This is a genomic window from Chryseobacterium populi (genome assembly GCF_000282115.1).
GTDB lineage: Bacteria > Bacteroidota > Bacteroidia > Flavobacteriales > Weeksellaceae > Chryseobacterium > Chryseobacterium populi.
In genome coordinates this window covers 115,343-173,013 of sequence record NZ_AKJY01000003.1, presented here as the reverse complement: position 1 = coordinate 173,013, position 57,671 = coordinate 115,343, and the positions used below count along the sequence as shown (strand labels likewise).

Annotated in this window: 62 protein-coding genes (2 of these 62 running past the window's edge); 27 read left to right on the top strand and 35 right to left on the bottom strand. The window is 37.1% G+C overall.

Annotated features, from left to right (window positions below; translation table 11 throughout):
• Both thrS and PMI13_RS01720 read right to left on the bottom strand, forming a co-directional pair.
• Positions 1–539: the 5' portion of a threonine--tRNA ligase gene (gene thrS, locus PMI13_RS01725; RefSeq protein WP_007840002.1), read on the bottom strand. Its footprint begins 1,381 nt before the window's first position; only the first 539 of its 1,920 coding nucleotides appear in the window; the start codon lies at positions 537–539; the stop codon falls past the left edge of the window.
• A gap of 461 nt (positions 540–1,000) precedes the next feature.
• On the bottom strand, positions 1,001–2,542 hold the full coding sequence (locus tag PMI13_RS01720; protein WP_007840000.1) for a hypothetical protein: 1,542 nt from the start codon (positions 2,540–2,542) through the stop codon (positions 1,001–1,003).
• Between the two features lie 146 nt (positions 2,543–2,688).
• Here PMI13_RS01720 and PMI13_RS01715 point away from each other — a divergent pair, with 146 nt between their 5' ends.
• From PMI13_RS01715 to leuB, 4 genes are read left to right on the top strand one after another with little or no spacing between them, the layout of a single operon-like run.
• On the top strand, positions 2,689–3,852 hold the full coding sequence (locus PMI13_RS01715; RefSeq protein WP_007839999.1) for a 2-isopropylmalate synthase: 1,164 nt from the start codon (positions 2,689–2,691) through the stop codon (positions 3,850–3,852).
• Between the two features lie 28 nt (positions 3,853–3,880).
• Positions 3,881–5,269 carry a 3-isopropylmalate dehydratase large subunit gene (leuC, locus tag PMI13_RS01710; protein WP_007839994.1) on the top strand — a complete coding sequence of 463 codons (1,389 nt, stop codon included), beginning with the start codon at positions 3,881–3,883 and terminating at the stop codon, positions 5,267–5,269.
• Positions 5,270–5,279: 10 nt separating this feature from the next.
• On the top strand, positions 5,280–5,879 hold the full coding sequence (leuD, locus tag PMI13_RS01705) for a 3-isopropylmalate dehydratase small subunit (protein ID WP_007839993.1): 600 nt from the start codon (positions 5,280–5,282) through the stop codon (positions 5,877–5,879).
• Complete coding sequence (gene leuB, locus PMI13_RS01700; RefSeq protein ID WP_007839991.1) at positions 5,869–6,993, top strand: 3-isopropylmalate dehydrogenase; 1,125 nt, start codon at positions 5,869–5,871, stop codon at positions 6,991–6,993. The genes leuD and leuB overlap by 11 nt, the downstream gene beginning before the upstream one ends.
• A gap of 57 nt (positions 6,994–7,050) precedes the next feature.
• Here the strand turns inward: leuB and PMI13_RS01695 are convergent, their stop codons facing one another.
• From PMI13_RS01695 to PMI13_RS01655, 9 genes are all read right to left on the bottom strand, one after another.
• Positions 7,051–7,242, bottom strand: a complete 192-nt coding sequence (locus PMI13_RS01695) for a hypothetical protein (protein WP_007839989.1) — start codon at positions 7,240–7,242, stop codon at positions 7,051–7,053.
• Between the two features lie 12 nt (positions 7,243–7,254).
• Entirely contained in the window at positions 7,255–7,860 is a 606-nt protein-coding gene (locus PMI13_RS01690) for a DUF4230 domain-containing protein (RefSeq protein ID WP_007839988.1), read from the bottom strand.
• Positions 7,861–7,866: 6 nt separating this feature from the next.
• Positions 7,867–8,430, bottom strand: coding sequence for a thioredoxin family protein (locus PMI13_RS01685; RefSeq protein ID WP_007839987.1), 564 nt, complete (start codon positions 8,428–8,430; stop codon positions 7,867–7,869).
• A 1-nt stretch (position 8,431) separates the two neighbouring features.
• On the bottom strand, positions 8,432–8,899 hold the full coding sequence (locus PMI13_RS01680; RefSeq protein ID WP_007839986.1) for a pyrophosphohydrolase domain-containing protein: 468 nt from the start codon (positions 8,897–8,899) through the stop codon (positions 8,432–8,434).
• A gap of 141 nt (positions 8,900–9,040) precedes the next feature.
• Entirely contained in the window at positions 9,041–9,460 is a 420-nt protein-coding gene (locus PMI13_RS01675; RefSeq protein ID WP_007839985.1) for a hypothetical protein, read from the bottom strand.
• A 10-nt stretch (positions 9,461–9,470) separates the two neighbouring features.
• Complete coding sequence (locus tag PMI13_RS01670) at positions 9,471–10,178, bottom strand: glycohydrolase toxin TNT-related protein (RefSeq protein WP_007839984.1); 708 nt, start codon at positions 10,176–10,178, stop codon at positions 9,471–9,473.
• Between the two features lie 411 nt (positions 10,179–10,589).
• A complete protein-coding gene (locus tag PMI13_RS01665) occupies positions 10,590–13,520 on the bottom strand; it encodes a reprolysin-like metallopeptidase (protein ID WP_034669524.1) in 2,931 nt (976 codons plus the stop codon).
• Positions 13,521–13,726: 206 nt separating this feature from the next.
• A complete protein-coding gene (locus PMI13_RS01660; RefSeq protein WP_007839980.1) occupies positions 13,727–14,224 on the bottom strand; it encodes a DinB family protein in 498 nt (165 codons plus the stop codon).
• A 22-nt stretch (positions 14,225–14,246) separates the two neighbouring features.
• A complete protein-coding gene (locus PMI13_RS01655) occupies positions 14,247–15,386 on the bottom strand; it encodes an acyl-CoA dehydrogenase family protein (RefSeq protein WP_007839978.1) in 1,140 nt (379 codons plus the stop codon).
• Between the two features lie 191 nt (positions 15,387–15,577).
• Here PMI13_RS01655 and PMI13_RS01650 point away from each other — a divergent pair, with 191 nt between their 5' ends.
• From PMI13_RS01650 to PMI13_RS01625, 6 genes are all read left to right on the top strand, one after another.
• Positions 15,578–17,440, top strand: a complete 1,863-nt coding sequence (locus PMI13_RS01650; protein ID WP_007839974.1) for an endonuclease — start codon at positions 15,578–15,580, stop codon at positions 17,438–17,440.
• Positions 17,441–17,680: 240 nt separating this feature from the next.
• Positions 17,681–18,286 carry a SatD family protein gene (locus PMI13_RS01645; protein WP_007839973.1) on the top strand — a complete coding sequence of 202 codons (606 nt, stop codon included), beginning with the start codon at positions 17,681–17,683 and terminating at the stop codon, positions 18,284–18,286.
• Positions 18,287–18,288: 2 nt separating this feature from the next.
• On the top strand, positions 18,289–18,984 hold the full coding sequence (locus PMI13_RS01640; RefSeq protein ID WP_007839971.1) for a DUF3307 domain-containing protein: 696 nt from the start codon (positions 18,289–18,291) through the stop codon (positions 18,982–18,984).
• Between the two features lie 33 nt (positions 18,985–19,017).
• On the top strand, positions 19,018–19,737 hold the full coding sequence (purC, locus tag PMI13_RS01635) for a phosphoribosylaminoimidazolesuccinocarboxamide synthase (protein ID WP_007839969.1): 720 nt from the start codon (positions 19,018–19,020) through the stop codon (positions 19,735–19,737).
• A gap of 453 nt (positions 19,738–20,190) precedes the next feature.
• Complete coding sequence (purF, locus tag PMI13_RS01630) at positions 20,191–21,690, top strand: amidophosphoribosyltransferase (protein WP_007839967.1); 1,500 nt, start codon at positions 20,191–20,193, stop codon at positions 21,688–21,690.
• A 139-nt stretch (positions 21,691–21,829) separates the two neighbouring features.
• A complete protein-coding gene (locus tag PMI13_RS01625) occupies positions 21,830–22,777 on the top strand; it encodes a glycerophosphodiester phosphodiesterase family protein (protein WP_007839966.1) in 948 nt (315 codons plus the stop codon).
• Positions 22,778–22,876: 99 nt separating this feature from the next.
• On the opposite strand, the gene PMI13_RS01620 is transcribed toward PMI13_RS01625, so the two are convergent.
• The 4 genes from PMI13_RS01620 to aroB all read right to left on the bottom strand — a co-directional run bounded on the left by PMI13_RS01620 (position 22,877) and on the right by aroB (position 26,790).
• Positions 22,877–23,584, bottom strand: a complete 708-nt coding sequence (locus tag PMI13_RS01620; RefSeq protein WP_007839965.1) for a porin family protein — start codon at positions 23,582–23,584, stop codon at positions 22,877–22,879.
• Between the two features lie 563 nt (positions 23,585–24,147).
• Positions 24,148–24,705, bottom strand: coding sequence for a porin family protein (locus PMI13_RS01615; RefSeq protein ID WP_007839961.1), 558 nt, complete (start codon positions 24,703–24,705; stop codon positions 24,148–24,150).
• A 147-nt stretch (positions 24,706–24,852) separates the two neighbouring features.
• Positions 24,853–25,488: a porin family protein gene (locus PMI13_RS01610; RefSeq protein WP_007839960.1), complete on the bottom strand. Its 636-nt coding sequence runs from the start codon at positions 25,486–25,488 to the stop codon at positions 24,853–24,855.
• Positions 25,489–25,743: 255 nt separating this feature from the next.
• A complete protein-coding gene (aroB, locus tag PMI13_RS01605) occupies positions 25,744–26,790 on the bottom strand; it encodes a 3-dehydroquinate synthase (protein ID WP_007839959.1) in 1,047 nt (348 codons plus the stop codon).
• A gap of 101 nt (positions 26,791–26,891) precedes the next feature.
• On the opposite strand from aroB, the gene PMI13_RS01600 reads away from it, so the two are divergent.
• Positions 26,892–28,019: a pseudouridine synthase gene (locus tag PMI13_RS01600; RefSeq protein WP_007839958.1), complete on the top strand. Its 1,128-nt coding sequence runs from the start codon at positions 26,892–26,894 to the stop codon at positions 28,017–28,019.
• A 268-nt stretch (positions 28,020–28,287) separates the two neighbouring features.
• Here PMI13_RS01600 and pncA read toward each other — a convergent pair whose 3' ends face one another.
• On the bottom strand, positions 28,288–28,893 hold the full coding sequence (gene pncA / locus PMI13_RS01595; RefSeq protein WP_007839957.1) for a bifunctional nicotinamidase/pyrazinamidase: 606 nt from the start codon (positions 28,891–28,893) through the stop codon (positions 28,288–28,290).
• A 110-nt stretch (positions 28,894–29,003) separates the two neighbouring features.
• Here pncA and PMI13_RS01590 point away from each other — a divergent pair, with 110 nt between their 5' ends.
• The 4 genes from PMI13_RS01590 to PMI13_RS01575 are packed head-to-tail and all read left to right on the top strand — an operon-like array spanning position 29,004 to position 30,962.
• On the top strand, positions 29,004–29,540 hold the full coding sequence (locus PMI13_RS01590; protein ID WP_007839955.1) for a YfiT family bacillithiol transferase: 537 nt from the start codon (positions 29,004–29,006) through the stop codon (positions 29,538–29,540).
• Entirely contained in the window at positions 29,534–29,995 is a 462-nt protein-coding gene (locus PMI13_RS01585) for a DUF1569 domain-containing protein (protein ID WP_238536257.1), read from the top strand. The genes PMI13_RS01590 and PMI13_RS01585 overlap by 7 nt, the downstream gene beginning before the upstream one ends.
• The gene (ytxJ, locus tag PMI13_RS01580; RefSeq protein ID WP_007839953.1) at positions 29,992–30,372 is read left to right on the top strand and encodes a bacillithiol system redox-active protein YtxJ; all 381 of its coding nucleotides are present in this window, start codon (positions 29,992–29,994) and stop codon (positions 30,370–30,372) included. The genes PMI13_RS01585 and ytxJ overlap by 4 nt, the downstream gene beginning before the upstream one ends.
• On the top strand, positions 30,369–30,962 hold the full coding sequence (locus PMI13_RS01575) for a Crp/Fnr family transcriptional regulator (RefSeq protein WP_007839952.1): 594 nt from the start codon (positions 30,369–30,371) through the stop codon (positions 30,960–30,962). Before ytxJ ends, PMI13_RS01575 begins: the two co-directional genes overlap by 4 nt.
• A 5-nt stretch (positions 30,963–30,967) precedes the next feature.
• On the opposite strand, the gene PMI13_RS01570 is transcribed toward PMI13_RS01575, so the two are convergent.
• Positions 30,968–32,380: an aminotransferase-like domain-containing protein gene (locus PMI13_RS01570; RefSeq protein WP_007839950.1), complete on the bottom strand. Its 1,413-nt coding sequence runs from the start codon at positions 32,378–32,380 to the stop codon at positions 30,968–30,970.
• An 87-nt stretch (positions 32,381–32,467) separates the two neighbouring features.
• Between PMI13_RS01570 and PMI13_RS01565 the strand changes: the two genes are divergently transcribed.
• The 6 genes from PMI13_RS01565 (at position 32,468) to PMI13_RS21040 (ending at position 36,965) form a co-directional block, all read left to right on the top strand.
• Positions 32,468–33,352: a DMT family transporter gene (locus tag PMI13_RS01565; protein WP_007839948.1), complete on the top strand. Its 885-nt coding sequence runs from the start codon at positions 32,468–32,470 to the stop codon at positions 33,350–33,352.
• A gap of 494 nt (positions 33,353–33,846) precedes the next feature.
• A complete protein-coding gene (locus PMI13_RS20485) occupies positions 33,847–34,431 on the top strand; it encodes a Crp/Fnr family transcriptional regulator (RefSeq protein WP_007839945.1) in 585 nt (194 codons plus the stop codon).
• Positions 34,432–34,666: 235 nt separating this feature from the next.
• Complete coding sequence (locus PMI13_RS01555; protein ID WP_007839943.1) at positions 34,667–35,170, top strand: CinA family protein; 504 nt, start codon at positions 34,667–34,669, stop codon at positions 35,168–35,170.
• 4 nt (positions 35,171–35,174) lie between these two features.
• A complete protein-coding gene (locus tag PMI13_RS01550; RefSeq protein ID WP_007839942.1) occupies positions 35,175–35,972 on the top strand; it encodes an SDR family NAD(P)-dependent oxidoreductase in 798 nt (265 codons plus the stop codon).
• A 6-nt stretch (positions 35,973–35,978) separates the two neighbouring features.
• A complete protein-coding gene (locus PMI13_RS01545) occupies positions 35,979–36,731 on the top strand; it encodes an SDR family oxidoreductase (protein ID WP_034669523.1) in 753 nt (250 codons plus the stop codon).
• Positions 36,732–36,806: 75 nt separating this feature from the next.
• The gene (locus PMI13_RS21040) at positions 36,807–36,965 is read left to right on the top strand and encodes a hypothetical protein (protein ID WP_007839938.1); all 159 of its coding nucleotides are present in this window, start codon (positions 36,807–36,809) and stop codon (positions 36,963–36,965) included.
• Positions 36,966–37,174: 209 nt separating this feature from the next.
• On the opposite strand, the gene PMI13_RS01540 is transcribed toward PMI13_RS21040, so the two are convergent.
• Positions 37,175–38,347 (bottom strand): helix-turn-helix domain-containing protein, encoded by a 1,173-nt coding sequence (locus tag PMI13_RS01540; RefSeq protein ID WP_007839937.1) that lies wholly within the window; start codon positions 38,345–38,347, stop codon positions 37,175–37,177.
• A gap of 255 nt (positions 38,348–38,602) precedes the next feature.
• On the opposite strand from PMI13_RS01540, the gene PMI13_RS01535 reads away from it, so the two are divergent.
• The 4 genes from PMI13_RS01535 (at position 38,603) to PMI13_RS01520 (ending at position 43,943) form a co-directional block, all read left to right on the top strand.
• The gene (locus tag PMI13_RS01535; protein ID WP_007839936.1) at positions 38,603–41,515 is read left to right on the top strand and encodes a TonB-dependent receptor; all 2,913 of its coding nucleotides are present in this window, start codon (positions 38,603–38,605) and stop codon (positions 41,513–41,515) included.
• Positions 41,516–41,524: 9 nt separating this feature from the next.
• A complete protein-coding gene (locus tag PMI13_RS01530) occupies positions 41,525–42,352 on the top strand; it encodes a tyrosine-protein phosphatase (RefSeq protein WP_007839935.1) in 828 nt (275 codons plus the stop codon).
• 246 nt (positions 42,353–42,598) lie between these two features.
• Positions 42,599–43,207: a Crp/Fnr family transcriptional regulator gene (locus PMI13_RS01525; RefSeq protein WP_007839933.1), complete on the top strand. Its 609-nt coding sequence runs from the start codon at positions 42,599–42,601 to the stop codon at positions 43,205–43,207.
• 91 nt (positions 43,208–43,298) lie between these two features.
• Positions 43,299–43,943, top strand: coding sequence for an NADPH-dependent F420 reductase (locus PMI13_RS01520; protein WP_007839930.1), 645 nt, complete (start codon positions 43,299–43,301; stop codon positions 43,941–43,943).
• A gap of 65 nt (positions 43,944–44,008) precedes the next feature.
• Here the strand turns inward: PMI13_RS01520 and PMI13_RS01515 are convergent, their stop codons facing one another.
• From PMI13_RS01515 to PMI13_RS01500, 4 genes are all read right to left on the bottom strand, one after another.
• Complete coding sequence (locus PMI13_RS01515) at positions 44,009–44,362, bottom strand: rhodanese-like domain-containing protein (protein ID WP_007839929.1); 354 nt, start codon at positions 44,360–44,362, stop codon at positions 44,009–44,011.
• On the bottom strand, positions 44,359–44,661 hold the full coding sequence (locus PMI13_RS01510; RefSeq protein ID WP_007839928.1) for a DUF3817 domain-containing protein: 303 nt from the start codon (positions 44,659–44,661) through the stop codon (positions 44,359–44,361). Before PMI13_RS01510 ends, PMI13_RS01515 begins: the two co-directional genes overlap by 4 nt.
• Before the next feature lie 2 nt (positions 44,662–44,663).
• Positions 44,664–45,122, bottom strand: coding sequence for a hypothetical protein (locus PMI13_RS01505; protein WP_007839927.1), 459 nt, complete (start codon positions 45,120–45,122; stop codon positions 44,664–44,666).
• Between the two features lie 68 nt (positions 45,123–45,190).
• Complete coding sequence (locus tag PMI13_RS01500; RefSeq protein WP_007839926.1) at positions 45,191–45,781, bottom strand: TetR/AcrR family transcriptional regulator; 591 nt, start codon at positions 45,779–45,781, stop codon at positions 45,191–45,193.
• Positions 45,782–45,966: 185 nt separating this feature from the next.
• On the opposite strand from PMI13_RS01500, the gene PMI13_RS01495 reads away from it, so the two are divergent.
• The gene (locus PMI13_RS01495; RefSeq protein WP_007839925.1) at positions 45,967–47,181 is read left to right on the top strand and encodes an MFS transporter; all 1,215 of its coding nucleotides are present in this window, start codon (positions 45,967–45,969) and stop codon (positions 47,179–47,181) included.
• A 150-nt stretch (positions 47,182–47,331) separates the two neighbouring features.
• On the top strand, positions 47,332–47,916 hold the full coding sequence (locus tag PMI13_RS01490; RefSeq protein ID WP_007839923.1) for a 5'-methylthioadenosine/S-adenosylhomocysteine nucleosidase family protein: 585 nt from the start codon (positions 47,332–47,334) through the stop codon (positions 47,914–47,916).
• A 2-nt stretch (positions 47,917–47,918) separates the two neighbouring features.
• Here the strand turns inward: PMI13_RS01490 and PMI13_RS01485 are convergent, their stop codons facing one another.
• The 13 genes from PMI13_RS01485 to PMI13_RS01430 all read right to left on the bottom strand — a co-directional run.
• The gene (locus PMI13_RS01485) at positions 47,919–48,386 is read right to left on the bottom strand and encodes a PCC domain-containing protein (protein ID WP_007839921.1); all 468 of its coding nucleotides are present in this window, start codon (positions 48,384–48,386) and stop codon (positions 47,919–47,921) included.
• Between the two features lie 13 nt (positions 48,387–48,399).
• On the bottom strand, positions 48,400–48,525 hold the full coding sequence (locus tag PMI13_RS20825; RefSeq protein WP_262483282.1) for a helix-turn-helix domain-containing protein: 126 nt from the start codon (positions 48,523–48,525) through the stop codon (positions 48,400–48,402).
• A gap of 385 nt (positions 48,526–48,910) precedes the next feature.
• On the bottom strand, positions 48,911–49,639 hold the full coding sequence (locus tag PMI13_RS01480) for an MBL fold metallo-hydrolase (RefSeq protein WP_007839919.1): 729 nt from the start codon (positions 49,637–49,639) through the stop codon (positions 48,911–48,913).
• 74 nt (positions 49,640–49,713) lie between these two features.
• Positions 49,714–50,052: a metallophosphoesterase family protein gene (locus tag PMI13_RS01475; RefSeq protein WP_007839916.1), complete on the bottom strand. Its 339-nt coding sequence runs from the start codon at positions 50,050–50,052 to the stop codon at positions 49,714–49,716.
• Complete coding sequence (locus tag PMI13_RS01470; RefSeq protein WP_007839914.1) at positions 50,033–50,719, bottom strand: DEAD/DEAH box helicase; 687 nt, start codon at positions 50,717–50,719, stop codon at positions 50,033–50,035. The genes PMI13_RS01475 and PMI13_RS01470 overlap by 20 nt, the downstream gene beginning before the upstream one ends.
• Before the next feature lies 1 nt (position 50,720).
• The gene (locus tag PMI13_RS01465) at positions 50,721–52,301 is read right to left on the bottom strand and encodes an ATP-dependent DNA ligase (protein ID WP_007839907.1); all 1,581 of its coding nucleotides are present in this window, start codon (positions 52,299–52,301) and stop codon (positions 50,721–50,723) included.
• Positions 52,298–53,320, bottom strand: a complete 1,023-nt coding sequence (locus tag PMI13_RS01460) for a ligase-associated DNA damage response exonuclease (protein WP_007839905.1) — start codon at positions 53,318–53,320, stop codon at positions 52,298–52,300. Before PMI13_RS01460 ends, PMI13_RS01465 begins: the two co-directional genes overlap by 4 nt.
• 123 nt (positions 53,321–53,443) lie before the next feature.
• Entirely contained in the window at positions 53,444–54,229 is a 786-nt protein-coding gene (locus PMI13_RS01455; protein ID WP_007839903.1) for a helix-turn-helix domain-containing protein, read from the bottom strand.
• A 150-nt stretch (positions 54,230–54,379) separates the two neighbouring features.
• Complete coding sequence (locus tag PMI13_RS01450) at positions 54,380–55,219, bottom strand: SDR family NAD(P)-dependent oxidoreductase (RefSeq protein WP_007839901.1); 840 nt, start codon at positions 55,217–55,219, stop codon at positions 54,380–54,382.
• Positions 55,220–55,476: 257 nt separating this feature from the next.
• Positions 55,477–55,932 carry a PPC domain-containing DNA-binding protein gene (locus PMI13_RS01445; protein WP_007839899.1) on the bottom strand — a complete coding sequence of 152 codons (456 nt, stop codon included), beginning with the start codon at positions 55,930–55,932 and terminating at the stop codon, positions 55,477–55,479.
• Between the two features lie 24 nt (positions 55,933–55,956).
• Entirely contained in the window at positions 55,957–56,346 is a 390-nt protein-coding gene (locus PMI13_RS01440) for a MauE/DoxX family redox-associated membrane protein (RefSeq protein WP_007839897.1), read from the bottom strand.
• A gap of 38 nt (positions 56,347–56,384) precedes the next feature.
• Positions 56,385–57,230: an NAD(P)-dependent oxidoreductase gene (locus PMI13_RS01435; protein ID WP_007839896.1), complete on the bottom strand. Its 846-nt coding sequence runs from the start codon at positions 57,228–57,230 to the stop codon at positions 56,385–56,387.
• A gap of 324 nt (positions 57,231–57,554) precedes the next feature.
• Positions 57,555–57,671: the end of a Ca2+-dependent phosphoinositide-specific phospholipase C gene (locus tag PMI13_RS01430; protein WP_007839894.1), read on the bottom strand. 1,095 nt of this gene lie beyond the right edge of the window; 117 of the gene's 1,212 nt are visible here — the last part of the coding sequence; its start codon lies beyond the right edge, outside the window; the stop codon is at positions 57,555–57,557.

Below are 57,671 nucleotides of genomic sequence, written 5' to 3'. Positions count from 1 at the left end.
CGACATAAATCGGTGAAGTTATCATGAGTTACAAAAGTAATTTCCCCATCATTAAGATTAGAGATAAGCTCTACTTTATAAGGGTTGTCTGCATAGGTTTTCAATGCATCCTCTTTAGAAACCGGATATAAGGAGAAAGTTGAACCTTTCTTGGCATTTTCCAGGATTTTCTTTTCAATCTTCTCAAAATCTTTTTCAGATAAGCTTTCGTCCCCGAAATCTACATCATAATAGAATCCGCTTTCAATAGCAGGACCAATGGTGAGCTTAGCATCAGGATAAAATTCAAGGATCGCCTGCGCCAGTAAGTGGGCAGAAGAATGCCAGAAAGCTTTCTTTCCAAGATCATCATTCCAGGTCAGCAGTTGTATCGTAGAATCCGTGGTTATAGGTGTGGTCGTCTCTACTTGTTTGCCGTTAACAATTGCGGAAATGGTATTTCTAGCCAATCCCTCGCTTATAGATTTTGCCACATCTAAAGGAGTAACTTCTCCTTCAAATTCTTTGACACTACTGTCTGGAAGTGTAATTTTTATCATTGTTTACTAAGAAATTTTAAGATGCAAAAATACGCATTTTTTATTTAAAATAATATAATAACGTATATTTGAATGAAGAATTAATGCTAAATAACGAAAAACATATTGTTGTTTTTGTTGTCAGTATGTTTTAAAGAATTTCAGTCTTCAGAATTCCAATAAATTCCGGAAGAATAAAAGTTGAAAATTATTATTGTAAAAGCAATTTTCGTCTTATTTCTTTGTCAGATTATCAATATCCTTATTTTCTTTGATGAATTTAAAAACAGATGTGGCTTCGAGAACCTCAGCCACCTGACAGTTTTCCTTTTTAAATGGTTTGTGGAAACATAAAACGTTCAATAATGTAAATGATTCTCAAATCCACCTGACAGTTTTCCTTTTTTATAATGATTGATAGAAATATAAAAAACTTTCAATAACGTAAATACTGGTGGCTGAGGCTCTCGAAGCCACCGGTATTATTTCCTCTTATATTTAACCTTCTGCTTTATAATTTCTATAACATCCACATGCTGAACCTTAGATTTTACCCAACCGTGAATATCAATATAAAGCAATGATCTTCTATAGTACTCATTCTTTGAAAAAAGCTCAAGTTTCTGATCAAAGGCTTCAAAAGCTTCCTGTCTTTTACTTAAGACCAGATTATTGAGATTTTTAAAAAAATCAATGCTTTCAAAATGAAATGCTTCAGGCTTCTTCATTTTAAGGGCAAATTTTAAGGTGGCTTTTATAAATTCATCATAATCTTCATCATTTCCTGATTCATGCTTTGACATTAAGATTAATATCCTGGTGTGAAATAATAAATCTTCCTGAACGTTTCCTTTAGACTCAATAATCTTCATGGAATAATGAATGGATTCTCGATATTTTTTACTTCCGAAAAGCATGGCTGCCATTTTCAGATAAAGGATCATAAAATGGTGCTCATCAATCTTATCACGCAGCTTTTCCATTTTCAGCTCAATCTCCGGAATAAGCTTGGTTCCTGTAAAAAATTCTCCTTTTATAAAATGAATATTCATTAACGTATTAGAGTAGGTAAGAAAAATAAGAGACTGAAGATTTTCATTCTGTGCAAAATTTTGAGAAGAAACAGTATCATTAAAGTTTTTAAAATGCTTTTCCAAAACATCAATATTTCCATAGAGAAAAAGAATCTTAAGCAGATAAGTATTTCCTTTGATGTACCAGACCGGATGACTGAAAATCATTTCCGGGTTCTGATGAAATAAATCTACCCATAAATAGGCGTATTTTAAGGTGTATTTGTAATCCTGAAACAGCTGGTTCTTCCATACATGAGCCTTATAATACCATAATTTTTCAGTAAAATTAAGCTTGACGGGTTTTATATTTCTGATCTGGGTATTAAAAATTTCCAGGATTTTCTGGCGGTCTTCATCATTTTTTACATAACCGTGAGTAAGCATTTCACTATATAATTTCAGTGAAAGATTAGACAAATCCGTAGTATACTGGTTTTGCTTGCTGATCGCTTTAGATTGCCGGATGAGCTCATCAGCCCTTCCTTCTATACTTCGGGTAATAAATTGGGATTCGATTACTTTTTCGAGGTCGATAATTTCAGAGGCGATACTTTTTTCATCTAGCTCCAAAGCTGTTTGTTTAGTTTTATCTAAAATTTTCAACGCCTGTTTGTAGAGCCCTTTCTGATACAGGATATTGGCAAAATCAAGCTGTTCGCGAAGCTGGATTCTGTAGTTCTGATGGCTCGGGTTCATGCGAAGGCTTACCAGGATCTGCTTATAAAGGTGGGCTTTAAGATTGGAGAGTTGCTGTTTGGTTGATATTTTCTTTTCGATGACAATGTTTTCATCATATTCTTTCATTTTATCCATTTCTGAAAAAAGTAAAAGAAATTTTGCATCCACATTGATACCCAGGCGGTTTACAAATAATTTGAATTGCCGCTTTTCGGAAGTAGTCAATGATTTAATGAGTATAAATAAGAAATCTTTCTGCAATTCTGCCATTGTAAATATGATGGATTTATATAATTGATTTTTAGATAGTTAAAATTAAGATTCTATTCTTTGAATATTGTAATTTTCTGAAAAAATGAAAATAAAAAAATAATTCAAATCTTAGTTTTGATTCAAAATTAAGTAAAAACATTATTATGAATTCCGAAAAAGTTGAAATTTTTGATACCACCTTACGGGATGGGGAACAGGTTCCGGGATGTAAATTAAATACAGAACAAAAGCTGATTATTGCTGAAAAACTCGATGAACTAGGGATTGATATTATTGAAGCAGGATTTCCGGTTTCAAGTCCGGGAGATTTTCATTCCGTTTCTGAAATTTCAAAACTGATCAAAAATGCAAAAGTTTGCGGATTGACAAGAGCCAACAAAAAAGACATAGAGATTGCAGCAGAGGCTTTACAGTTTGCAAGAAGACCAAGAATACATACAGGAATAGGAACTTCTGATTCCCATATCAAATATAAATTCAATTCTACAAGAGAAGATATCATAGAACGGGCTGTTGATGCTGTAAAATATGCGAGAAGCTTTGTTGAGGATGTGGAATTTTATGCTGAAGATGCAGGAAGAACCGACAACGATTTTTTAGCCAGAATCTGTGAAGAAGTGATAAAAGCAGGGGCAACTGTTCTGAATATTCCTGATACCACAGGCTATTGTTTACCCGAAGAATATGGTGATAAAATCAAATACCTGAAAGAAAATGTAACCGGAATTGAAAAAGCCATCCTGTCATGCCATTGTCATAATGATCTTGGACTGGCTACCGCAAATTCTATTGCTGGTGTAATCAATGGAGCAAGGCAGATTGAATGTACCATTAACGGATTGGGAGAAAGAGCCGGAAATACAGCGCTGGAAGAAGTGGTTATGATTTTGAAACAGCACAGGGATTTAAATTTATATACGGATGTGAATTCTAAAATGCTTAATAAAATGAGTGCTTTGGTTTCAGATTTAATGGGAATGCCCGTGCAGCCTAATAAAGCGATTGTAGGAGCAAATGCTTTTGCTCACAGCTCAGGTATTCACCAGGACGGTGTCATTAAAAACAGAGAAACCTACGAAATTATCGATCCGGCAGAAGTAGGCGTTAATGAATCTTCCATTATTCTGACAGCCAGAAGTGGTCGCTCTGCTTTGGCTTATAGATTTAAGCATATCGGTTTTGATGTAACTAAAAATGAGCTTGATTTTCTATATCAGGAATTCCTGAAAATTGCAGACATCAAAAAAGAAGTTAATAATGATGACTTAAGCCTGATGATCGAAAAAGCTACGAGAAAAATAGGCTAAGATTTATTTTTAATCAGATATAATTAAAATGAACAACGATAAGAAAACACTTTTTGACAAAGTCTGGGATGCCCATGTTGTGGAAACCATTCCGGATGGACCTCAAATTATATACATTGACAAACATCTGATCCATGAAGTAACAAGCCCGCAGGCTTTTGCCGAGCTGGAATCAAGAAACCTTGAAATCTTCAGGCCGAAACAAATTGTGGCAACCGCCGATCATAATGTTCCTACTTTAGATCAGGACAAACCGATCCGGGATGATTCATCAAGAAACCAGGTGGAGCAGTTAACGGAGAACTGCAGAAAAAACAATATTGAACTATACGGATTAGGACATCAGTATCAGGGTATCGTTCACATTATAGCTCCCGAATTGGGTATTACACAGCCCGGAATGAGTATTGTCTGTGGAGACAGCCACACTTCAACACACGGTGCTTTCGGAGCCATTGCTTTTGGAATCGGGACAAGCCAGGTGGCCCAGGTTTTTGCCAGCCAATGTTTACTGCTCAATAAGCCCAGATCCATGAGAATTACCGTGAGCGGGAAACTGAATAAAAATGTTCAGCCTAAAGATGTAATTCTTTATATCATTTCAAAAACAGGGACGGATGGCGGAACCGGATACTTCTGTGAATATGCCGGAAATGTTTTCGAAGAAATGTCGATGGAAGGAAGAATGACCGTTTGCAATATGAGCATTGAAATGGGGGCAAGAGGCGGAATGATAGCTCCTGATGAGAAAACTTTTGACTATATTAAGGGAAGAACTTTCGCTCCTGAAGGAGAAGAATGGCAGGAAAAGCTGGAATACTGGAAAACTTTAAAAACAGATGACCAGGCCGTTTTCGATAAGGAAATTACATTTGATGCCTCTGAAATATACCCGATGATCACCTATGGAACCAATCCGGGAATGGGAATATCAATCAATGAAGTAATCCCTGCACCTGCAAACGAATCGGAAGAGAAAGCTCTACATTATATGGGCTTGAAACCCGGACAGTCACCATTTGATATTAAAATAAACTATGTCTTCATCGGAAGCTGTACCAATGCACGAATTGAAGATTTCCGTTCTGCTGCTGAATATATCAAAGGGAAAAATAAATCTGAAAATGTTCAGGCTTTGATTGTTCCCGGTTCCCAAATGGTTGCCAGACAGATTTATGAAGAAGGTCTGGACAAGATCTTTAATGAGGCGGGATTTCAGATCAGACAGCCCGGATGCTCAGCGTGTCTTGCGATGAATGACGATAAAATTCCTGAGGGTGAATATTGTGTTTCTACTTCCAACCGGAATTTTGAAGGAAGACAGGGGCAGGGAGCGAGAACCATTCTGGCAAGTCCATTAACGGCAGCCAAAGTAGCTGTAGAAGGAAGAATCTCTCTGTTTGAAAACTTAAATTAAAGATCAGAAAATGCAAAAATTAGATATTATAACATCCCGTGCCATCCCGTTGCCGGCAGAAAATATAGATACCGATCAGATTATTCCGGCAAGATTCCTTAAAAGTATTGATAAGAAAGGATTTGGAAACAACCTGTTCAGAGACTGGAGATATAATGTTCATAACAAAGAACCCAACCTTGATTTTGTGTTAAATAATCCGGTATATCATGGTGAGATTTTAGTGGCCGGAAATAATTTTGGATGTGGAAGCAGCCGTGAACATGCTGCATGGGCACTGACCGATTATGGTTTTAAAGTAATTGTATCGAGCTATTTTGCCGATATTTTTAAGGGGAACGCTTTGAATAACGGGTTACTGCCCGTAAAAGTTTCCGAAGAATTTTTAAAAGAGATTTTAACCGGTATCACTGAAAATCCGGAAGATGAAGTCACTGTGAATGTAGAGCAGCAAACCATCAGCTTTAAAGATAAAACCGAAAGCTTTGAGCTTGATTCCTATAAAAAGATATGCCTTCTTAACGGGTATGATGATATTGACTTTTTAATCAGCAGGAAAGAAGCAATCCATAAATTTGAACTAAAAACACAAAAAGTATATGAGCAATAATTATTTCAAAATAGCCGTTTTACCGGGCGATGGAATAGGGCCGGAAGTCGTTAATGAAAGTGTAAAAATTCTAGATGCAATTGCAGAGGTTTTTCATTACAAGTTTCAGTTTGCATACGGAATCGTTGGTGCTGAAGCTATTTTCCAGACCGGAAATCCTTTACCGGAAGAAACCCTGAAGATTTGTAAAGATTCTGATGCCGTACTTTTCGGGGCAATCGGCGATCCTTCATTCGACAACAATCCGGATGCAAAAGTAAGACCTGAGCAGGGGCTTTTAAAACTTCGTAAAGAACTGGGACTGTTTGCGAATATCAGGCCTTTGAAAACCTACCCGTCACTGATCGGGAAAAGTCCTTTAAAACAGGAAATTATTGATGGGACCGATATCCAGATTTTCAGAGAGCTGGTAAGCGGGATTTATTTTGGTGAGAAATTTACCGAAGAACACGGAAACTATGCTTATGATATCTGTAAATACAGCAGGGAAGATATTCTGCCGATTGTACACATGGCCTTTCGGGAAGCTCAGAAAAGAAAGAAAAAATTAACACTTATTGATAAGGCAAATGTTCTGGACACTTCAAGGTTATGGAGGAAAATCTGTCGGGAAACCGCAAATGAATATCCTGATGTAGAGCTGGATTTTATGTTTGTAGATAATGCAGCCATGCAATTGATCCTTAACCCGAAACAGTTTGATGTGATTGTCACGGAAAACATGTTCGGAGATATTATTTCAGATGAAGCCAGCGTGATCGGAGGGTCTATCGGGCTGCTTCCTTCTGCTTCCATTGGAGATGAAAATGCTTTGTTTGAGCCTATTCACGGTTCTTATCCCCAGGCAAAAGGAAAAGGTATTGCAAATCCTGTAGCTTCAATTTTAAGCACCGCCATGATGCTTGATTACCTAAAGCTGGAGCTGGCTGCTGCCAAACTGAGGGCATCTGTAGAATATGCAATCGAAAATAAATATGTTACCGTAGACCTTAATGATAAACAGCCGTATTCTACGAGTGAAGTAGGAGATTTTATCGTGGATTATATTAAATTTTCAGAAAAGTCTTATTATAATTTTGAGAATATCAAGATCGGAAAATCCACTATTGTATAGTTCAGTTTTTATTTTTTATATTTTAAAAATAGTCTGCCCCATGATGGGGCAGACTATTTATTTTTTCTGATCTGTATTATCTGTTTTTCCTGTTTTATTGGCGGAAGCTTTCTGTACATCTTCCTTATCAATATCAGGTGGATTGCTTTTTTTTGATGAAGCAGGAATATTGGGAAAATCCTGGTTCTGCTTTTTAGATTCTGCAGCATTGGCAGATTCTTTCTTTTTATCATTTTTTTTTGAATCCATAGCTTTACATGTTTAGAGTCCTAAAATACCGAGCTGGCCGGTCTTGTCTTCTATGGTATAGTTCAAAGCCTTTGCCAAAACGAAAATATTATTAAGATTTTCCATTAATTGCTTGCGTCCTTCGTTTCTCAGCTGATTCTGATCAATTGATTTTACAGCAGTATCTTTTGCTTTCTGAGTGACGTTTTTGATATCTTTCTCAGTAAGCCTGTTAAAAAAAGAATCATCAAGGGACTGGATTTCCACACTTGGTGTAATTCTTATATCAGCATCAGGCAATTCTGTGATGATCAGTTTTTTGTTAATGGAATCTACTTCCATTTTCATTTTATTCAGGTCATAAGAAACCTGTGCATTGGTTTTGGTATACGTAATGATACTGTTGCTTGAAACCTCACTGCCAAAGAGCTCATAGCCCATCTTTGTTTTTTGCATGCTTGAGACATTCTGCTCCAGCACCACCATTTTATTCATCTTGGAGATCTGGTTGGTCAGAATATAATAATCTGACTTTTCCGTTTTTCCACCAAGATTAAAGCAGGACTTAATACCTAAAAACAGGAATAGCATGACCAGAATTCCTGCTACGAATGATAAAATTACTTTGCTGTTTTTCAATATTTATTATTTAAATATTTCTTTTAATACAGAGCTGTCGTCTTTTTTAAGAATTTCGACCAGATCTCTTTCTATATATCCTGTTTTAGGCATTTCTATAATTCTTCCAAGTTCCTCACCATATTTTTCAACGATAATCGTAGGTACTTTCTGGATGTTATAACGGCCTTCATCCCCGGTAGGAGACTCTTTTTTACGGTTTACAGCAATAATTGTCAATTTGTTATCCTGATATTTTACTTCTTCCAGGATTTTCATAAGTCTCGGAAAATCCCTGTGACTGTCTTCACACCATGTTCCCATGAAAACAATAATATTATAAGAAGCCAGCTTGAGTTTTTTTAACTCGGCAACCGCTTTCTCATCGATCGCATATTCATCATGCTCTTTTACATACCAATCGGCATAAGGAGCCTTAAGAAACTGATCTTTCAACTGGTTCCCCAAAAGCATTTTCCCATCATTCTGGGTTTCGACTTCGCGGTTTACCACTACTTTCTGAGCACTGTATTGCTGAGCTGATAAAACCAGGCTTGAAACGGCAACAATATTTGTAATAAATTTTTTCATACTATTTTTCAATAATTGTCTTTAAATCGGCAGGGGAGTAATATTTATTTTTAAGGACTTTATGATCTGCCTGTCTGTAAACATTGAACTTTTCTCCTGATTTTTCATAAAAAGATTCTACTCCTTTTTCTCTGTAAAATTCTGAGGTTTCCTTTGCCTGCTCTTCATTATCGCAAGCTTTTGACATATTGGAACGCTGAACTTCGTTAAATAGCTCTACAAATTTATTGCCAAGTCCGAATTCCAGGACAGCACCGCTTAAAACATACTGCAGATCACAAAGTGCATCAGCAATTTCTACGATGTTATTATCCTCAATCGCCTGTTTTAATTCGTTTAATTCTTCCTGTAACAGCTCAACTCTCAGGTTACATCTTTCCTGGGACGGAATTTGTGGAGTTTCTAAAATAGGGGCTTTAAAAGTAGTATGGAATTCTGCTACTTGGTTCAGACTATCAATTTTATCCATGAATTTTTTAATTTAAGCAAAGATAGAAAACGATTTTGGAAATTTATAATGCACTTTAGGATATTATAGTACAAAAGTTTAAAAAATATCCCGGCCAACTCGACCGGGATTTTTTATTTTAAATATCAGATTGTATAATGATTATTCCAGGTCTTCATATTTCCAGATTCCTGAGATGGCCAAGACCGTTAATCCCGGCTGCTTTTCTCCATAACCGAATACACCGAAATATTTTGCATGACAGGATTCGCAAAGGGTTCCAAAATACAGAGTTGGTAAATCATTTACCGTTACTTCTCCAAAATGTAACATTCTGTGCGAAGTTTCTGTAATCATTTTATTTTTTAATAATTCATTTTTTGATAATACTTTATCCTCATTATAAACCTGAAAGATCGGAAACCCGGATTTGTAGGGTATAATTTCAAGGGTATTTTCATGACCGCAGTTACAGCAGGTGAATTTTGTTACAGCAGATTGCCCAATTTCATCATTAGTGAATATATTTTTTGTCATATGAGCTTGCTGACCGATCTTTATTTTTTTTGATATTGAATACATCTGATTTTATTTATTGCTGAATAACTGTACCCACCAGGTTATTATATTTTCCACTCGGGCTTTTTTTGATCGTAATTTTTACATATCCTTCTGCTGCTAATTTATTCCATGTTTTCTGGTATCCTGTGGCAGGATCAATCGGAATTTTCCACATGGCCTGTTTTCCATTACCCACCTGATTAAACCATGGAATAACATCTGCCGTTTGAGATTTGAAAGGTAATGAATTATTAAGAACATCTATTTCGTAATAAAAATCATACATATTTTCAGGCTGGTTTAAGGCTCTTTGTGAAAAAGTATAGACATATCCGTTTAATATCGGACTTGTAAAGCTACCTCCCAATGTAGGAATTCCGGTTCCGTCATAATTCCCTATAGCACCACTGTATCTGTCAAATTTTTGTCCGGCCTGGAACGGGACATCATCAACGATATTGTATCCGCCATTTGCAGGAGGCCATCCGCCATTCAGATTATTAGCTTTAAAGAGCGCTTCCAGTTCACTCCATTTACCTTGCTTATACAGATCAAATACCTGATCTCTGATTGTCTGGCTTACTGTCCCGGCTGCATCATAAGTTAAAGCTAGTTCATCAGCATTTTTAAAAAATACAGTCGTAATGTTTGTATTATCAGTCTCATCTCTGTCTGAGCTACACGCAGTTGAGAAAAAAGCAACTGCTAAAAAAAAGATAAACTTAAATAAATGTTTCATATAGTTTTTTTTAATTATGTAAATATTATGGAGTATTTAGGGAAGCATCAATGCTTTTCCGGTCCTGTGAAAGTATCTCATGATCAGGATTGATCAATAAAGTTGAGTAGCAAATCAGGTTTATAGAACAATAAAATAGCAGTATTTCCCGCTGCCGGAAGAATTGATTTCAGGACTTCCCAAATATAAATTGGCTTAACGGTACAAGAAAATAATTTGAATGATAAATGTAATTAAAAAAAATAAAATAATTTTATATTATTTTATTATAAAATATTATTAATGAATTAAATATACTTATAAATGTATTTTAAATAATATTTTATATTAATGAATACTTTATTTAAAAAATAGTAATAAAAAAAGACTGCCTGATTACAGGCAGCCTTTACATAGTTTACTTTAAGGTTATTAATTTTTAATGAATCTCTTGGTAATTTCTCCAATCTGAATCATATAGGCACCTTTGATAAGATGACTTACATTCACAGCTCCTCTTTCAAGCTTTCCTGAGTTGATTAGTTTTCCACCCATGTCAAAAATTTTGTATTCTTCTGACGTCGTATTTGAAATATTCATAATGTCTCTTACAGGGTTCGGATACAGTTTAATATCTGTTATCAGATCTTTAGTGTCTAAAAGATCTCCTTTTCCTGAAGAAACAATATTAAGTGTATAATCTTCTACCTGTCCGTAAGTATATGAACCGCAAGATGAAGTAGGCAGACTGCTGTATTTCATCATTACTCTCATTCTTGTATTTCCAAGAGTTGCAGTGGTTGGGATTGTAATGCTTCCCGTTGCAGGAGTAGTTGTTGATCCTGCTTTAGACCATGCAAGCTCGCCGCTGTCTGCAAAATCACCATCCTTGTTATAATCAATATAAACAGCATATGCTTCGCTATAGACAGTTGAAGTCCACACCGGAGTTACGGAAACCGTGTAAGCACTTCCCCTTGTTACATTGCTGGAAACAGAAGTGAAATCTTCATATCCTGCAGTTCCTGTTGAAGTATTATTAATCGTTCCGAATTTTACATTTCCGATTCTTTCATCTCCGGTATTGGTTGCAGAAGCTGAACAATAGGTAACTGTGCTCCCTGCAAGAGTCGTTACACTTACCGAATTACTTGCTACAGAAACATTTCCTGCTGCATCTTTCGCCTTAACAGTAAAGCTGTATGTTGTCGACGGACTTAAACTTGTTACGGTATAAGTAGTAGAAGCTGTAGAGCCGATTAACGAAGTTCCCTGATACACATCATATCCTGTAACCGCTACATTATCCGTAGCCCCGCTCCATGAAAGGTTAGTGCTTGAAGAGGTCGTTCCTGAAGCTGAAAGGGCAGGTGCTGTAGGAGCAACCGTATCTGTTCCGCCTGATCCTGCATTTACAGTGATGTTGGCATTATTCACATCAAAGAAAATATGACCGGAACCTTTTACCATAATTCTTCCTGTCGAAGTGTTGGAATTTGGAATGGTCACTGCCTGGGTTCCGTCATTCGGAGTTCCGGCTAATAGAGTAGTCCATGTATTTCCGCTGTCGGTTGACCAAAGAATATCAACATTGGCAGCATTTACGCCATTGGCTGTAGTTCCTGCCACATTCCAGGTTACTGTTTGAGCGCTTCCTCCTGCGTAGGTTGTTGCAGAGTTTTGTGAGCTTACACTGAAAGGACCAGCTGTTCCGTTTACTGTAATCACCGCATCGTCCGAATTATTTCCTGATCCTCCGGCTCTGTTGTCCCGTACCGTAAATCTGAAGTTTAATATTCTTGCTACATTTGATAAAGCTTCAACTGTAATTTCTGATCCTGCGGTAGTGGTTGCACCTGTGAGTACAGAAGCCATTCTAGGGAAATACCTTACGGGAGAAGTAGTAGGAGTCCATGATCTGAATGTAGGACCGGACGCTTTGGTAGCACTTGCTGCGGAGCTCGCTCCTGTCTGGGAAGAAGAAGCATTATCCATCTGCTCCCAGATATAGGTTAAAGAATCTCCGTTGGCATCTGCTCCTGCTCCCGTCAACATAAACGGAGTGCCTTTAGGAATTGTATAATCCAGTCCTGCATTGGCCGTAGGAATTGAATTTCCTGTAGCCGTGCTTACCGGACATGTTTTAGCTTTGATATTATTGGTGATCTGCTGGATACTGACCGCATGGAAGAAAGCATCGGAATGTGGCTGAATATCCTGTGAGGTAATTCCGGCATAGCCCATAATTGTTGATCCGGAACCCGGTTCCATATTGACTCCCGTTCCTTCATTACTCATCGAAAAAGTGTGGTTTCCACCAAACTGATGTCCCATTTCGTGGGCTACATAGTCAATATCGAAATTGTCACCTGAAGGAATCGCATCAGCCGGGGATGTGTAACCGCTGCCTTTTGAACCATTGGTACAAACACAACCGATACAGCCTGCATTTCCACCACCTCCGGAAGCTCCGAATAAGTGACCGATATCGTAGTTAGCTTCACCAATTACAGAAGTAAGGGTAGACTGAAGCTGGGAGTTCCAGTTGCTCATTCCTGAAGCTGCAGAATAAGGATCTGTAGAAGCATTGGTATAGATTACCGCATCATTATTAGCAATAAGAACCATTCTGGCGGCGAAGTCTTTCTCAAAAACACCATTTACACGGGTCATCGTATTATTCATGGCTGCTAAAGCATTGGCTTTCGTTCCGCCAAAATAAGCTGTGTATTCTCCTGTACTGGAAAGGGCCAGCCTGAATGTTCTCAGTTTAGCATCATCAGCATTGGGTCTTGCTGCCAGACTGGTGTTGGCTACCCCTTTCTGGGCAACATCAATTACTGTACATTCAAATTTATTAAGATCATCTTTTTTGTCAGACTTTTTGTATACCACATAAGTAGACAGATCTTTAGTATAAGGTTCGATGAAAACCGCTGATTTATCACCATAAATTTCCATAGATGACAGCCCTAGTGAAGAAACACTGAAATAGACTGTAGAGTTGGAATCACTCAGACCTTCGCCTACATAAGACTTAATGTCCGGATATTTTGCGGCAAGGATAGGATCAAAGTTTGAATTTTCTCTTACTTTGAAGTTTTCCATTTTACCTTCAGAATTAGGAAAAGAAATAATGATTTCTGATTTTTGACCTGCAGCTAACCTTTGAGGAGCTCTTGCAAGTACATTTTTTAATCCGTTGATATCAAGACTGTAAATCTTCGGATTGTTGATGTTAGTTTTGTTTTCAAAAATGCCTGTGGATGGCTTTTGTGAACCTTCAGACCAGAGACGGTCGGTCTGAGCGAAAGCGATGCCTGAAATCAGAAGCATCCCGATCATCGATAATTGTCTTTTCATATAAAAAAAATGTTTTGGTTTGTGGAATATCAAAGCTAATAAAAATTTTACCACGAAAAACAAAATTTTTTAAGAAATTTTTAGACATTACATTTAAAACATTATGCGATACATTGAATATAATTGAATTTTCATTGTATCAAAAAAAGAAAATAGCACACGTAAAATACGTATGCTATTCACTTATTAATGATATAATTCTAAATTTACATTTTATCGTCAGCAGTGGGACCGTACAATCCGGGAACTTTATTTCCTGTTGATCTCAGATAAACGACCAGCTCACCTCTGTGATGGTATAAATGATTAAATAAAAAACCACGTATAACCTGTATTTTTGGCATAAGAGGGAAAAGTACATTCCCGTCCATTTCCATTTTCCAATCGTTAAAATAAGTTCTTTCATCCGAATTTTCCAAAGCCTGCTGAGCTTTAACAACATTTTCCTCAAATTTGGCTACAATATTCTCTGCTCTGGAAATATCACCTTTGTCATACCGGTATGCACCCATATCGAAAACATCCTGATTAAAGGTAAATTGATACCAGTTATAGACTTCTGCAATATGAGAAGCCAATTGTGCCGTCGTCCAGTTTTTTTCAGACGGTTTCCAGCCAAGGGCACTATCGGGAATCGCCTTTAAAATTTTTCTGGTGTTTTCCACTTCATGCAGAAACTCACCTAAAAGAGCTTGCTTGATCATTTATACAGGTATAGGTTTGAGGTTATTTTGTAATATCTCTTCCTATAACCAGTCTCTGGATCTCAGAAGTTCCTTCCCCGATTGTACAAAGTTTAGAATCTCTGTAATATTTTTCAGCAGGGAAATCTTTAGTATAACCATAACCTCCGAAGATCTGAACTGCATTGTTTGATATTCTTACACAAGCTTCAGAGGCATATAATTTAGCCATTGCACCTTCTCTTGTCATTTTCTGTTTAGCATTCTTTAAAGTTGCCGCTCTCTGGATAAGAAGCTCTGCAGCATCAATTTCAGTTGCCATATCAGCCAACATAAAGTTGATAGCCTGGAAATCAGCAATTGATTTTCCAAATTGTTTTCTTTCTTTAGCATATTTTAAAGCCGCTTTATAAGCTCCTCTTGCCGTACCTAAACTCAATGCAGCGATAGAAATCCTACCTCCGTCAAGAATCTTCATTGCCTGCTTGAAGCCTTCTCCAACTTCTCCTAAACGGTGAGAATCCGGTACACGAACGTTATCGAAAATCAATTCTGCAGTTTCGGATGCTCTCATTCCTAGTTTGTTTTCCTTTTTACCGGAAGTGAAACCAGCCATTCCTTTTTCCAGAACAAAAGCGGTAGAGTTATTTTTAGCTCCTATTTCTCCTGTTCTTGTCATAACAACTGCAATATCCCCTGAAATGGCGTGTGTGATAAAGTTTTTAGCTCCGTTAATGATCCATTCGTCTCCATCCTTTACAGCAGTAGTAGACATACCTCCGGAGTCTGAACCTGTATTATGCTCAGTCAGTCCCCATGCACCGATTACTTTGCCCGTTGCAAGTTGAGGAAGCCATTTGTTTCTTTGTTCTTCGTTTCCGAATTCATAGATATGATTGGTACAAAGAGAATTGTGTGCTGCTACAGAAAGCCCGATAGAAGGATCTACCTGGGAAATTTCATCCAAAATAGCAACATATTCATGATAACCAAGACCAGAACCACCATACTGCTCGGGAACTACAATCCCCATAAAACCCATGTCTCCCAACTGATGAAATAAATTTTTTGGAAAAGTCTGGCTTTCGTCCCACTCCATAATATTGGGTCTGATATTTTTTTCAGCAAATTCTTTTGCCGTTTCTGCTATCATTTTAATGTTGTCAATTGTCTCTGTGTTCATATATCTAATTGTTAGTTCTCAAAGATAACCAAATTGTATAAATACAAAAAAAAATTATTGATGCCATAAGGCTTGATTTGCAATAAATTAATTTTCAATTTATTATATTTCAATAATTAATATTTTCTTAATAAGAATTTCAGAACTTTAAGGAAATTGATTTACTAATTTAGCTCCCCAATTTTTAAGGTATGAAAAAATATCTACTTCCTATTATTTTATTTTCATCATGTATAGGTGCGCAGGTACCGGCCGGATATTATGACGGAACTGCAGGACTTACCGGATATGCCCTGAAATCAAAACTTCATGATATTATTTCTGAGAAAAATATCAACTGGCATTATGATGATTTACCCAGTTTATATAACCAGACAGATTTAGATCAATATTATGATCACGGACCAGGTAATACTACTATTCTGCTTGATATTTATTCGGAAAATCCTGCGGGGGCTGATGCTTATGAATATACATCGGCAAACTTAATAAGTAGTTCAGGAGGCGAAGGTTTAGGTTTCAACAGGGAGCATGCTGTGCCACAAAGTACTTTTAACAGTGATTATCCCATGTATTCTGATTTACATTTTGTAATTCCTACGGATGCAAAAATTAATCAGCTTAGAAATAATTATCCTTATGGTATTGGGAATTCCACGGTTCATTATACATTTACAAACTTATCTAAAATTGCCAACAGTGCTATTCCCAATTATGTCTATACAAACAGGGTTTATGAACCTCTGGACGAATTTAAGGGAGATGTTGCAAGGATGTTACTCTATTTTGCAGTGAGATATGAAGATAAACTGCCTTCATTTAATTATTCCACGAATATCAATCCTGCGATAGACCGTTCGCCTTTGGATGGGACCGCAGAACGGGCTTTTGATCCGGCTTATATTTCAATGCTTCTTCAATGGCATCTTCAGGATCCCGTATCTCAGCGGGAAACAGACCGGAATAATGCTATCTACACCATTCAGAAAAACAGAAATCCTTTTATTGATAACCCTCAATGGGTAACCTCTATCTGGATACAGACTCCAGATGCTATAGCACCACAGGCTCCTTCAAATTTAAATTCAACTCAATCCGGAGCTTACTACACTCATTTAGCATGGTCTCCAAGCACAAGTTCAGATGCTATCGGATATAACATTTATCAGAATGGCGCTCTCCTGGCCACCACAAAATCTACATCGATAACGATTGACCATCTGATGCCTTCCGCTTCTTACTCGTTTACTGTAAGAGCATATGACCAAGGGTATCTTCAATCTCCTGACAGTAATTCTGTTACAGTATCCACGGTAGCTTCAGACACCAATTCGAGGGATCTTTTTATCGTTAAATATATTGAAGGGACAGGTGATAACAAAGCTCTGGAAATTGTGAACAGGACAGGTCATGAAGTGGATCTTAATAATTACACCGTAAGAGTACAATATTATAATAGTATATATAATTCTTACTATTTTGGAAATAGTTTTGAACTGGAGGGAAAAATACCCAATAATCAAAGTTTTGTCATTCTAAATCCTAAATCTGCATTATCGTGCTACACAAATAATGATGCAATGTTCCTTACTGCAGGTCATGCTATGACTTTCGCAGGAACCCAATATGTTGAATTGGCGTATAAGTCAGTAACAGTGGATGCCATAGGAAGTAAATTTGTTAGTAATTCATATGGAGACATTTCTCTTTACAGAAAAAATACGGTTACACAGCCCAACCCTACATTTAATATGACAGAATGGGATTCACATGGAATCGATTACTGCCAGAACCTGGGAACTTTATCGACATCCGATCTGACCACCTCCGACAAAGAATTTAAAATTTATCCGAATCCTGTTAACGAAAATATTTACGTGGATGGAAAAACCGAAAATATACAATCTGCCCAGATCTTAGACTTTTCAGGGAAAGTTATTTATACTGAGAGATCTCCGTTTAAAAATAAGAAAAATATTTCTGTACAAAACCTGGCTACAGGTTCGTATTTGCTAAAGCTGGACGGTAAAGTTTATCAGTTTATTAAAAAGTAAGCTTGAATAATTTTATGTTTAAATACACTGATTTTCACAAATACCACAACAAGAGCTTGATATAATTGGTATAAAATGAGTTTAATTTGCAGTTGAAAAAATAAAATTAATTGTTTATAAACACCGCAAAACCTTTCTGTTAACACATCATTGATATAAGCAGATTCACTAATAATCAATATCTATAAGTGTTTTGGCTTATATCTTTTATTTATAAGTAATTATGCTTATATTTGCAGAATGATAGCGGTCATTACCGGTGATATTATAAATTCGCAGCACGCAGACACAGAGGTTTGGATTACCAAACTAAAAAATCTTCTGGAAAATTGGGGAAGTTCACCGCTCGTATGGGAAATCTACCGGGGTGATGAGTTCCAGTTTAAATGCGCTATTGATGAAGTTTTCTGGCATTTTTTAGCCATAAAATCCCTTATAAAAAGTCAGGAAAATTTAGACGTCAGAATTGCCATAGGAATTGGTGAGGAAAATTTTTCATCCGAAAAAATCACAGAATCAAACGGAACTGCCTATGTACATTCCGGGAGACTGCTGAACGACATTAAAAACGATGGCCACACCGTTGCCATTAAAACTTCCAACGATACGGTAGACCGGGACCTTAACATTCTTTTGAAATGGTCATCCAAAGATTTTGATAACTGGACGGTAGCAACTGCTGAGATTATTCATGAGATGATTATGAATAAAGAGATTACACAGGAAGATTTAGCCAGGAAATTTACCATTTCACAGTCATCGGTAAGCCAGAGACTGAAACGGGCCAACTATGATCTTATCGTTGAAACCAATCAATATTTTAAAAAGAAAATTTCAGAACTGTAAGCATGATTTTCATTCAGCTCATATTGGCACATTTACTCGGAGATTTTATTCTTCAGCCAAATTCTTGGGTTGCAGATAAGGAAAGCCGCAAACTGAAAAGTAAATTTTTATACCTTCACATTCTGATCCACACGGTATTGAGCTTTATTTTCCTCTGGAATGCAGAGCTTTGGTGGGTAGCTGTTTTAGTGGGAGTTTCTCATTTTATTATCGATGCTTCCAAACTGATTTTTCAGACTATTAAAACGAAAAAAAGGTGGTTTTTTATTGATCAGCTGCTTCATGTTCTGATGATTCTGGGAGTTTCATTTTATTTTAATGAATATAACCTGGAGTTTTTAAAAGACCGGGATTTCTTAAAGATTGCGATGGCTGTTTTATTTTTAACAACCCCGTCATCGATTATCATTAAAATACTTCTGTCTTCATGGACTCCGGTGGCTGAAGCACAAAATAATATTCAAACCGAATCTCTGACGAGTGCCGGAAAATATATCGGGATTTTAGAACGTTTACTGGTATTTACTTTCATTTTAGTGAATCACTGGGAAGGCGTAGGTTTTATGGTTGCTGCAAAATCTGTTTTCAGGTTCAGCGATCTGGCACAGGCCAAACAAAGGAAGCTTACCGAATATGTACTTGTGGGCACGCTTCTGAGCTTTGGGATGGCTGTATTAACAGGAATTTTAATAAAATAATTATAAATCTAACTATAAAAGACAATTTAGAAAATGGAAAAGAAAGAAATGTTGTACGAAGGTAAGGCAAAACAAGTATTTGCAACCGATAATCCTGATCAGGTAGTAGTGCGTTTCAAAGATGATGCTACAGCATTTAATGCTCAAAAAAGAGGATCTGTTGATCTTAAAGGTGAAATGAATAACGCGATCACCACTTTGATTTTTGAATATTTAAATGAAAAAGGGATTAAGACTCATTTCATTAAACAATTGAACGAAAGAGAGCAATTGGTAAGAAAGGTTTCTATCATTCCTTTGGAAATGGTGGTAAGAAACTATTCTGCAGGAAGCATGGCACAAAGATTAGGGGTAGAAGAGGGAATCAAATCCCCGGTTACCATCTTTGATATCTGCTATAAGAAAGATGAGTTGGGAGACCCGCTTATCAATGATCACCATGCTGTGTTCTTAGGAGCTGCCACCTACGAAGAGCTTGATGATATGTATGAATTGACATCAGACATCAACGATATCCTGATTGATCTGTTTGACAGAATGAACATCATTTTAGTTGATTTCAAAATCGAATTAGGAAAAACTTCAGATGGTGAGATCATCCTTGCAGACGAAATCTCTCCGGATACTTGCAGACTTTGGGATAAAGATACCATGAAAAAGTTGGATAAAGACCGTTTCAGAAGAGATCTTGGAGAAGTAACTGAAGCCTATGTTGAGATCTATAACAGATTGAAAAATTTACTGGGTAAGTAGATTTGAGAAGTTAGAAGTCAGATCTTAGAGGTTAGAATGAAATCACATCGGATTAAAGATTTAAAAGTTTGAACTAAATCAATGGCTTTGATAAAAGAAGCTTATCTGATTTCTTCTGAACTGCCAGGCGAAGAAAAGTTTGGTTTATAATCTCAAATCAGAAGATATGCTGTTTCATACCACCTGATATTGCTGAAGGAGCCGGAAGAAATAATAAAAATCAATTTATCAGTTTCCGGGAATTGCGTTTGGTTCTGCCTACGAATTACAAACTCAGTTGCAGCTACTGATAAATTTTGTTTCCAAAATCAAAACAGCTCCTTTAGAAGAACTTTTAGCTGAGATTCAGAAAATGATTTAATTCATTAAAAGCGAGTTTAAAATTATAATTGAAGTTAACTTAGACTAATTTCTAACATCTAAGATCTGACTTCTAATTCAGAAAAAATAGAAATGAAAAGTTTAGACATTCATAAAAGTGAATATTTAAAACAGTTTAAAGACCAGACCTACGGAAGAAATCTTTTCAGAACGCAGGAAGAAGAAAGGCTGGATGCCCCCAATGAGGAGTGCGGTATCTTCGGAATGTATTCGGATAACGATCTTGATACGTTTTCTCTTTCACAGTTCGGGCTTTTTGCATTACAGCACAGAGGGCAGGAGGCTTGTGGTATTTCCGTTTTAAAAAACGGGAGAATCACCAATATGAAAGACGAAGGATTGGTTTTGGATGTTTATAAAGAGATCAAGGATCCTGAAACTTTTATGGGAAATTCTGCCATCGGGCATACCCGTTATACCACTGCAGGAGATAAAAAGAAATATAATTTCCAGCCGTTTTTTGCGAAAAACGAATATGACCAGATTATACTTTCTATTGCTCATAACGGTAACCTTACCAACGTAAAGGAACTCAAAAAAGAACTTGAGGCAGAAGGCGTTGTTTTCAGGGCCACTTCAGATTCTGAGGTTATTCTAAGATTAATTCAAAAGAATCTTGATCTGGGCTTAAGGAGTGCAATTAAAGCAACAATGGAAAAAATTGAAGGTGCTTATTCTGTAGTAGGAATGACAAGAAATAAATTTTTTGCATTCAGGGACTTTAACGGGATCAGACCTTTGGTTTTAGGAGCTGTTGACGAAAAAACATACGTTGTTGCCTCCGAATCTGTAGCCTTAGATGCTGTAGGAGCACAATATGTAAGAGATGTTTTACCGGGAGAAATCATTTATACCAATGAAAACGAGCCGGGAAAATTGAATTCTTACATGGCAAATGAAGAGAAAGGAAGACAGAGAATCTGTTCTTTTGAATACATTTACTTTGCAAGACCCGATTCTACTTTAGAAAATATCAATGTTTACGAAATCAGGGAGAAATCGGGAGAGAAAATCTGGGATCAGGCTCCTGTAGATGCTGATGTGGTTATTGGGGTTCCGGATTCCGGGGTTCCTGCCGCTATAGGATTCTCAAAAGCGTCCGGAATACCTTTCCGTCCGGTTCTGATTAAAAACAGGTATATCGGAAGAAGCTTTATCGTGCCGACCCAGGAAATGAGAGAAAGGGTAGTGAACCTTAAGCTTAATCCGATCATTTCTGAAATCAAAGATAAAAGAGTAGTGATCATCGATGATTCTATCGTTCGCGGAACCACTTCTAAAAGATTGGTTAAAATCCTGAAAGATGCAGGAGTTAAAGAAATTCATTTCAGAAGTGTTTCACCTCCGATTATTGCCCCGTGCTACTTAGGAATTGATACACCTTCAAAGGATGATCTGATTTCAGCCAATATGACCACTGAAGAGCTTAAAAATTATCTGGGGGTTGATTCTTTAGAATTTTTAAGTACTGAAAATTTAAAGGAAATTTTAGGATCTTCAAACCATTGCTTCGGATGCTTTACAGAAGAGTATCCCGTAGGAAAAGGAGAGGAAGTAGAATTATTTAATTAATATTTTATTTAAAATAAAATGAAGGAGCCGGGCATTAACCCGGTTCTTTTTGTTTTTATAAATGTATCAAAAGCTTAATATTCCTGTATCATACTCTATAAAAGCAAATTTTAAATTTGTCCCATTAAAGCTTCAGGATATGAAAAACGTATTTTTAACGGGTATTTTTCTGGTAATTGCCCAGTTGTGCTTCTCTCAGTCTTTCGATAAGCACGCCCACCGTGGAGGAAAATCTTTATATCCCGAAAATACAATTCCGGCAATGAAGAATGCCCTGAAAATGAATATCACAACGCTGGAAATGGATCTGGCCATAACGAAGGACAAAAAAGTAATCCTTTCCCATGATGCTTTTCTTTCCCCTGAGTTGGTAACAAAACCGGATGGAACTTATATCCCAAAAGATTCCGGGTTTTACTATAAAATTTATGATATGCCTTATGCAAAGATTCAAACATTTGATGTAGGCCTAAAGAAACTTGATAACTATCCTGACCAAAAGAAGATGAAAGCTCAAAAGCCTCTCTTCTCAGACATAATAGACACCTGCGAGGCTTACTCCCGTGAACTGAAAAGACCTTTGCCTTTTTATAATATAGAAACCAAAACACGCCCTTTTTCTGATCATATATTTCACCCGGAACCAAAGGAGTTTGTAGATCTGATGATGAAAATTATTGTAAAAAAAGGAATTCAGGAACGGGTAATTATTCAGTCGTTTGATCCCAGAACGCTGGAAATCATTCATAAGGAATATCCTCGGATAATGACCGCTTTACTGGTGGAAAAGGTTGATGATAAAAAGCTGGCACAGCAGCAGTTTCATTTCAAAAATATACCCGCAGTGAAATTCAAACAGTATCCGGATCATCTGAATGGCGTGGCAGGAGATCTGAAATTTCTGAGTTTCATTCCACCCATTTACAGTCCTGATCATACACTTGTTACTTTACAACTCGTACAGGAATGTCATGCATTGGGTATGAAAGTGATACCATGGACAGTCAATACTAAGGAAAGATTAAAAGAATTAAAAGACATGGGAATAGATGGAGTGATTAGCGATGATCCCCGAATATTCGAATAGCCTTTTGTATGATCAATATAAACAGCCGACAGAAAATCTGCCGGCTGTTTTTCAATGCAGTAATCTGCATTTCGGGTTAAAAAACTGGGTTATATATGATTAGAATTTATAATTCAGGCCTAATTGAAATGCTCTGTGGTTCAATGGTTCAGTGCCTTCGGGCTTCTGATTTCTCATGTCAGTAAGGCTGTTGATATACCTTGCATTGATCCCAAGGTTCTGGGTGATGTCATATCCAAGGCCAAGGCCAAGGCCTAAATTAAATTTATTGATGTTGTCTTTATTAATATCCTCAGAGTTGGATACAGTTTGAGTAGTTGTATTTCCTCCGGTAGTGGTAGAGATTGTACTCTCTCCTGAGTTTTTACCATTGACAAAATAGCTGAATTCCGGCCCTGCCTCTACATAAAATTTCTCTGTAGGCCTCATTTGTACCATTAAAGGAACCGAAATATAGTTCATGGTAGTTTTGTACTCGCTTTTCGTTTTAACGTTCGTAGCACCTGTGGTCACATCAGTAGAGGAGATCACACTTTTCGCTCCAAGCTGGTTGTATAAGACCTCCGGCTGCAGGCTGAATTTCTGGGATAGTGGAATATTAACTAAAACCCCTGCATGGAATCCGATTTTCTGGTTATTAAGACTTAATTTTTGCTCACTGAAATAAGTCGAGTTTCCTCCAGCTTTGATACCGAATCTTATCGGCTGCTTTTCTTTTTTGATAGGACCTGTGTTTTCAGTTTGTGTTTCCTGAGCAAAGGCTAATGAGCCAGCGACTATTGCTAGTCCTAGAAATAACTTCTTCATAATTTCATTTTTTTATTTTACTATTCTTTTGCCTAATCGTTTAATCAAGCCATGAATACTTTACAAAAGACTTGCCAAAATCTTTATTGGATGAATTATAGAAAACGAAATAATGAAAGCTAATTAAAGATTGACATAAGTAATTATTTTATGTTGTAAAAAATTAATCGTATTAATAAAATTAATTAAAAACTTAAGTTAAAAAGAGAAAAGTAGAACAGGCTTAAAATTATATTAAAATTAAAGCAGAAATGATAATAAATCTAAAAATAAAAGGATCAGATGTTCCCGATCCTTATTATTTGGTTTTTATATCCCAAAGGAAATGATGAGTCAGACCTATCTAAGATGGGCAAAGTTTTCTTAATCTATAAAATAGGTTTTCAAAAGAATACCTTATAGCAACTTTTCTGCTTTTCTTAAAACATTGCAGCCGGATTTTAAAAGCTTTGCGTTAATAAAAAATAATGAGTGTAAAATAAAAATTATAATCCAATATTCATAAGCGAAAAGGTCAGGCTTAATAAATTAAACCCGACCTTTTCTATTGAAATCAAAATCTGTTACTTGAACTTATAGGCAAGACCTACCTGGAATACATTATTTTTTCCGTCAGCCTGTACACCGCCAGTTTCTTTGGCAATATCTATTACACCGGCAACATATCTTGCGGTAACACCAATGTTATCCGTAAAATAATAACCTGCACCAAGACCAATACCGAAATCAAATCCTTTGATATAGTCGTTTCCGCTTACTGATACCGATTGATACTTGAATTTGGAATCTACCAGGAAGCTGAACTGTGGTCCTGCTTCAAGATAAAATTTCGGAGTAGCATTATACTGGAACATTACAGGAACTGAAATATAACTTAAGTTTACTTTAAGATCTTCATTCCCATCTGCTTTTGCCCCTACACCATTATATAAAATCTCAGGTTGAATACTGAAAGTGGAAGCAATCGGAAGATTCATAAATGCGCCGCCATAGAATCCGGCTTTAGCTTTAGAATCACCTCCTGAAATCGTAGAAACGTTAAGACCTGCTTTTACTCCAAATTTCTGTGCAAATGTAAAAGAACCAGCAATTACTGCTAATCCTAAGAAAATTTTTTTCATGGTTATAATTTTATTTGAACTTGTTTTATGCAAAATTCTTGCCAAAAAAAGTTAATTTATTAAATTATAATTAAAAAAAGGCTAGATTAATTAAAATCTAACCTTTCCTTATTGAAACTTAAAATTTGTTAATTGAATGGGTATTCCTTAGAATTTGTATGCTAAACCTACCTGGAATACATTGTTTCTTACCGCATCAGATCCGTTAGGTCTGTCTTTGGCAACATCTGTTAAACCGGCTACATATCTTGCCGTGATACCGATGTTATCAGTGAAATAATATCCTGCTCCTAAACCGATACCAAAGTTGAATGTTTGTAAATCATCTTTGTAGTTATCAGATGTGGATGAATCACCTGTATTTTCATTTTTCACCTTATTTTTTGCGCTTACCATGAATCCGAATTCAGGACCTGCTTCTAAATAAAGGTTTGGAATTACATTATACTGGAACATTACCGGTACTGCGATATAATCTAATTTACTTGAAGCCGAAAATTTAGTTCCTGCTACCGTATAATCTGCTTTGCTACCATACTGGGAATACAATACCTCAGGCTGGATGCTGAATGAACTAGCAATTGGGATATTCGCAAATACTCCGGCGTTAAAACCAATTTTAGATTTTTGATCATCTAAGCCTTCATCTTTAGAAAGAGAAGAAACGTTCATCCCTCCTTTAATCCCGAATCTTACCGGGGAAGCTGACGAAGTAGAACTGGTCTGCTGAGCAAAAGCAAGTGAACCTGCTGTAAGTGCTATTCCTAAAATTAACTTTTTCATAATTTTTGATTTTTAATATTTACTATTCTTATTTTAAATTTTACTACTGTCAATTTTTCGATTGACGCAGAGTATCTTTCAAATTGCTTGCCAAAGTAAATTTTATGATAAATGTCAGTAAAAAACCATCCGTTAAAACAGATGGTTTAATTTCAAAAATACCTATAAATCAGTAATTTAAACAACCGATCAAACGTTTGTTTAGAAAAAATCTAAATTGTTGAAATGATGAAAATCAGGTCTGCTTTTTATCCATTAAGCGTCATTTAATCTTCTGTAAAAGCTCAATGACCCCGTTATATTTTTCTGGCTGCATTCATAATCATAAGTACAGGCACCGATTTCTGAAAGTAAGGAAAAATTGATTTTACTGTCAATATTTTTTTTATCATTCAATAATAAAGCAAAAATTTCCTCATCTTTAAAATCGGTGATATCAAGATACGGGTAATACCTCTGGATATTTTCGATAATGAGCTGAGCATCTTCTTCAGAAATTAAATTTTCAAGATAAGCAAGATGAGCTTCACAGATCATTCCCGCTGCTACGGCCTCGCCATGTAAAACAGGATTCCCCTGTTCGAGGCACAGGCTTTCAATAGCATGACCGATTGTGTGGCCGAAATTCAATGTTTTTCTGATATTTTTCTCATGAAAATCTTTTTCTACCACATCCTGCTTGATATCCATAGAAGTCTGAATATGGGGAATAAGAGCTTCCGTATCAAGCGTATGTATCCTGATAAGGTTATCCCAATGGGCTTTATCGGCAATTAATCCGTGTTTAAGCATTTCAGCAAAACCGCTTCTCAATTCTTTAAATGGGAGAGTGTCTAAAAATTTAGGATATACAAAGATCTGCTCCGGAAAGGTAAAAGTTCCGACCATATTTTTATAATGCATCAGGTCAATTCCTGTTTTTCCGCCGATAGATGCATCACACATTGATAAAAGAGTGGTAGGAATATTGATAAACTGAATTCCTCTCTTATAAGTGGAAGCCACAAAGCCACCCATATCTGTAATAACGCCGCCACCGAGATTGATAATCAGGGCTTTTCGGTCTGCTTTCATTTCTGTCAGAATTTCCCAAAGCTGGTTAGCTGTCTGAATATTTTTCATTTCTTCTCCGGCTTCAATCTCAAGAATCTCAAAAGCCAGGTCGGTTTCCATATTTCCTAAAAGAATGGGCAGGCAGTATTCATGTGTATTTTCATCAACCAATATAAAGATTTTGCTGAAAGATTTTTCGTGTAAGAAGTTGTTTAATTGAGAAAAATTATCGTTTAATAATGTTATCATTTTCTGATTTTCTATAAAGTTAATTACAAACTATACTGCAAAGTTATGATTCTTAATTTTTAACTCGTAACTAAATTACTATCTTTGCAGAAATATTTAGAATGAGCAGAGACAATAATAATTCAGGAAGACCTAAAAGACCAAGAATTTCAACAAGAAATTCCGGAAGTTCTCGCGCTCCTAAATCTGGAAATTCTTCAGAATCAAAACCTTTTAAAAAGCCGTTTACAAAAAGTGGTAACAAGAGTTTTGGTGAAGCCAATTTTGATAACCGCGATGAAAATCAAAACTCAAAATCAGAGAGAACCCCTTACGTTACCAATAAAAGTAATGATAAAAAGCCTTTTGGAAGATCAAATTCAAAAAGAGGTGGAAGAGATTTTGACACCAGGGACAAGTATGAAAGAGGCAGCTTAAAATATGGCAGAAGACCTTCCGGTGGGGACGGCAGAGATGAAGACAGGGCAAAATCTTTTGTACAGAAGAGAAGATTAAACAAAATAGATAAAGATGTACATAAAGACACGATCCGTCTTAATAAATACATCGCAAATTCCGGAATATGCAGCAGGAGAGAAGCAGATGAGCTGATCACCCAAGGCTTGGTAGAAGTAAACGGAGTCGTGGTAACTGAAATGGGATACCAGGTTCAGAAAACCGACAAAGTGGTTTTTGACGGACAAGGTATTACGCCTGAAAAGCCTGTTTATGTACTTCTGAATAAACCAAAAGGATATATTTCGACAACCAAAGATGATAAGGCAAGAAAAACTGTAATGGATCTGGTAGCAAATGCTTCCCCATACCGTGTTTTTCCTGTTGGAAGGTTAGACCGTTCCACAACGGGTGTTATTCTATTAACCAATGATGGACACATGACGAAAAAACTGACGCATCCATCTTTTGAAGCGAAAAAGATTTATCATGTGACTCTGGATAAGAAATTAACGCATGAGGATATGAAGCTGATCGTAGAAGGAATCCGTCTGGAAGAAGGAGTGGTAAAAGTAGACCAGATTTCATTCATTGAAGGAAAACCTAAAAATGAGATCGGAATTGAAATTCATATCGGATGGAATCGTGTGATCAGAAGATTATTCCAGAGATTAGGATATGAGGTGGAAGCTTTAGACAGAGTAATGTTTGCGGGCCTTACCAAAAAGAACATCAAAAGAGGACACTGGAGAATCCTTTCGGAACTGGAAGTGAATAATCTGAAAATGCTTTAAGAGTGATGAATTATAAATTATCAATGATGAGTTTTTAATTTATTCCTGAAACATTTCAGCAGCATTTAAAAAATATAAAGCGTGGTAATTAAATTATCACGCTTTTTTATAGAATTGAAATCTTCTCTTTAGTTTTAAAATGTATCAGTAAATAGAATAGGCACATTTACAATAACACCCAACTCATAACTCATAACTTATAACTCATAACTTATAACTTATAACTTATAACTCATAACTTATAACTCATAACTTATAACTCAAAAAGCTATCCAAGTACAGTTACCCCTTTCTGAATCATTTCATAGATGGCATCTCTGCCGTTATCAGGCTTTACATTCACGGCGCGGGTTCCGTTAAAATGCAGGCAGGTCACATACCCGTTAGCTACCGCATCAGTAGATGTAAATTTCACACAATAATCCAAGGCTAAGCCTACAATTTCCAATAGCTGGATGTCATGATATTTCAGGAAGTCATCAAGACCTGTTTTCATGAAGTGATTATTATCCTGAAAACCGCTGTAGCTGTCAATTTCAGGGTTTTTACCTTTCTGGACAATATGGGTTACCTTATCCCTGTTCAGGTCTTTATGAAATTCTGCTCCGAAAGTTCCCTGTACACAGTGGTCAGGCCACATAAACTGAGGAACACCATTCAGGATAATACTTTCGCCTACTTTTTTACCGTTATTGCTGGCAAAACTTTTATGGTCAGCCGGATGCCAATCCTGGGTAAGAACGATCTGGTCATATTCATTTTCTTCCATCAGAAGGTTGATATAAGGAATTATTTCGTTCGCTCCCGGAACCGCCAAAGCACCGCCTTCACAAAAATCATTCTGTACATCTACTATTATTAACGCTTTTTTCATATTTAGATTTCTCGAATTTTTGATAAATTTACAAAAAACTAATGCGCAAAAATTTGTCCAAAACAGAATTATCGGACAAATAGGCCATATAAAAATCTAATACTAATATAATGAGTGAGTTGGAACAAAAGAAATACCCCATAGGAAAGTTTGAGCCTTCTGAACCTATCTGTGATGTCAAACTTGATGAACATATCAAAGTAATCAAAAATTTTCCGGAAAAGCTTAAAAGTCTTATTGAAGATTTTACAGATGACCAATTAGATACACCATACAGGGAAGGAGGCTGGACCGTAAGACAGCTTGTCAATCATATTGCTGACAGCCATATTAACAGTTTTATCCGTTTTAAACTGGCAATTACTGAAAATAACCCTACCATAAAACCTTATGACGAAGCCAAGTGGGCAGAGCTTCAGGACAGTGCAAATATGCCCGTAAAGCCTGCAATGAGAATGATCAAAGGAACCCATCAACGTTGGACAGCCTTACTAAAAACCCTTACCAACAAACAGTTTGAGAGAACTTTCCATCATCCTGAAATGAATAAGGATTATGACCTGAGGTATTATCTTGCTTTCTATGTTTGGCATTGTGATCATCATTTTGCCCATATTCAAAATCTGAAGAAAGAAAAAGGTTGGTAAAAAAAAGTCTTCATAATCCCCTGTATTTTGAGGAAATTATCACCAGGATTTCCATGTTGTCTGAAAATTCTCCAAAGAAATGGGGAAAAATGAATGTTACCCAGATGTTAAAACATTGTGATTTAGTCCTTCAGATTGCCCTTAAAAAAATTGATCTTTCGCCTGTTAATGCTCTTTTTGGGACAATAGGAAGAATCACTAAAATAGAAATGCAGATTTTCAATAACGGAATTCCCCGAAATATGCCTACTTTTCAAAAACTTATCGTTAATTTTGAATGTAATTTTGATGAAGCAAAAGAAGGCCTTCTGAAAACACTGGATAATTATCAGTTGACCTGTCAAAATGATATGCTACCGGATTTTCATATTCTTTTTGGAAAAATGAAGGAAAAGGATTGGGGATTTTTAGAGTATAAACATCTTGATCATCATCTTAAACAATTTAATGTATGAGCTTTTTTGATAAAATATTTGGTGAAAAAGAAGAAAATCCCGAACAAAAATCTTTCTGGAAAAAAATAGAATCTGAAGCTGATTTAGCAAAAGCTATCGAAAATTCTTTTCATCATAAAATTGCAATTTTTAAACACTCAACGAGTTGCTTCATCAGTAAAACCGTATTGAGAAATTTTGAGAAAGAAGTAAATAACAGTGATGAAAAAGTTGATTTTTATTTCCTTGATTTATTAGCTTACAGGCCTCTTTCAAACAAAATAGCAGCTGACTTCGGCATCAGGCATGAAAGCCCTCAGCTAATTGTTATAGAAAACGGGAAAGCTGTCAGTAACGCTTCTCATCAACACATATCTTTAAGCCAGATCGTATCATGAAGAATATCAACAATTATTTAGCGAAAGTTTTAAATGTTCCTATTGAAAAAGTGAACATGTGCAGTCTGCACTATGAAATAAAAAAAATTCCTAAAAACCAGTTTCTTTTACAATACGGTGAGATCTGCAGGTATATATTCTTTGTGGAGAAAGGCCTTTTAAAAATGTATTCTATTGACAAAAACGGAAAGGAGCACATCATACAGTTTGCCCCGGAAAGCTGGCTGATTTCAGACAGAAGCAGCCTGTATTTCAACGAAAAATCAATTTACTATATTGAAGCCGTTGAAGATTGTGAAATCCTGTTTTTGCATCCGGATTTCTTCAATAAACTGGTTGAGCAGTTTCCAAACAGTATTGAAAGAAGTGATATTCTGCTGCAGAAACATATCAGAAGCCTTCAGAACAGAATCAATTCCTTATTAGGAGAAACGGCAGAAGAAAGATACCTGAAATTTATTAAAATGTATCCTGATTTGTTACTAAGAGTTCCGCAATGGATGATTGCTTCGTACTTAGGAATTACTCCGGAAAGTTTAAGCCGGGTAAGAAAAGAGCTGGCCAGAAAGAATTTCGTGGCAGACAAATAATCAGATTAAATCATTTTTGCCAGACTCCCGATCTGCCTTAATTTTGTCTGGGTCACCTCTGACCATGGCAAGCCGATGCAAAGCCGCATACAGTTTTCAAACTGATCCTGTAAAGTAAACATTCTTCCGGGAGCAATACTGATATTCTGTTTGATCGCAAGATCATATAAAATCCTAGTATCAATCTTTTTATCAAACTCCACCCAGAGGGAAAGCCCTCCCTGTGGCCTGCCTGTTTTCGTACCTTCAGGAAAAGATTCAGCTATGGTCTGTACATAATTCTGATAATTGCTTTGCAGGGTCCTTCGCAGTTGCTGCAGATGTTTCTCATACTTTCCGGTTTTCAGGAAATTGGCAACGGCTTCATTGACAAGTGAAATCGAAGAAGTGGAATGAAGTAATTTGAGCTTCAGTATTTTATCCTTGTATTTTCCGGGAGCAATCCAACCCACACGATACCCCGGAGCCAATGTTTTTGAAATCGAGCTGCAATACAAAACATTTCCCTCCTTATCAAAAGATTTACAGCATTTAGGCCGGCTTGGCCCAAAATAAAGATCTCCATAAACATCATCTTCAATCAACGGAATCTTATTTTCGGCCAGAAGCTTTACCACTTCTTTTTTATTTTCATCCGGCATACAGCTGCCTAACGGAGAGTTATAATTGGGAATCAGCAGGCATATATTGATTTCAGGAATCATTTTCTTTAAAGCTTCAATTTCAATGCCTGTCGTAGGATGGGTAGGCAATTCTAAAACCTTTAATCCCAATCCGTTGGCCAATTGTAAAATTCCCGGATAACATGGGCTTTCAATGGCAATGGTATCACCAGGTTTTCCCAAAGCCATCAGGCAGAAAGACAGGGCATTCATCCCTCCGTTTGTGGTAACCAGATCATTTTCATTAAAATTTCCACCCCATGGTAATGACCGCAATGCAATCATCCTTCTGAGCTTCAGATTTCCTTGAAGTTCTTCATATTCGGTTCCGCCTTCTTTCAGCTCACGGGTGGCATTAACGATTTCCTTTTTGAGTTTTGCCTGTGGCAGCAGATCTCCGGAAGGGATGCTTATAGAAAAAATGGTCAGTCCTTTTTTACCCATATTTTCATATACTTTGCTGATCAACTCATCCGGCTCATCATTATTGGCAATTAAAGACGGGCGGCTTACATCCGGCAAAGGAAGTTTTATAGAAAAAAAGGGGCTTACAAAATATCCTGATTGCGGTTTGGATTCAATTAATGATTGAGATTCCAGTTCCAGAAAAACACGTTTTGCCGTATTCATACTGATCCGATGTTCATGGCAGAGCATTCTCACAGAAGGTAGCTTATCTCCTGCCTTTAAAATACCGTTTTTGATCTGGGAAGCAATCCCGTTCGCGATCTCTGTGTATAAAAATTCTTTGCCCATACTCAAACTGTGTCCATGCAAATATACAAAACTGAGACTGTGATTATTTAATTTTCTATTCTAATTTTGAACCATAAAAAATATACAATGGCAATCGATACCTTATCAAAAGATCAGACAGTAAACGGATGGATTAACGGCTTTATAGGCGTTCTGCTGTTCAGTGGTTCTTTACCGGCCACGAAGCTCGCCGTAACGGATATGGACCCAGTTTTTGTAACCATTGCCCGGGCAGGAATTGCGGGAATATTAGCCTTATCAGTTTTATTAATCTATAAAGAAAAGATACCATCCGGAAAGCAGATATTCCCGTTGGTGCTTGTATCAGTCGGTTGTGTTATCGGGTTTCCGCTGCTTTCTTCACTGGCTCTGCAGTATCTTACTTCCGCTCATTCTATTGTATTTTTAGGAATGTTGCCCCTTGCTACAGCTATATTCGGTGTTTTCCGCGGTGGGGAACGCCCGCAGCCTATATTCTGGTTTTTTTCAATTATCGGAAGTCTTTTAGTGATCGGCTATGCAGTTTCCCAGGGGATTTCGGCATCTCCAGTTGGTGACCTCTTAATGCTTGCAGCTGTGATTCTGTGTGGATTGGGGTATGCTGAAGGAGCAAAGCTTTCAAAAGATTTGGGTGGCTGGCAGGTTATTTCGTGGGCTTTGGTGATCGCGTTGCCCTTAATGCTTCCGCTATTCTTTTTTTATTTTCCGGATTCAGTAGAACAGGTAAGTACAGGAGCGTGGCTGGGATTAGCTTATATTGCATTATTCAGCATGTTTATCGGGTTTATATTCTGGTACCGCGGGCTTGCTCAGGGAGGGATCACTACTGTGGGCCAGTTACAGCTACTTCAGCCGTTTTTCGGATTGGCCTTAGCAGCATACCTGCTTCATGAGCCGGTAAGTATCGGGATGATAGGGGTAACCGTTGGCGTTATCCTGTGTGTTGCCGGTACAAAGAAATTTGCAAAATAAGATTTTCTCACAGAGATAAGGCTTATGATTCAAATCATAAATTTCTGTATATTTTCTTTATAGTTTTGTTACACAGGTACGAGTTTTACCATTAAATAGAAATATTACTTATTTAATATAATTCCATAAAAACAGGATCGATACTATCTCCACATCAGGTACAACGGTAGATCCTCCGGTAGCTTCTGATACCGTGACAACGGCAACTCCTCCAAAAGACAGCTCCCGGGTCTCCTAAAAAAGATTCAATGAAACAATGAGTAAAATTGTTTATACCCTATCCGTATGATGCTCCGGATAGGGTTCAGCATTGAATTGCTCTAATGAATTAAAGAAATAAAATACTGAATTACAACAATTTATTTAACTTACTTTAACTGCTTATTTATTGAAGGCGGTGCGATTTTTGCATTAATAACTATTCTATAATTTTTTTTACTAAGATCTGTTTTTGTGAACCTTTTTAAATATCATTAATTTAAAAGGCAACTGTTATGGGAATCAGCGAAAAAATATTATACTCAATAGGTGGGGCTATAGTAGATTACGGTCCCTCGGAAACCATTCTCAATGAAGGGGATTTACTACATTTTTATTATCAGATAATTGAAGGAGAAGTAAAGCTCAATAATTATAATGAGAAAGGAAAAGAAAGTATCCAAAGGATGCTTACAACCAGCCAGAGCTTCGGAGAATTTTTACTTTTCATGGATAGTCTTTATCCGTTCAATGCGGTTTCCCTTAAGCACTGTAAAATTATAAAGCTTTCAAAATATCTGTTTATCGGGGTATCTTTGATGCTTTATATATTTCTGCAGGTGAACATTCTGCAAAAGAACTTTTACTTCCGGAAAACAAACATCAGTCTTTACATTTTATCAATGAGGCTTATAAGCATTGTAAAGCGATCTATTTCGGATCAGGTACCGAAGGACTTTATAATAACAGTAATGTCGCTCCTGAAAAAACATGAAGATCCTGCTATTATCAACTGGTCAGAAAATAAACTGCAAAACAAATTTGTAAGCGCAATTGCCAACCATAGGGTCTGGGATCTGGAAATAGAAAGAAACTCTTAAACATCAGCTTTCAGCGTAATCAGAAAACACCTTCACATCACATTTAAATATAAGATTATGAAAGCTTTCTTTTTCCCATCCGCAGATTCAAAAATATCAATAATTTGTAGAAATGATCTTCACATTTATTAGGGTGTGTCCTTAGGATTCGCCCTATGAAAATGGAGTATAAATTTCTTTTCAGGAGTTTAACTACAGTGCTTAAATTTTTTCTAACAACTTAAAACATAATGCTATGGAATTTCAAAAAAATCTTTTAGAATATATAAGTCATTCAATGATAACTACCAGTGAAACCATTTCAATTGTAGAAAGTGTGACTTCCGGATGTTTGCAGCTAGCTTTCTCACAAATGCCGAATGCTTCATTATTTTACAAAGGCGGCATGACCGCTTACACGCTTTCGGAAAAAGTGAGATTACTGAATGTTGACAAAACAGAAGCCGAAGAATGCGATTGTGTTTCGGAAAACATCGCCGAAACAATGGCCCTTAATATTGCAAAGTTATATGAAACTGACTGGTCTATTGCCACAACCGGCTATTGTACTCCCATACGAAATTCCGCATATAAAATTTTCGCCTATTTTTCTTTTGCTTATAAGGAGGAGATCATTCTTACCAAAAAGCTTGAACTGCATCCCAAAACCCAGGCTCTGAATGCCCAGTTATATTACACAGAATTTATTTTAGGGTGCTTTAAAAGTGAAATGAATAAACAGCTATTAATTTTAGAATAAACTTATGGAACGTAAAAAACAATATGTACTGATAACAGGAGCAACCAGCGGAATCGGCTACGAACTGGCAAAATTATTCGCAAAAGGCGGATATGACCTGATCATCGTTGTCAGGGATCATGAAGAATTAAAAAATAAATCTCAGGAATTTAAAAACTATGGTGTTAATGTGATCTGCATTTCAAAAAAACTGTTACTGCAGGATGAAGTTTATGCTCTTTATTCTGAATTAAAATTAAATGGCATAACCCCAGAGATCCTTGTAAACAATGCAGGACAGGGTGTTTACGGGAAATTCACTGATACCGACATACACAGGGAAATAGATATTGTGAATCTGAATATTACTTCAGTTATCATACTCACCAAATTGTTTTTAAAAGACCGCCTGGTTAAAGGATCAGGGAAGATTTTAAACCTTGCTTCTATAGCCAGCAAATCTCCCGGCCCATGGCAGTCGGTTTATCATGGAACAAAGGCTTTCATATTGTCATGGTCCGAAGCCATCCGTGAAGAGCTGAAAGATACAGGGATCACGGTAACAGCCCTTTTACCAGGGCCTACCGATATTGATTTCTTTAATAAAGCAGACATGAATACAAGTAAAATCCTGCAGGATAAAGATCATCTGGCGTCAGCGGCAGAAGTGACATTAGACGGTTATAATGCTTTGATGAGTGGCAATGATAAACTGATCTCCGGCTTTAAAAATAAGCTTACCGTAGCCATATCAAACCTTACGACATACAATATGGCTGCCCGTACAATGGGAGAAATGCAAAAGCCGGCAACCGAAAAATAAAATATGATGAGTGGATTAAGATTAAAAGATAAATCCGTTCTTATCACGGGAGCAGATAGTGGAATAGGTAAAGCAGTTGCTATTCTTTTTGCAAAAGAAGGAGCCAATATTGCTATTATTTATCATGAAGATGATGAAAGCGCTGAAACCACAAAAAATGAAATCCTGAATCTGGGACGGGAATGTATCATTTTTCCCGGAGATATCAATGATTACGAATTTTGTGAAGAGACCACAGCAAAAGTGATTATGGAATTTGGTGGAATTGATATTCTGATCAACAATGCAGGCATTCAGTTTCCGTCAGACAATATCGAAACCCTTGAAGAAGAAAATATCAGAAAAACTTTTGATTCTAATATTATCGGGATGATCCTGCTGACTAAAGTAGTATTTCCTTATATGAAAGAAGCCGGAACTATTATTAATACAACTTCGGCCGTCGCTTATCAGGGACACGCCGAACTTCTTGATTATTCTGCTACTAAAGGAGCTATCGTTTCATTCACCCGTTCTCTGGCCTTACAGGCAAAGCCAAAAGGAATTCGTATCAATGCAGTGGCACCGGGGCCGGTAGCAACGCCTCTTACCAAAGAAACCTTCGGTGAGGAAGAAGAAGACACTGATAAGCCGCCTTTTGAAAGAAATGCAACCCCGGAAGAGGTGGCTGCCAGTTTCTTATTTCTGGCAAGCGAAGACGCTGCACAGATTACAGGGCAGGTTCTTCATCCTAACGGAGGATTGATTGTAAACGGATAAAATGTCAAAAGATATTTTTCCGGAGAAATTCAGTCAATAATAAAATTAAAAATAACACTTTAAACATATCATATTATGAAAACAACAGCAACCATTATCTTAGGAATTATTTGTTTTTTTTCTTCAGCTTCATGCAGGTGTAATCTTGATGAAGACGAACCAAAAACAAAATATAAAGACAATAGCAAAAGCAACGGATCTGCCGAAAGCGATACGATATCTGTGAAAAGGTAGAATACCATAGCTCCGGGTAAAGAGATTCACTATTTAGTTATCATCATTTAAAACAAAAAATATATTCAGAGACGGCGCAAGAAAAAGTTCCCCGGAATCAAACCTGTGAATATGCTTCGTAATGAAAGTCCTTCATAATTATATTGATTTTTCTATCTGAACAGGACCTTTTTTACCTGGATTGCGAGAAAATTCAAACCATAAATGATCTAAGCACTTCCCCGATACAGGTTTTCAAACGCTGATCCTTTATTTTCATTGATCAGGCTTTTATAATATTCCGAAGGGGTTTTCCCAATGATTTCTTTAAAATAGCGGTTAAAGGAAGACTTAGACTTAAATCCTGCTTCATAGGCAAAAGACAGGAAATTGATATGTTCATTCTTTTCTATGGCTTTTTCAACCATTTTTCTGAAATATTCTATCCGGTATTCGTTGATGTAGCGATAAAAAGGCTTTTGCTTATAACCATTCAGCATTTCGCTGATCTGGTATTTATTGATCTCCGTTTTAATGGCCAGCTCATCCAGATTTAAATCACAATTCCGGAAAAGCTGTTGTTTTTTCACCGAGTCATCCATTTTCTGCCACAATTCATTAAATTTTATTTCATAATCAATGATATTTAACGGCAGGCTGTCTTCATCAATATTTGGGTTGACAGAAATTTTCAAATGATGATGTTCAGAATCAGTTTCAGAAATATGTACGACTTCGGTTTTAAGGCTTTTTCTTACGATTAAAAGGCAGATGACCAGTAATAAAAAATAAGCGATACTTCTTATCGAAATATTAATGAATTGAGTTTCTTCAGGATAAATATATAATAGGGTTTTGGAGACAATTACACCAAGCTCCATCAACAGAATGCAGTAAGAAATCCTGGTAATAACATCATATTCAATTTTTTCAAGGGTTTTGAACCGGGTTTTTCTGGCAATTAAAACACTTTTTAAAGGATAATATAAATTAATGATGAAAATTAAATTTAAGCTGAAGCTATTATACAGATCAAGCAGTTTCTGATCGGCATGATTTAGGATAATAAAGACACAGGAAACCGTAAAATAAGCAATCATTAATAAAAAAAATGGAATAAAAATATACCACTTACCCGCAATGGAAAATCCTTTTTTTGTTTTGCTTAAAGTGTATAAATAGATCAAAGGGCCATAACAGACTCCGATAAACGTATTCATCTGCTGCCTGATACTTTCATCAGGAATGAAATTGAAGATAACAAATTTAATCGTCAGGTGAACAGCAATCGCAGAAAGCAGGAAAATAAACAGATAATTCGAAGGTGATTTTCTCTCTCTGAACTGTAAAAGCCAAAGGGCCACAAGAGCCTGAAAAGCCCCGATGATAACTATATATTGCATTCTTCCTTAGGTTTATACAAAATAAATACAAAATCTGCTTTTTATGATTCGCAATCCTGTTATTTATCTATTAAAATTTTTATTTACCTATTAATATTGGGTTCACAAATAAATAACAAACAGTTAAATTAAATTAATAAACTGATAATCAAAATGTTAAAAGTATTAATCCAACGAGTGACACGTTTTATTCGGTGATTTTTTCTGAAGGACGAAACAGACTCACAATCTGACCAATTTTGCTGAAAAAAAATTATGAACAATTCTATTGGTTTTTCAAAACGAAGGTCAGGAATCATTCAGATATCTGCTTTTTTCCTGATAGCTTCTTTTGGAACTCTACATGCCCAAACCATAAAAGGAACGGTTGTCGGTAAAACAAACGGTGCTCTTCCCGGAGCGAATATTTCGATTGTAGATACCGGGGCCAAAACAGCTTCATCTTTAGACGGAGATTTCAATATACTTTCACCAAAGCTGGGCGAGGTCATGATTAAAGTTGAATACATCGGATATGAAACCCAGACAATCCCGGTGACAGTAAAGGAAGGAACCAATGATATGGGATACATTACAATAATTCCCGAAGATAAAACAACAAAAGACAAGGTCGGCAATATTCAGGAAGTGGTTTTTACAAGGCCTAATGCTTTGACCCAGGCCAAGGCATATGAGATCAAAAGAAATAACAGCGCCATTATGGAAGTTATTGCAGCCGATGCAATTGGAAAACTGCCGGACAGAAATGCTGCAGAAGCCGTACAGAGGGTTCAGGGGGTTGCTGTAGCCAGATATCATGGGGAAGCGGACCAGGCGACTGTAAGGGGAACCCCTTTTGCATGGACTTCGGCTTTATTTAACGGAAACCGCCTTCCGAGTGCCAATGTTTTAGGGAACAGATCTTTTGTTCTTGATGTAGTTCCTTCAGAACTGATTCAGTTTGTACAGGTTTCTAAAGCCATTACCCCGGATATGGATGGTGATGCCATTGGCGGAAGCATTAATTTTATTACCAGAACAGCTCCGGCAAAGAAAACATTGAGTGTAAGCGGAGCCGGAGGTTACAACACTTTTTCCCAGGACGGGACCTATAATGCTTCTCTTGTCTATGGCGACCGTTTTTTCAAAAACAAACTTGGGGTACTTTTATCGGGTGCCATCTGGGACAGGCAGTGGGGTGCAGATTCGTTTGATGTGACCTATAATACCGGCGCGGCAAGTGATGTCCAGAAAAAATCAATCAGCACCATCATGATGAAAAGGTATATGGGAACCAGAAGAACAATAGGCCTGAACGGTGGACTTGAATATAAATTCAACGTAAATAATAAGGTTTATTTCAGAGGAATGTTTAATAAGTTTGATGATATCCGTCCCGTTTATGAATCTTATGTTGACTATACCAACAGCCGTTACCAGTATAATTTCAGATATTCTCATTATCAGACAGAATTATACGGAATGGAATTAGGTGGTGAGCACAGCATTTCCCAGAAATTAAGCCTTGACTGGATGTTGAGTGATTACCAGGCCAGGTATTTCCTTGATACACCGTCAACCAATGAGATCAAAGGACTTCCGATTTCTACTTTCAGGCAGAAAATTACCGGAGGATTCAATAACCTGTCAAGTGATGGGAAAAGATACTGGGGCTTTGATTCTCCGGATGGTACAGGCGGCGAATACCTGAATTACGGATCTGATGTAAAAGACCCTAATGAAGTAATAAATGCCAATAAGCTCTTATTATCCCAGCTGGTTATTTCAAAACTGGATAACAATGAAAGAGACAAAATCGCAAGGATAAACCTGAAATATGATCTTAATCCGAATATCACTTTAAAAGTCGGAGCAAAATACCGTGACAAAAACCGTACAAGCACATTCGGATATAACGCCGTGTTTCTTCCGGGCGCTTCTGTCGGAATCCCGAATTCTCCCGCATTGCTGAGCCTTTCCCAGCTAGCAACGACCAATCCGCCGAAAGGAACAGGTTTTTTGAACGGGATGAATGGAAACTACAATTCGTACATTATGAATCCGCCAACAAAAGATCAGCTTTTCCAGATGTATTCACCTGAATTTTTACAGCAATATGGCTTCAGGGATTTCTCAAGCGCAGAATCTAATGCTACAAGTGTTTATACCGGGGAAGAATCTGTTTTTGCAGCCTATGCAATGGCAGAAATTAAAGCCAGTGAAAAGTTTAAAATTGTCGGTGGTTTCAGAAATGAATCAACAAGACTTACTTTAAATGGTTCTAAAGCAACAAAAGAGGGAACACCTGCAACCACCGTGATCAGCCCGTCTGTTGTGGAAAGCAATTACAATGCATTTCTTCCGATGCTTCATTTGCGGTATAATTTTTCACCCAAATCAAGCTTAAGATTTGCCTATACAAGATCATTTATCAGACCGAATTTTGGAGATATGTCTCCGGGATCCAGCATAGACAATACTTCAAATCCATTTACCATTACGAGAGGTAACCCGGATCTGCAACCTACTTTCAGCCATAATTTTGATATGATGGGAGAATATTATTTCAATAATATCGGGATTATTTCCGGTGGGATATTTTATAAAAAAATATCAAATATTGTATTCTCCGACACCTCGATACTGAATATCGGCGGAACAGATTATATGGTCACCCAGTCTAAAAACCTTCAGGATTCCAATCTGTTTGGTTTTGAGGCCGGGATCAATAAGCGTTTTGATTTTTTACCGGGATTCTGGAACGGTTTCGGAGTTGAATTCAATTATACATTCATCGATTCAAAAGTTGAAGTTCCGAGAACAGTTGGAGGTATCCAGTATTTTGATAAAACAACATTACCGAACCAGTCTAAAAACCTGTTCAATGCTATTTTGTATTACGAAAACAAAAAAGTAATGATCCGTCTGGCAGGAAACTACAGAGGAAAATCAGTAGAAACCATTAATCAGAAATTGGGGACTGATTATTATATCTGGTCAGATAAAAACTTTACGGTTGATTTCTCAGCAAGCTACGATATTAATAAAAAAATTAAGGTCTTTATTGAGCTGAACAACTTAAGCAATGAAAGTTTAAGACTATATATGGGGGATAATAAGAAAAGAGTAACATCCAATGAATGGTATGGAAGCAGAGGACAATTAGGAATCCGTTGGCAAATATTTTAAAATAGATACATGAAAAAATTAGTATTAACAATGACCGTGATGGTTGCTTTGGGAGCAACTGCAAATGCACAGATCAGTGACAGTCTCCGTCGCGTTGTAAAAATGGAAGGCGCTTATAACTTCAGAGATACGGGAGGGTACAAAACAACAGACGGAAAAGAAGTGATTTTAGGAAAAGTATACAGGAGTGATGCTATTGATAAACTATCCGACAAGGATTTAAAAACTTTTAAAGACAGGAAAATTTCATCAGTAGTCGATTTCAGAGGTGTTGAAGAAGCTAAAAAAGCTCCGGACAGATTACCGCAAAACACCACCTATCTTTTGTGCCCGGCAGGAAGCAACAATCTTCCGACTGCACAGGATATGGCCAAACTTTTAAAAGATAAAAACTTCCTGTTTGATATGTACGGAGAAGGCGGGTTACCTTATTTTGGGGAAAGATACAGAGCTTTGTTTGTACAGCTGCTGACATTACCTCCTGATGAAGCCCTTTTATTCCATTGTACGGGCGGACGTGACAGGACCGGGATGGCAACAGCATTATTACTGAATATATTAGGCGTTCCACAGGATGTGATCGAAAAAGATTACGTAGCCTCCAATTTTTATTTAGCTAAAAACCCTACCATGAAAAATATGTACTCCGGACTTTCAAAAATGGCAGGTATGAGTGAAGCTGAAATAAAACAACAGATGGAATTAAGACCTGAGCTGATCAGGAATTTCTTCGGAGCGATCAGCAAAAAATACGGAAGCGTTGAAAATTTTTTCCAGGTAGAAATGGGAATCGGGCCTAATGAAGTGGCAATCCTGAAACTGAAATATACAAAATAGGAATGATAGGGGTGAATTGAATAGTCAATTCGCTTCGCCTGTCAATTTTTAAATATCTGCCCAACGTGTTGATTGTAAATATTGACCATTCACTTTTCACACTCAGTTAGATTTAAATAGAATAAGCTGTCTCAACTTTTGAGGCGGCTTATTTGTTTTTAGTTTCCGTTAAAAAATTACAGAACAGTTTATAAAATATTACATAATTTATTCAGGAATTGTAAATTTGTTATTAGAAACCTTCACATGAAAGAAAATCTGATACAGGCATCTGTAGAACCATTAATTGAATATTTCAATAAGCTGATTCCTTTAAACGATAAAGAATGTATGCTTGTAACAGAGCTTTTCAAATCGAGGCTGTACAGAAGAAGGCAATATGTACTTCAGGAAGGAGACCTGTGCAATCAGTTTAATTTTGTGATCCGCGGTTGTCTCCGGATGTACAAAGTAGATGAAAAAGGGAATACCCATATTATTCAGTTTGCCCCGGAAAACTGGTGGATAAACGATATAGGAAGCTTTCATAAAAGAACGCCGTCAGAATTAAATATTGATGCTTTGGAAGACACAATGGTTCTTCAGATCAGTCATGAAAACCTGATCAGGCTTTACACCAGTGCACCGAAATTTGACAGGATATTCAGAATTTTAATTGAAAACAGTTTTGTGGCCTTACAGGACCGTTTATTACAGAATATAAGTTCTACCGCTGAAGAACGCTATCTCTCTTTCATGAAAATCTATGCTCACTTATCCAATCGCCTTCCGCAGACTCAGATTGCTTCCTTCTTAGGCATTACTCCCGAATTTCTCAGCAGGATGAGAAACAGGCTTGTTAAGCCGAAATCTTAAACCATGTCAATGCTGTTTCTTGATCCAGTTTATTGGAAAGAGACCTTTTCTCATAAGATATTTGCAGTATAAATTTTAAAAAGAAATAGTTATGACAACATCATCAAAAGTAGCCGTAATCGGCTTAGGAAACATAGGACAGGCTGTTGCAGGAAACCTTGCAAAATCTAACCGCAGCTTTATTGCTGCTGACCGGAATATAGAAAAAGCAAAAGAACTTTCTGAAAAATGGAATGCTGAAGCAAGTGACATCCCGAATGCTGTAAAAAATTCAGATATCGTTGTACTGGCGATCCCGTTTGAGACCATTGGGGGATTCATCAAAGAATATTCTGCGGATCTGGAAGGAAAAATTATTATAGACCCATCCAATCCTATTGCTCCGGCTGAAAACGGAGGGTTCAAAAAAATTATCGGAGAGAAAGAATCTGCAGGAGAAATCAATGCAGCATTCTTACCGGCTCATGCAAAATTAGCCAAAGCTTTGGGTACTTTGGGTGCTGGATCATTAGCAAACGTTGCCTATCAGAGTCCTGAAAAATCAGTATTGTTTTATGCAACAGATGACACCAGTATTGACCCTGAAGTTGAAAAACTAATCCAGGACAGTGGTTTCGATGCGTTAAGAATCGGTGGATTGGATCAGTCGATCAGAATTGAGGTTTTCGGTGACCTGCATGAATTCGGTGCCCTAGGGAAAACAGTGACTTTAGCTGAAGCTAAACAAAAGATGTAAGATCATTTAAGTCCTTCAGTCAAAAATTCATAATATCGAAAAAGTTTTTAGCTCTTTCGATATTTTTATTTTAAAGTTTTCTGCAAATCACTCCATGCACCACCATTGTAGACGTGCTTAAAACCTTTTTCTTTTAAAATCTGCTCAGCCTTTACGCTTCGAAGTCCGTGTGAGCATACGGTAATATAGGTTTTATCAGGATCCAGTTCCATATATCTGTCTCTGATGGTTCCTAATGAAATGTTTACCGAGCCGGTGATATGGCCTGTTTCATATTCTTTCTCCGTTCTTACATCCAGAATAACGGCACCTTTCGTGATCAGTTGGTCCAGGCCGTTATCCAGAGTCTGATACTTATAAACACGGTAAGCACAATAGATTATAAGGATAATTCCAGAGACGATTAATAGGTTTTTCATAATTTACTCAAAATTTTTCTGTCAATATAAAAAGTTCCAAAAGGGATAAAGCATGCAACAAGCACTTTCCAGGTTGTTTCTTTAAATTTCCATTGCTGCTCAACTCCTACACTCAGTGTGTTGAATAAAAAAAGCAAGAACAGGGTTCCGTGAACAGGTCCCATCAGTTTTACAAAAGAAGGGTTTCCCATCCAGTATTTCACCGGTACGGCTACGAAGATTAATATTAATAATGAAATTCCTTCCAGAAAGGCGAGGATCCGTAAACGTCCGGTTTTTGACTGTAATAAATGTATCATAATTATCTGAAATAAGGTCTGTTAGCCAGAGGAGAGAAGGGCCACGGGATAGCAATGAAAATAATAATTAAAGCCACTGTAAACCATATCAGTATGGTTTTAAACTTCTCTTTATCCATAGTTTTTCGTTTGGCCATTGCCGAACCAACAGTGATGGTCACAATGGAAAACAGCATCAGGAAAATATGGATCAGTCCGAAAAACAGCAGGTCAAAAGATTCTTTAGCGGTAGTAAAATTCTTCCAGAAGTATTTAATAACCGGACTTTGAGAGTATAATATAATACCCAGCACCAGCTGAATATGAGCAATTGTTGCCGTCCAGTGTCTTACCGAATCATCTGTTTTTGAAAATTTTCTACTTGAAGAATAGCCTTTATATGATCTGAATATGGCATATAAAAGGCTTAATAAAACCAGCCAGCGAAAGATGGAGTGCAAAAACGTTAAGGTTTGGTACATGATTTATTTTTATGCATGACAAAAGTACAATAAAAACATACTAATTAGTATGTTTTTGAATAAAAAAATTATTCCATTGTTTGGAAAAAATCCTTAAGTTGCTTTAAATAAACAAGATAAACTGACTTGCTGTTTTCCAATTTTCCTAAATTTCTTATTCCCCAATATCCCGACATGACGAAAATTGCAACGCCTTTAGCATTCACATTACTTTTCACAGTTCCGTTTTTCTTCCCTTTTTCGATACATTCAATCATGGTATTCTCCCATTGTTGCGAAAGGTCATTTAAAGCTTTGGTAAATTCAATATTCCATGGAGCCATTTCCTGGGTAAAATTAGAAGCCGGGCATCCATATTCCACCTTTAAAAATTCATTTTCCATGAGTATGGAATACATCAATTGATAAATGCTATCTAACGGGTTTACTGCAGCTTCCAGCGAATCAATAAAAGTTGTTTTGAAGGTTGGCCTGAGAAGCTCATTAATGATTGCCAGTCCCATTTCATCTTTGGTTTTGAAATGATAATAAAAAGCTCCTTTTGTTACCTGGGTTGTGGCAATAATTTCATCAACACTTGTGGTCTGATATCCTTTTGTGTAAATCAGGTCAAATGCTTTCTGAAGAATATTCAATCTTGTGGATTCAGACTTTTTCATAAAAATACCGGTTGGTCTTTTTTTACAAAGGAACAATTTTTTATCGTCATTTCAAATTTTCCAAGATAGCAAAAACTATTTATGTATTATTATTCTGATATAAAACTACTATTTAAGTAATTTTTATAATACATTATTTCATCGGAAATTTGCAGGGTTGAAATAACAATCAAAAACAGAATACAATGAATTATCAAAAAGAAATTTCCTCTCCCATGGAAAACAAGGTCATAAAAAAAGGACTGCCGGCAGCACTTTGGGCTTTAACCGTCAGCGCATTCGGAATCGGAACTACAGAATTCGTTATTATAGGCCTTTTACCGACAGTAGCAGGAGATCTGGGAATATCTATTCCGTCAGCAGGATTATTAGTAAGCCTTTATGCTATTGGCGTAGCTATCGGAGCTCCCGTACTTACTGCGCTTACAGGGAAAATTCCCCGTAAAATTCTTCTGATCTCCATCATGCTTTTATTTGTGATCGGAAACGGGCTGGCTTCAATAGCTCCCGGATTTATTACCTTAATTCTTGCGAGGATACTGACAGGTTTTGCCCATGGGGTTTATTTTTCCATAGGCTCTACTATCGCTGCGTCATTAGTGCCTGAAGAAAAAAGAGCGACTGCTATTTCCATCATGTTTGCCGGGCTTACCCTTGCCATTGTTACAGGTGTTCCGCTGGGTACTTTTATCGGGCAGCATTTCGGTTGGAGGGCTACTTTTATCGGGGTTGCTATCCTGGGAATTATCGGGTTACTGGCAAGTATGATCCTTGTTCCTTCTGATTTAAAAAACGGAAAAACAGCTTCTTTACAGCAACAGTTGAAAGTACTGGCAAATAAACGCTTAATTTTTGCCTTCTTAATGACTGCAATGGGATATGGAGGAACATTTGTTGTTTTCACCTATCTTTCCCCGGTTTTACAGGAAATTACGGGACTGAAAGAATCATTGGTAACCGTTATCCTGCTGATCTATGGAATTGCCATCGCCCTGGGAAACCTGATCGGTGGGAGAGTAGCCAATAAAAACCCTCTGAAAGCCCTGTTATGGATGTTTATCGCACAAGGCCTGGTATTATTCATATTTTATTTTACCGTACACAGTCCGGTATTGAGTATCATAACCTTGTTTTTCCTTGGAGCTCTATCTTTTGCAACAGTTCCGGGATTACAGCTTCTGGTGGTACAGATTGCAGAAAAAGAGCTTCCGGGAACCGAAGATGTAGCTTCAGGAATCAATATTGCAGCTTTCAACATCGGGATTGCGATTGGTTCATACACCGGAGGCCTTATTGTAACATCTTCTTTAGGATTGGGAAGCACACCCTGGATCGGAGCTTTATTTCTGGTAATCACTGTGATTATTACGCTGTACAGCATCAGGTTTAGTAAGTTTTGAGTTATAAGTTAAGAGTTAAGAGTTGATAGGAATGGGTATTAACTATAAATATCATTATCAAAATCTCCAACTTCCAGCCCCAACTTATCACTCATAATTCATAACTCTTAACTAATTTTTTATATTTGCATCACAAAAATTTGCTGATCAATGATAAGAATTAATGATGAATCCGTCTATTCAGTTTCGGATATCCTTTTTGTTTTTGCCCTGGAATCTGAAGCCGGAGAATTTTTTCATGAAAATCATAAATTGATCACCGGAATCGGTAAAGTAAATGCGGCATCGGCCTTAACAAAAGAAATTCTTCTGAACCGGCCAAAACTGATCGTTAACCTGGGTTCAGCAGGAAGTAAAAGCTTTCATAAAGGAGAAGTGATTTGCTGTACCCAATTTATCCAGCGTGATATGGATGTACGCGGACTGGGATTCAAGAAATTTGAAACGCCATTATCCGGAATCCCGCCGGTACTGGAATACGGTTTAAAAATGGATCAACTTAAAACCGGAATCTGCGGAAGCGGAGACAGCTTCGAAATGGATCACACAGAAACCGGCTACAATATCGTTGATATGGAAGCTTATCCTTTAGCTCTGATTGCCATGAAAGAAAACATTCCGTTCCTGTGCCTGAAATACATTTCGGATGATGCAGGAAGTGACGCAGCCGATGATTGGTCGGTACAGGTACACCTGGCCGGCGAAGCATTCAAAAAGATATTGTTTTCGGAATAATCTCAATTCCTGCTCCAATAATTAAGATCCGTAAGATCTGGCTTCTTTACCTTATTTTTAGAAGGGCTATTATTATTTTCTGAAGGATAAAAAAGGAATTCGGCTTTTCCGGACACCGTTGCATCCATAAGATGTCCGGATAATACGGTATGGTTTTCACTTTCCAACCTGATTTCCAAAGCCAGGAGAGTTTTTCCTTCAAACTCATAAATAATTCCTGAGATATCATAAACTTCTATGAAATCTGCCAATTCACCATACCAATATTTCTTTAACAAAGGATCAAAGAAACGCAGGATAGCGTTATCGAGAATACCAACACCAGATATTTTTCCGGCTCTGATCTTCTGGTTTAGCATAAAATCTGTCAGTGTATCGATCATACTTGCCCTATCTTCAAGGCTTAGAATATAGGCATTCTCTATTTTCCGGGCAATCCACAGATTTCCCTTTACAGTTCGTGAGTTCATGGTTTTTAGTTTTTTAGTAAAATATTTTCCGGTTTCTGATTTTTAAAAGATGTTCTTTTTCTATATTTTTTATCACCCGTATTACCATTTCTACGCAAAGCCCTGTAAATGAAGCCAGCTGTTGCCGGGTCAGAGGAATCTGAAAAGAATAGGGGATTTTGTCTTCATTCGTTTAAGTAAAGAGAAATTTATTTTCTCAAACATCCTAATAACAAGATACCACATCCCGGGGATTATTTTCTCTAAAATTACTGAAAAACATTGATCACAATCATAAAAAGTAATTGAAATATTCCATTAAATTTGAAACCTTACCCTATTAGGATAATAAATTTCAGAAATAACATCAACATAAAGTAACCATAGGATTTAAAAGGCTTCACGTTGTATCTACCAAAGAAATTGCAACGTATACCTATTTTACTCCCAAGGCTGTTCAAAACCGTAAAAACAGGCTCCGGAAAAAGCTTCACATTCCTTCCGAAATTGATATTTACAAATGGTTCAACGATTTATAATCCGGATTAAAAAGTTAATACAGCCTGATCAAGATCATGGTACAACAATATTTTCCAATGTTTTTCTTCAGCTTCTTTTTGCCAGACCTGTCTTAGTTCCATTGCTTTTCTGCCGTCATAATCGCTTTTGTAGGCAACATGGTATTTCAGATAAGATGCCTGCGGAAGATTGTCTGCTCCATAGAAAGCAGTTCCTGTTTCATCGGTAATCCAGAAAACCTGCATAAAAGGGGTATGCCCGCCAACAACTTCATAAGAAATTTCTTCTGTAATCTGCCCCTTATTATCATTCATCCAGACTATGGGCAATTGGATCAGTTTTTCCAAAGCAGTGAAATCAAAAGAAGGGTTTCCTTTATTTTCCATTGCAAAATCAAGCTCGCGTTTCTGGATATAAATTTCAGCATTGGGAAAGCAGGAATCAAAACCGGTGTCTGTATATTTTATCATTCCTTCAATATGGTCTTTGTGAAGATGGGAGAGAAGGACTTTCGTAATTTGGCCCGGAGAAATATTTTCTCTTTCAAGGATTTCAGAAATAACACTTCTTCCGGCATTATTTTCCCACCCGATTCCTGCATCCAGAATGATATAATCTTTTTTTGTAATAATAAGAAACGGCTGTACAGACATTTTGATTCCTTTTACCGTATCAGAATTCTCTTCTGTGAGAAGCGTGAAATCTTTGGTCTTACTGGCCGAGAAATTGCCTTCTTTTAGTGGAATGATTTTCATACTGCAAATTTCCTTAATATTTCTAGATCTGTAAAACGTTTTTTTTCGATAGCGGTCATCGGCAAAACCGATTATTACAGCTCTTGAATCTCAGCATCTGTAAATACAAAAAACTTTCTGCCTTTAGGAATATTTTTGGTGTCCAAACCTGTAAATTCACTGAAAGCAGGCAACAACAGCTGATTGGCTGTCTGCACAAAGCACGGAAGCCGAAGGTTTTTCACAGAAGAATTCAGGACAATCCCGGGATGAATATGTCCTGTGACCTGAAACTTAGGCTCTGTTTTATCAAATTCATGTACAAAAATAAAATGGTCTGCTTCTAATCGCCGGGCTTTAAAATCAAAACAAAGTTTTGCTTCAAGCTCTTCTGAGATCCGGTCGTGATTTCCTTCAATAAGAAAGAATTTCAATTTTCTTTTGTTCTTTGGCCGTGATTTTTGTCTTTTTAATTGGGTAAGGAATTAAAGCTTCCATGGCTTCATCGAGGTTTCCTGTCGTTGCTGTAATGCCCCATATTTTAATTTCCGGGACATATTTTCTTAGCTGAGAAACAGCCAGTTCTACCATCACAACACGCTTTGAACCTAATAATTCGTGCCATTCATCTACAGCAATACAGTGCAGGGCGTTAAAAAATCTCGCATGACTTTTTTTGGCAAGAAGCAAATGAAGACTTTCAGGAGTTACCACCAGAATTTCGGGCATGCTTTTAACCTGCTGCTGCCTTACTTTCGGGTCTGTATCCCCGTTTCTCACTCCGACAGCCCAATCCAGGCCTATCTCATCTATAGCTTCCTGCATTGCTTTTGCAATATCTTTTGACAGGGAACGGAGTGGGGTGACCCAAATCATTTTAAGCCCTTTTTTATATTGATCAGGGTAAGTGAGATAATCTGAAATTAAAGCTAAAAATACCGAATAGGTTTTCCCGAAGCCTGTAGGCGCAATCACCATTCCACTGTAACGTTTTGCATATTTTTGCCAGGTTTCCAGCTGGAATCTGAAAGGGGAAATGTCTTTATCAGCCATCCATTGCTGAATGACTTTGAATCCGTTGGTATTTTCAAAAGCAGTCAATTTATTGTATCAGTTTTTTTATTTCTTCCAGATTATCAATCTCATCTACGGTTTTATCTTTCCTCCATCTTACAATTCTGGGGAAACGCAGGGCTACACCGCTTTTATGACGGCTGCTGAAGCCAATTCCTTCAAAAGCAATTTCAAAAACAAGTTCGGCTTTTACGGTACGCACCGTCCCGAATTTTTCAATGGCATTTTTATTGACGAAACGGCTGACTTCCATTATTTCTTTATCTGTAAGTCCTGAATATGCTTTTGCAATCGTAACCAAAGAGTCTCCGTTTTTCACGGCAAAGGTATAATCAGTGTAATAGGCGCTTCGCCTTCCGCTGCCTTTTTGGGCATAGATCAGTACGGCATCAAGTGTAAGCGGATTGATTTTCCATTTCCACCAGTCGCCTTTTTTTCTTCCGGAATGGTAAGGTGAGTTTTTTTGTTTCAGCATCAGTCCTTCACTGTTGATCTCCCGGGAGCTTTCTCTTATGGCATCGAGCTCTTCCCATTTTTTAAATTCAATAATTTTAGAAATCCTGATCTTATCAGAGGTTTGACTGAGAAGTAATTCCTCCAGCATTGCTCTTCTGGCAGAGATCGGCTTCTCCCGGAGGTCGGTTCCTTCAAGCTCGATTAAATCATACACAAAAACTTCAACCGGAATATCGGAAAGCATTTTTTTAGTGATATTTTTCCGGTTCAGTCTTTTCTGTAATTCGTTAAAATTTAAAACTTTACCTTCCTTTACTGCAAGTATTTCTCCATCCAGGACAAAATTCCCGGTCATCGCTTTTACAGTTTCTACAATTTCAGGAAACTGTCCGGTAACCAGCTCTTCTCCTCTCGACCAGATAAACACTTCATCATTTCTCCGGATGATCTGTCCACGGATTCCATCCCATTTATATTCGATCAGCCATTCATCCGGTACTCCCAATTCCTCAAGCTCTTTTTCCAGTGGATAGGCAAGGCAGAACGGATAGGGCTTTGAGTTGTCCGGATTTACATTTTCTGCTGAGATCAATTCTTTAAATGAAATCTCACCGGGTTCCCACTTACCCATCATGCTGTGCATTAAGGCACTGGTTTCCAACCCTGAATATCTGGTCAGCGCATTGATCAGGTTTTTTGACGAAACCCCGATTCTGAAGCTTCCGCCTAATAATTTATTAAAAATTAATCTTTCGATATAGTCTAAACCGTTCCAGGATTGCAGGACAAATTCTTTTTTTCCGGCTTCGGTTTTATTTTTTAAACTGATAATATCGGTCATCCAGTGTGAAAGGGAACGGTCAATTTTTTCTGTTGGCTGCGGCAGGATTAATGAAAGTGTTTCACCGAGATCGCCTACTGAAGAATAACTTTCCTGGAAAAGCCAGAAAGGAAGCTTTGTAATTTCCAGCGCCCATTCTTTCATCAGGTTGGTGTTCACATTTCTCTTAGGTCTTTTCCCGGTAAATAAGGCAATAAACCACACTTTATCTGTTTCCGGGGCGCGTTCCAGATAATCGATAATGGTATCAATTTTAGCATTGGTTTTATTGGTGCTTTCAAGGGCATTAATGAGTTCTGCAAAATGTTTCATGGCCCTGGATTTTCGATGATCTCTTTTTCAGCTTCTTCTTCATCTTCGCCATATAATGTTTCTATAACATCAGCTTTCATCCCGATTTCATTCAGGTATTTTGAAAAAACTTCGGTCTGGCCGTGCGTAACGTGTACAATTTCAGCTTCGGTGGCTTTTACAGCCTGTAGCAATCCGGCCCAGTCGGCATGGTCGCTCATAGGAAATCCTGCATCGGCACTCCGCCATCTTCTGGCCCCGCGAACCTGCATCCAGCCTGAGCAGATCGCTGTTGCAGCTTCAGGGATTTTCCTGATAATGCTGCTGTCTAAAAGGGCGGGTGGCACAATGACAATTTCATTCTGCAAATATTTGGTACTTTCTTTAAAATCCGGAATTTCATAATCGGGAAGTCGTATTCCCACATTTTCAAAAGCTTCATTCAGCTTTCCGATAGAGTAGTGAACGTGTATTTTTCCAAGACCTTCCACAGCTTTCATAATCCGTTGGGCTTTTCCTAAAGAATAGCCGATAAATACGGAAGTTTTTCCGTTTTCTTTATTTCTCAGCACCCAGTTTTGAAGTCTTTTATTGAGTTCTTCAATATCGAGCCAGTTGTAAATGGGAAGCCCGAAGGTACTTTCTGTGACAAATTCATTGCATTTTACCAGTTCAAAAGGAGTACTTAAACCATCATCCTGAATTTTATAATCCCCGGAGATAACGCTGCTATAACCTTTATATTCTAATTTGACCTGTGCTGATCCTATGATATGTCCTGCAGGATGTAACGAAACTTTTACTCCATTGATATTGATCACTTCATTGTATCCTATACTCTGGCACTCAATATCGACACCGATCCTCTGGTATAAAATAGGTTTTGTAAAATGATGGCAAAGGTATTTTTTCATTCCCCACCGGGCATGATCGGCATGGCCATGGGTGATAACCGCCATTTCAACAGGCCGCCAAGGATCAATATAAAATTTTCCCTGTGGACAATAGATTCCTTTTTTTGTGAATGTAATTAGTTTCAATGGTGTGATCTGGTTTATATTTTATGATTCAAAAATCTAACCAAAATCTTAAAAATGGGTGAGTTAATCCTGTTTTTTTTCCTCTTTTAAAAAGAAAATTCCATTATCATCATCCGGAATAATTTATGAAAAGAAACTTCTGAATTCTAAAGGCGACTGACTGGTTTTCTGTTTAAACAGTTTACTGAATGACTGCGGATGCTCAAATCCCAATTCATAAGCAATTTCACTGACAGATAAAGCAGTTGTGCTTAAGCGTTCTTTGGCATATTCAATGATTTTATTCTGGATATGCTGTTGGGTATTTTGCCGGGTATGGATGCGTAGCAGGCTTCCTAAATAGTTCGGGGAAATATTCATTTTTTCGGCAATGGCTTTAACAGTGGGAATCCCGTTATTAATGAATTGTTCATTTTGAAAATATCCGGAAAGAATTTCTTCAAAACGGTCTAAAATTTCATGGCTTGTTTTTTTCCTGGTGATAAACTGCCGTTCATAATACCTTTCAGCATAAATGAGAAGTAGCTCTATCTGGGCGACAATAAGTTCCTGGCTAAATTTATCAATATTAGACTGGTATTCTTTTTCTATATTCCTGAGAATATCTACAATCACATTTTCTTCTTTATCTGAAAGAAATAATGCTTCATTGACAGCATACTGGAAAAAATCATATGATTTGATCTTTTTGGCGAGAGAAGTTCCCCATAAGAAATCGGGATGAATCAGCAGCAGCCAGCCGGTAGGCTCTACTTTGACATCGGGATTGATTTCCACTTTCAAAAACTGTAATGGAGAAATAAAGGTAAGCACCCCCGAATCAAAATCGTACTGCTGCTGCCCATAATTGAATTTAGCATTGACATTCCGCTTCAATCCAACGGAATAAAAGTTCTGTATCCATTTCATTTCCCTGTCATCCACCGGATAAGAGACCTTACTGTAATCAATAAGGCTGATCAACGGATGTTCAGGATTGGGAAGATTGCAGAAACTGTGAAATTCCGCAATTGAATTAAAGCGAAGAGTCTTTTCCAGCTGTATTCATTTTATGATGATCTATAATGATGTTGAAAGCGTGTAGCTTTTCCATTCTTCAGTATCTTTTTTAAGGATACCGACTTTATTCTGAAGCATTTTATATGCATCGGTTCCTAATAACAAATGTACCGGCGGGTGTTGTTCTTTACTGACAGCGATTAAAATTTCAGCAGCTTTTTCAGGATCGTTAGGCTGATTTCCATTGATGCTGTCAAGATGTACTTTCTCGGATTCACGTGCTGTTTCGTATTCCATAATGGGTTGTCCCGGCGTTCTCACAGAACCCTGGGTAAGAAAATCTGTACGGAAATATCCAGGATAAACAACGGTTGCCTTTATTCCGAATTCCTTAATTTCTTCGGCTAATGCTTCTGTAAATCCTGCTACTGCAAATTTAGTGGAACAGTAAATTCCCCAACCTGCAAAGCCTCCTAAAAGCCCTCCAACTGACGAGATATTAAATATATTCCCGGATTTCTGCTCACGTAAATAAGGCATTACGTTTCTGATTACATTTAACGAACCGAATACATTAACGTTAAAGTTTTCTCTTGATTCTTCGTCGGAAAGCTCTTCTAAAGTTCCTATCTGTGCATACCCGGCGTTGTTTACGATAACATCCAGCTTTCCAAAATGGGCAATGCTTTTTTCAATGGCTTGCTTTACACTGTTGTTATCCGTTAAATTAACTTCCAATGGTAAAAACGTTTCTGATGCATTTCCGATCTCATTAATCAATGACTCTGTATTTCGGGTTGTAGCCGCCACTTTAAAACCCTCTTTCAGCAATTTTTTAATTAATATAAGTCCCAAACCTTTTGAAGCTCCTGTGACCAGCCATACTTTTTTTGTTTCCATTTTTTTAATTTTTAATATTAAATTGATGTTGCAAAGATGCCAAGGAAAAAAGTTTTCTATATAGCCAGATCCATCGGTGATGTAATCAAATCGTGAATGGAGATTTAAATGAGGAAATAAAAATGAAAGATTTCAGAGAGCCTATCGGATTGATTTTAAAATATCAAAGCTTTTTAAGAGCTTAAGAATATTAAGTTGGACTAAAGCTTTTGAATTCTTTTATAAAGTAAAACGCTAAGGCCTGTTTCTATTGATATCTATTTTTCAAAATCGTAGAAATTAATTCCTGCATCTTCATCTTTTGTTTTGCTCAGTTTTGCGTTCAAAGGATAAAAGAAAAATTCCCCGGCACCTCTGATCTTAGCATCCAGAAGGTGTCCTGCCAATGCTGTATAATCTTCTCTTCCTAAAGTAATATGCAGGTGCAGTAAGGGTTTACCATCAATTTCAGAGACATTCCCGGAAATGTTGGTTACTTCCATCTGTTCATTGAAAGTTTTGTCAACATATTTTTTTGTAGAAGGCTGAAAGAAACGTAAGGTCGCTTCACTCACAGCACCGATCCCGGTGACCTCGCCTGACTGAATGTGTTGGCTGACCACAAAATCAGTCAGAGATTCTATAATACCAGATCCGTTTTTTACACTTACGATGAAGGTATTATCAACTTTTCTGGCAGTCCAACTGTTACCTTTATAATTCTGTATTTCCATATTTTTGATTTGGTGTAATTGATTCTACGATATGATCTTCTCCATATTATATTTCAACATCAGCCAAAGTAATCCGAACATATAAAGGGAATGCAATAATTGTGCTTCAACTGCAGACCAGTTTTCAATTGAACAGCTTCCCATAATTAAAACGCTCATCAATATCAAACCTGCATACAGGGTATATTTTGTCTTAAACCCGACTAATAAAAGAATCCCTATAACAGCTTCTGCTACAGGCAAAATATAACTGAAAGGAAGAATCAAAGCGGCAGGGATTACAGATTTTTCCATTGTAGTAACCATCCATTCGCTAAAAGCTGTTAATTTCGGCAGACGCACCAGACCGTGTCCTACTAATGAGACAGCAACGGGAAGCCGTAAAAAGAAAAATATGGTTTTAAAATCTTTCATGATATGTTTTTATTTTCAAACAGTAATTGGATTCTTATTTATTTTTTAAGATAATTGATAATTCCGATCACATCATCTTCCCCAAAGCCTTCATCATGCGCTGCCTGGTAGGTTTTTATCAAAGTTTCTGACAAAGGGTAATCTGCTCCTGCATTTCTTGCCAGAAGAATATCTTTCAACATCAGGTCTAATGCGAATGCCGGCTCATAATTATCTTCAATCAGTAAAGGGGTTTTTACTTTTGTGGCACCGCTTCCGCTTGCACTTTCATTGATGATTTCCAGCATCTCTTTTCGCTCTATTCCTAGTCTGCCAGCAAATAAAACTGTTTCAGCTAGCCCCTGATAAATTGCTGACAGAAAATAATTAACTGATAGCTTGGCTGCAATTCCTTTTCCGTTTCCCCCTAAATGCCTGATGATTTTTCCTAAGTTCTGTAAATACGGTTCTGCACGCTGTACATCTTTTTCATCTCCACCGACCATGATAATTAAAGTTCCGTCGGCTGCCGGTTTTGTACTTCCGGCTACCGGTGCATCAATGAACCCAGCTTCTTTTATTTTTACGGCATTGGCCATCTCGTTAGTGGCTTCCGGAGAAATGGTGCTCATATCAATAAACAGCTTTCCACTGATATTTAAAGACAGGATTTCTTTATAAACCGTTTTCACAGCATGGTCATTGGTAAGCATGGTAAATATAATGTCACTGTTTTTAACCAATTCTCCCACACTGCTGCGTACGATTGACTTATCTTTAAAATCTTCTGCTTTTTCTTCTGTCCTGTTAAAAACCGAAAGTGTAAAGCCTGCCTTTTCTAAATTTTTCGCCATCGGGTGACCCATATTTCCTAATCCGATAAATCCTATTCTTTCTGTTTCCATTTTACTTTTATTAAATTAATCACAAAAGCTCTAAAGATGATTAAACCATTTGTTTTGAAGATAAACTTTCTAAAAATTGAAAATTTAATTTCCAGTTTCAGCTCGCAAATCCAATACAAATTTTGTCAAAAAAACATTTTATTTCTTGTAAATTTAAGATATAAAATGAAAACTGTCAACCTTTAAAACTGATACTTTTAAACTAACTGCTTTTCTGTTTCTTATGATCTGCAGATTTTAAATTTCAACAAAATAAACTTTCATATTTTATAAAAAAGTCCTGAACATTTAGATATTCAGGGCTTTTTATGGAATAGTTGATGACTATTTTTTCTGACAGTTTTCAGGGGAATTTACAGGATTGCATCTCGCAGTATCTCCACCGGGAAGGGTTACGTAATAATCGGTTCCGTAAGTATTTCCTTTTCTGAAAAAATCGGT

Excerpts from the sequence above, each read along its gene's own strand:
- PMI13_RS01720 (WP_007840000.1), bottom strand. The coding sequence starts at position 2,542 with ATGGCAGAATTGCAGAAAGATTTCTTATTTATACTCATTAAATCATTG.
- PMI13_RS01715 (WP_007839999.1), top strand. The coding sequence starts at position 2,689 with ATGAATTCCGAAAAAGTTGAAATTTTTGATACCACCTTACGGGATGGG.
- leuC (WP_007839994.1), top strand. The coding sequence starts at position 3,881 with ATGAACAACGATAAGAAAACACTTTTTGACAAAGTCTGGGATGCCCAT.
- leuD (WP_007839993.1), top strand. The coding sequence starts at position 5,280 with ATGCAAAAATTAGATATTATAACATCCCGTGCCATCCCGTTGCCGGCA.
- leuB (WP_007839991.1), top strand. The coding sequence starts at position 5,869 with ATGAGCAATAATTATTTCAAAATAGCCGTTTTACCGGGCGATGGAATA.
- PMI13_RS01695 (WP_007839989.1), bottom strand. The coding sequence starts at position 7,242 with ATGGATTCAAAAAAAAATGATAAAAAGAAAGAATCTGCCAATGCTGCA.
- PMI13_RS01685 (WP_007839987.1), bottom strand. The coding sequence starts at position 8,430 with ATGAAAAAATTTATTACAAATATTGTTGCCGTTTCAAGCCTGGTTTTA.
- PMI13_RS01680 (WP_007839986.1), bottom strand. The coding sequence starts at position 8,899 with ATGGATAAAATTGATAGTCTGAACCAAGTAGCAGAATTCCATACTACT.
- PMI13_RS01675 (WP_007839985.1), bottom strand. The coding sequence starts at position 9,460 with ATGTATTCAATATCAAAAAAAATAAAGATCGGTCAGCAAGCTCATATG.
- PMI13_RS01670 (WP_007839984.1), bottom strand. The coding sequence starts at position 10,178 with ATGAAACATTTATTTAAGTTTATCTTTTTTTTAGCAGTTGCTTTTTTC.
- PMI13_RS01665 (WP_034669524.1), bottom strand. The coding sequence starts at position 13,520 with ATGAAAAGACAATTATCGATGATCGGGATGCTTCTGATTTCAGGCATC.
- PMI13_RS01660 (WP_007839980.1), bottom strand. The coding sequence starts at position 14,224 with ATGATCAAGCAAGCTCTTTTAGGTGAGTTTCTGCATGAAGTGGAAAAC.
- PMI13_RS01655 (WP_007839978.1), bottom strand. The coding sequence starts at position 15,386 with ATGAACACAGAGACAATTGACAACATTAAAATGATAGCAGAAACGGCA.
- PMI13_RS01650 (WP_007839974.1), top strand. The coding sequence starts at position 15,578 with ATGAAAAAATATCTACTTCCTATTATTTTATTTTCATCATGTATAGGT.
- PMI13_RS01645 (WP_007839973.1), top strand. The coding sequence starts at position 17,681 with ATGATAGCGGTCATTACCGGTGATATTATAAATTCGCAGCACGCAGAC.
- PMI13_RS01640 (WP_007839971.1), top strand. The coding sequence starts at position 18,289 with ATGATTTTCATTCAGCTCATATTGGCACATTTACTCGGAGATTTTATT.
- purC (WP_007839969.1), top strand. The coding sequence starts at position 19,018 with ATGGAAAAGAAAGAAATGTTGTACGAAGGTAAGGCAAAACAAGTATTT.
- purF (WP_007839967.1), top strand. The coding sequence starts at position 20,191 with ATGAAAAGTTTAGACATTCATAAAAGTGAATATTTAAAACAGTTTAAA.
- PMI13_RS01625 (WP_007839966.1), top strand. The coding sequence starts at position 21,830 with ATGAAAAACGTATTTTTAACGGGTATTTTTCTGGTAATTGCCCAGTTG.
- PMI13_RS01620 (WP_007839965.1), bottom strand. The coding sequence starts at position 23,584 with ATGAAGAAGTTATTTCTAGGACTAGCAATAGTCGCTGGCTCATTAGCC.
- PMI13_RS01615 (WP_007839961.1), bottom strand. The coding sequence starts at position 24,705 with ATGAAAAAAATTTTCTTAGGATTAGCAGTAATTGCTGGTTCTTTTACA.
- PMI13_RS01610 (WP_007839960.1), bottom strand. The coding sequence starts at position 25,488 with ATGAAAAAGTTAATTTTAGGAATAGCACTTACAGCAGGTTCACTTGCT.
- aroB (WP_007839959.1), bottom strand. The coding sequence starts at position 26,790 with ATGATAACATTATTAAACGATAATTTTTCTCAATTAAACAACTTCTTA.
- PMI13_RS01600 (WP_007839958.1), top strand. The coding sequence starts at position 26,892 with ATGAGCAGAGACAATAATAATTCAGGAAGACCTAAAAGACCAAGAATT.
- pncA (WP_007839957.1), bottom strand. The coding sequence starts at position 28,893 with ATGAAAAAAGCGTTAATAATAGTAGATGTACAGAATGATTTTTGTGAA.
- PMI13_RS01590 (WP_007839955.1), top strand. The coding sequence starts at position 29,004 with ATGAGTGAGTTGGAACAAAAGAAATACCCCATAGGAAAGTTTGAGCCT.
- ytxJ (WP_007839953.1), top strand. The coding sequence starts at position 29,992 with ATGAGCTTTTTTGATAAAATATTTGGTGAAAAAGAAGAAAATCCCGAA.
- PMI13_RS01575 (WP_007839952.1), top strand. The coding sequence starts at position 30,369 with ATGAAGAATATCAACAATTATTTAGCGAAAGTTTTAAATGTTCCTATT.
- PMI13_RS01570 (WP_007839950.1), bottom strand. The coding sequence starts at position 32,380 with ATGGGCAAAGAATTTTTATACACAGAGATCGCGAACGGGATTGCTTCC.
- PMI13_RS01565 (WP_007839948.1), top strand. The coding sequence starts at position 32,468 with ATGGCAATCGATACCTTATCAAAAGATCAGACAGTAAACGGATGGATT.
- PMI13_RS20485 (WP_007839945.1), top strand. The coding sequence starts at position 33,847 with ATGGGAATCAGCGAAAAAATATTATACTCAATAGGTGGGGCTATAGTA.
- PMI13_RS01555 (WP_007839943.1), top strand. The coding sequence starts at position 34,667 with ATGGAATTTCAAAAAAATCTTTTAGAATATATAAGTCATTCAATGATA.
- PMI13_RS01550 (WP_007839942.1), top strand. The coding sequence starts at position 35,175 with ATGGAACGTAAAAAACAATATGTACTGATAACAGGAGCAACCAGCGGA.
- PMI13_RS01545 (WP_034669523.1), top strand. The coding sequence starts at position 35,979 with ATGAGTGGATTAAGATTAAAAGATAAATCCGTTCTTATCACGGGAGCA.
- PMI13_RS21040 (WP_007839938.1), top strand. The coding sequence starts at position 36,807 with ATGAAAACAACAGCAACCATTATCTTAGGAATTATTTGTTTTTTTTCT.
- PMI13_RS01540 (WP_007839937.1), bottom strand. The coding sequence starts at position 38,347 with ATGCAATATATAGTTATCATCGGGGCTTTTCAGGCTCTTGTGGCCCTT.
- PMI13_RS01535 (WP_007839936.1), top strand. The coding sequence starts at position 38,603 with ATGAACAATTCTATTGGTTTTTCAAAACGAAGGTCAGGAATCATTCAG.
- PMI13_RS01530 (WP_007839935.1), top strand. The coding sequence starts at position 41,525 with ATGAAAAAATTAGTATTAACAATGACCGTGATGGTTGCTTTGGGAGCA.
- PMI13_RS01525 (WP_007839933.1), top strand. The coding sequence starts at position 42,599 with ATGAAAGAAAATCTGATACAGGCATCTGTAGAACCATTAATTGAATAT.
- PMI13_RS01520 (WP_007839930.1), top strand. The coding sequence starts at position 43,299 with ATGACAACATCATCAAAAGTAGCCGTAATCGGCTTAGGAAACATAGGA.
- PMI13_RS01515 (WP_007839929.1), bottom strand. The coding sequence starts at position 44,362 with ATGAAAAACCTATTAATCGTCTCTGGAATTATCCTTATAATCTATTGT.
- PMI13_RS01510 (WP_007839928.1), bottom strand. The coding sequence starts at position 44,661 with ATGATACATTTATTACAGTCAAAAACCGGACGTTTACGGATCCTCGCC.
- PMI13_RS01505 (WP_007839927.1), bottom strand. The coding sequence starts at position 45,122 with ATGTACCAAACCTTAACGTTTTTGCACTCCATCTTTCGCTGGCTGGTT.
- PMI13_RS01500 (WP_007839926.1), bottom strand. The coding sequence starts at position 45,781 with ATGAAAAAGTCTGAATCCACAAGATTGAATATTCTTCAGAAAGCATTT.
- PMI13_RS01495 (WP_007839925.1), top strand. The coding sequence starts at position 45,967 with ATGAATTATCAAAAAGAAATTTCCTCTCCCATGGAAAACAAGGTCATA.
- PMI13_RS01490 (WP_007839923.1), top strand. The coding sequence starts at position 47,332 with ATGATAAGAATTAATGATGAATCCGTCTATTCAGTTTCGGATATCCTT.
- PMI13_RS01485 (WP_007839921.1), bottom strand. The coding sequence starts at position 48,386 with ATGAACTCACGAACTGTAAAGGGAAATCTGTGGATTGCCCGGAAAATA.
- PMI13_RS01480 (WP_007839919.1), bottom strand. The coding sequence starts at position 49,639 with ATGAAAATCATTCCACTAAAAGAAGGCAATTTCTCGGCCAGTAAGACC.
- PMI13_RS01465 (WP_007839907.1), bottom strand. The coding sequence starts at position 52,301 with ATGAAACATTTTGCAGAACTCATTAATGCCCTTGAAAGCACCAATAAA.
- PMI13_RS01455 (WP_007839903.1), bottom strand. The coding sequence starts at position 54,229 with ATGAAATGGATACAGAACTTTTATTCCGTTGGATTGAAGCGGAATGTC.
- PMI13_RS01450 (WP_007839901.1), bottom strand. The coding sequence starts at position 55,219 with ATGGAAACAAAAAAAGTATGGCTGGTCACAGGAGCTTCAAAAGGTTTG.
- PMI13_RS01445 (WP_007839899.1), bottom strand. The coding sequence starts at position 55,932 with ATGGAAATACAGAATTATAAAGGTAACAGTTGGACTGCCAGAAAAGTT.
- PMI13_RS01440 (WP_007839897.1), bottom strand. The coding sequence starts at position 56,346 with ATGAAAGATTTTAAAACCATATTTTTCTTTTTACGGCTTCCCGTTGCT.
- PMI13_RS01435 (WP_007839896.1), bottom strand. The coding sequence starts at position 57,230 with ATGGAAACAGAAAGAATAGGATTTATCGGATTAGGAAATATGGGTCAC.